The sequence below is a fragment of the Actinoplanes sp. NPDC051346 genome (assembly GCF_040682215.1).
Classification (GTDB): Bacteria; Actinomycetota; Actinomycetes; order Mycobacteriales; family Micromonosporaceae; genus Actinoplanes.
Genome location: NZ_JBFBAJ010000019.1, coordinates 1 through 56,725, shown reverse-complemented (window position 1 = coordinate 56,725; position 56,725 = coordinate 1). Strand labels below are relative to the sequence as shown.

Genomic DNA, 56,725 nt, shown 5'->3' with positions numbered 1-56,725 from the left:
CGCTCCACCGTCGCGGTCTCGTCCCCGGCGATCCACAGCACGCGCCCGTCGGTGCGGATAGCGGACAGGTTGCTGTGCGTGGCGGCGATGCGCGAGGTGTACCCGAATCGCAGCCGGACCGTACGTTCCACCGTCATGGTCGACATCTTGACACCAGGGGGCCACCACGGGCTCGAATACCACCACCGGCAGTCGGGATCAGGCCCCTGACCAGGCAATCGAGGCTACGATTCGGATCGGTGCACCCGGCGCGGGAGGGCGTTTTCATGAATCGGAGTGTCTTCTCCGTCGCGCTCGGCTGTGCTCTCGGTGCGGTGATCGCAGCCGCGCCGGTGCGAGCGAACACCCCTCCGGCGCGGGCCGCCGCCGTGGTGCCGCAGGCCGGCGCGTACGCGTTCGGTTGCAACCCGAACGGCAACGACTGTGCCGGCACGTTCCTGGTCAGCGGCCAGACGATTACCGCGCTGTCGTTTCGTCCCGTGCGGTGCGTCGACGGGAAGGTGTCGGCGAGCCCGAGCGCCGCAATCGCCAACCGCGCCTTCAGTTATGGCGCCACGGTGGCGTCATCCGTGTCGGTGCCGGTGACGTTCCAGGCCTCCGGCACGTTCCAGACTTCGACGGGCGGCTCGCTCACCCTCAGGTACGAGGCGCCGGGAGTGGAGTGCGCGGCAACCACCAGCACACATACGTTCATCCGCCGCGATGACGCGCGCCTCGGCTGGCAGGGCTGGCGCGACGCCGGTCTCGCCATCGACGGCGCGATGGACCTCGACGTAGTGGTGCTGCCGGACGGTCGAATGCGCATGTACTACGGCCTCGGGGTGGGAGGTTCGAATACCTGGCGCATCACCTCGTCGATCTCGTCAGACGGCAGGACGTGGACCCCGGAGAGCACCAACCTGGTCGGCCGGGCCTGGGGCCCGTGCGACGTGGTACGGCTCCCCGACGGACGGTTCCGGATGTACTACACCCCGTCCGACGACCCGGATCTGGCGCCGGGCCAGATGCGTTCGACCAGGAGCGCGATCTCCGACGACGGCATCAATTGGACGGTCGAGCCGGGCCATCGGCTCAACCCGGCCGCGTTCACGGAGCTTGTTCCCTCCGGGGGAATCGACTACCAGGTGTCGCATCCGGGCGTGGTGCGCCTGCCGGATGGCACCTGGCTGCTGCTCACTGCCTTTTCCATCGCGCGCGGGTTCGACCCGAAGGGCGTCTCGTCGCGCGACCACACGGAGCTCATCGTGTGGGCGACCTCCTCCGACGGGCTGACCTTCACCGCCCGCGGCATCGCCGTCGACAGCCGAAACAAGGCGACGTTCGACGGGATGGTCGGCTCCCCGGACCCGGTGATCTGGGAGGACGGCGGCGTACGCGCCTACTTCTGGTCGGCGGGGCCGCAGATACCGAACGACCAGAAGCGATACAACGGCATCATGGTCACCACGTTCACCGGCACGGGCTGGACCACGCCCAGGCCGGTCCGCACGAGCGCGACCTTCCCCGGCGCCGCCGCCGCGGCTCTCCCCGGCGGAGACCCGACCACCGCGATCTTCAACGGGCGAATGTTCATGTACTACGGGCAGTTCAGCGGTGGGCACCAGGTGAGCCAGCACTCGGTCATGGCCTCACGGAGCTACAAGGTGCAGGCCAGATACTCCGGCGGCAGGATCACCGCGGGAATCTCCGCGGGTTCCGGCGCGCTGCGCACCGACGTGTCGACGGGCATGCGCTGCGGCCGGGGCCTGTGCGCCGCGACCGTCCTGGCCGGGACGGGAATGTGGCTGTACGCGACCCCGGCGCGGGGTTACCGGTTCACCGGCTGGGCGGGCTGCAACGGCACCCGGCCGGGGGAGTACCCGCCGCCGACGCCGGAGGTGAAGCCCAGGCTGTGCTGGGTCAGCGCGACGAAGAACATCACGGTGACCGCACGATTCGCCCGGCGAAGGTGACCCTGGTCAGGGGCGCAGTGTGCGCAAAGCCCGGGTGAAGGCGGGCAGGGACTCGCCGAGGACGGCGAAGAACGAGGCATCGCATTCCTCCACGGCGACGACGGCCCGATTGGCCAGGTCGCGTCCGGCCGTGGTGACGGCTACCGCCCGGGCCCGCCGGTCCGTGGGGTGGGCGGGCCGGTGCACCAGGTCGCGGCTTTCCAGCGTACGCAGGATCTGGGACGTCATCATCGGGTCGGTGGCGGCCAGGTCGGCGAGGGCCTTCTGCGTGACCGGCCCGGAGGCTTCGAGGTAGGTGAGGGTAGCCAGCAGCACGAACTGCACGTGGGTGAGGTCGTACGGCTTGAGTGCCGCCCGTTGCGCCGCCTGCCACCTGTTGGTGACCTGCCACAGCAGCAGGCCAGGGCTGTCGTCGGCACTGGCGTGCCGGGTTGCCAGGCTCATCGCGCCGCCACTGGCGTGTGCATGGCCGCGCGGATCACCGCGAAGTCGTGGTCGGTGAGCCCCACCAGGCCCCGCCGCAGTTGGTGGCCCCAGTGCGGCTGGTCGGTCAGGTCGAGCTTCAGCGACCGTACGGGTGTCTCGGTCACCTCGGGAAGGTAGTCGACGCGGCGCCGCCACGGGTGGAAGTTCTGCTCGTGGGCCTGCCAGATCTCGTTGTCGGCAACCACGCCGAGGGCGGTGAACGCCTGCAGCGGTTCGCCGTCGCGCAGGCTGGTCCGCGGCGAGTAGTAGACGAGCCAGTCGCCAGCGGTGAGCCGGGCGAGGCCGTCGCGCTTGCCGTGCCCGAGCTGGGCGATACCCAGCTCGGTGCCGCGGCGGACATGGTCCCGGCAGACCACACCGAGCCAGTGGTTCATGCCGTGACTCGTGTCTCGCGGGCGACCGTCTCGAGTCGGGCGAGATCGCCGCTCAGCGCGTTGGCGATGCCCTTGCCGAGAACGGCGTTCCAGAGGAAGGCGAGCGGTCCGGTGATGGTCACGCGCACCGAGACGGTGGTGAGCCCGCCAGGCTCCTCGGTCACCAGGTGCTGGAAGGTGAGCCGAGCGCCGATCAACGTGGAGACGTCGGTGAACTCGCGGCCGGGAATGAGCGAGGAGATGACGAAGCGGGTCTTCGGTCCGCCCTTCGGCTTCAGCTGCCCTGTGGTGCCGGCGCGGAACGGTCCGTCGAGGCGTACCCACTCGGTGTCGGTGTTCCACTGCGGCCACGTCGCCGTGTCGGCCCACCGATCGAAGAAGGCCTGAGCGGGTACGTCGGTCGTGATCTTCGCGGTAGCGATCGTCTTCATGCAGATACTATGCGCGCTTACTAATTTGCTTGTCAAGCGGAGGGTCCGCGCGCACCCTCAGCCGGGGAGCGCGCTGCTCTCAGCCGGGAAGCGCGCTGCTCTCAGCCGGGAAAGCGGGCGGTGAACGCGGTCCGCACCGGCGCCCCGGGCGCCTCGTCGAGGACGGCGAACACCACCTGATCGAACCAGCCCTCGCCGCCCGCCAGCGCGTCCGCGAACGCGTCGGCCACCGTCGCCGGGTCGTTGCGGAACACGCCGCATCCCCAGGCGCCGAGCACGAGCCGCCGGTGACCGTGTGCGGCGGCCACGGCCAGCACCCGTCGGGCCCGGGCGGCGAGGACGGTCGCCACCTGCCCGGCCCGGCCGCGCGGCACGGCGCCGCGGTTGGGCGCGGCGGCGGTCAGGAACGACACCTCGTAGGGGTCCTCGAGCAGGACGCCATCGTCACCGCGAAAGACCGGAACCCGGGGCGAGTAGATGACCCGGTCGCTGTAGAGGCTGTCACCGTTCGACCGGTGGAAGGTGTAGTAGCCCGGCGCGGCGGTGAGGCAGCGATACAGCGCCGAGGCGCGGGCGAGGCTTTCCTCCTGCGCCTGGGCTCCGGTGCGGAAGCCGCCGCCGGGGTGCTTCGCGGACGCGAAGTTGAGCGCCGCCACATCGCCGTCCTCGGCCAGCCGGCGGGTGGCCGCCAGGGTGCTCTCGCCGGTCACCGACACCGCCGGGCCCGCTCCCGCCGGGCCCGCTCCCGCCGGGCCCGCTCCCGCCGGGCCCCGGCCCGCCGGGGGTGTCACGAGTGCCTCCGCAGGCTGATGGAGCCGGGTGCCGGCGACCGCGGCGCGCATCCCGTCCGCGAGAGTCACCCGCCGGCCACGCGGCGTGCGGTAACCGCCGGCGTCGAGGATCTCGAGGGTTTCGCGGGCGAGTTCCCGCAGCTTGGTGCTCACGGCGCCCGATTCTGTCCCACGCCGCCCGTCCCGGCGACCGGATATCACGAGGCCGCGATCGGTCCGCATGGCGTTCATGCGCGAGAGTGTGCACATGATGATCTTCCGGAGCGCCGACGACCTCCGTGCCGCCGTCGGCACCCACCTCGGCACGAGCGAATGGCTGACCATCGATCAGGCGCGGATCGACCTCTTCGCGGAGGCCACCGATGACCGGCAATGGATCCACGTGGACGCGGAACGGGCCGCGGCCGGGCCGTTCGGCACGACCATCGCCCACGGCTACCTGACCCTGGCACTCCTGCCGCGCTTCGCGTGGGAGACCTACCGCGTCGACGGCGTACTCGCGGCGGTCAACTACGGGTCCGATCGCGTCCGTTTCGTGCACCCGGTGCGAGCCGGATCGCGCATCCGATGCGCCACCCACCTCGACAGCGTCACCGATGCCGGCGACACCCTTCAGGTGACCACCACCCAGAAGGTCACCGTCGACGTGGACGGCCGCGAACGGCTGGCCTGCATCGCCGAAGTCATCAGCCGAATCTCCTTCGGTGGGCGCTGAGCTTTCCCGCATTTTTGTCGTACCCCTGGAGCATCCTCAGGGCCATGTCGAAGATCAGACCCGCGTTGTCAGCGGCGCTGACCGGCGCGGAACTCCGCCGGTGGTATTGGACGCTGCGGGAGCTCACCGAGCTTGCCCGAGAGCTCGGCGTTTCGCCCGGCGGCGGCAAGCAGGCCCTGACCGACCATCTCGCGGCAGCCCTCGACAACGCGCCGGTTCCCGCGGTCGCCCGGTCCCGCCCCTCGGGCCGGCAGCTGAGCGCACCGGTCACCAACGAGACCGTCATCCCGGCGGGGCAACGCTGCAGTCAGGTGCTTCGCGAGCATTTTCGCCACGAGATCGGCCCGTCGTTCACCTTCGACGCCTTCATGCGCACGTTCATCGCCGATGGTGAGGGTCGGACCCTCGGCGAAGCGGTCGCACACTGGCATGCCACCCGCGATGAGGCGGCGCGACCCCAGGCGATCGGCGCGCAGTTCGAATTCAACGCCTTCCTCCGCAAATGGCGGCAGGACCATCCGGACGGCAGCAGGGATGACGCCCTGGCCGCATGGCGCCACCACCGCTCCCTGCCGCTCGAAGCCCGCGCCTGACCGGGTCCTGACCGCCGCTCAGGCATCCTCGATGGTCGCGGTGCTGCCCCGCCTCGGCGGCTATCTCGTGGCCGCGTGGCTGGGCGGCATCATCGTCAACCTGCTGATCCTCGGCGCCTACTACGACGTGGCGTTGCGAGACTTCGGCCTCCTGATCGCCGCTCTCACCCTCGTCCGGCTCGCCGCCGCCCCGGCCGGACCTCCCGATCGGTCCTGATGCGCGATCATGACGAGCGTCCACCGCGGCGTCGGCTGTCGCCCGTCGCGGTGGACGAGCGGACCGACCGTTGCGACAGGAGAGCACCGCCCGTGGAAATCTGGATCAATCCCGAATGTTCGAAATGCCATGCCGCGACGGAGATGCTGGACGCCGCGGGCGCCCCGTACACGGTGCGTCGCTACCTCGAGGAACCCCCCAGCGAGGCCGAACTGGAAGGCGTCCTGGCGCGGTTGGGATTGCAGCCCTGGCATATCGCACGGCTGGCGGAGCCGGCCGCCGTGGCCCTGGGTATGGACTCGTGGCCGACCGACGACGAGAGCCGGCCCCGCTGGATCGACGCGCTCCTGCGCCATCCCGCGCTCATCCAGCGTCCGATCATCACCACCGACGACGGCGGCGCGGCCGTCGCCCGCACACCCGAAGCCATCCGCGCGATCCTGCCGACCGCACCGCCCGCCGAGTAGTTACCCGGTCCGCCGAAGTGGGCGGTCCGCTCGGTGAGCCACCGCCCGCTCGAGCTTCGATCGGCCGGTCCGGCCCTGGGTGAGCAGCTCCGTCACCGTCGCCAGATCCGGTGGATCGGCGGCCAGCGCCGTAGCGGTGCGACGCAGGTCCTCGGCGATCCGGTCTAGCACCGTGGCGATCTGCGGGGCGTTGTGTCGCAGAATCTGGGTCCACAGTTCGGGGTGCCCCGCCGCCACCCGGGTCACGTCCGATACTCCCGGCCCGGCCAGTCGCAGGTCGTCCTCCGCCGCACGGCCGAGGGCGGCTGCCATCGCGCTGGAGACCAGGTGCGGCACGTGTGACACCACCGCGACCGCGCGATCGTGCTCGGCGACATCGAGCAGCACCGGCACCGCGCGGCACAGCGCCACAAGGCCCAGCACCGCCTGGGCTGCCGCCGGATCCGTCTCCGGCCCGGGGCACAGCGCCCAGGCGCGGCCGGCGAACAGGTCCGGGTCGGCCGTGGCGGCCCCGGAGCTCTCCCGGCCGGACATCGGGTGGCCCGGAACGAAGAGCGCGAGGTCGCCGCCCGCCGCCCGGATCTCCGCCACGACCGGAGCCTTCACGCTCGCCACGTCGGTGTAGGCCCGGGCGAGGCGGCGTTGCTGGGCCCCGAGCAGGGTGCCGGGAACCGCGTCCGGCGGGACGGCGAGGACCGCGAGGTCGGCCGGCGGGTCGTCCGGCCGAGCCGGACGACCCGCACCCCGGGCGACGGCCTCGGCCACGGCGGCCGGATCGCGGTCCGCCAACGTCACCGTCAGGCCGGCGGCCCGGGCCGCCAGAGCGATGGAGGCGCCGATGAGCCCGGCGCCCACCACGGCGAGGGAGGCCGGGCGGGCGGGACGCGGGTCGCTCATCCCGGCTCCGCGGAGAGCGCCAGATCCGGGCGGAGGAGCGCGGCGCCCCTCAGGTAGGGATGGCGGATCTCCGAACGGTCCCGGGTCGTCTCGACGTGGGCCATCACCCGGATCACCCGGGGGAGGGCCTCGGGCACCGCGATCTCGGTCGCGCAGATCATCGGTACGTTCGTCAGCCCCATGGTCCGGATCGCGGCGGCCGGAAAGGCGCTCCGAAGATCCGGGGTCACAGTGAACAGCAGGCTGATCAGGTGAGAGGGTGTCAGACGGTTCCATTCCAGCACGGCGCCGACCAGCTGCCTGGCGGCCTCGTGGACCAACTCAGGCTGGTCATGGTCGACCTGGATGGCGCCGCGGATGGCCCGGAGCATCATGTCCATCCCTCATTCGTCGAGCAGGTCGGGCTGTTCGCGGACGATCTCGTCGTAGAGCAGCTGGAAGCTGAACCAGGCCAGCTGGGCGTCGCCGAAGCCGTCCTGTGCGGCGATCGCCTGCTCGTGCGTCATCGGCTGCGTCTGTCCCGCCGCCGCGGCGAGCAATTGCACCTGGGCGCAGCTGTCGTAGGTGAAGAACCAGTGCACCGCGGCTTCCAGGGTGTTGCCGACGGTGATCAGCCCGTGGTGGCGCAGCAGGATGGCTCGGGCCGTGCCGAGCTTCTCCGCGATGTCCCGGCCCTGTTCCTCCGCGATGGACGGGCCCTGGTAATCGCTGTAGAGCACCTGGTCCTGGTAGAACGCGGCGGACTCCTGGTCGAGCGGTTCCAGCACGCGACCGAGCGCGCCCAGTGCCCGGGAATGCGCCGTGTGCGCGTGAGCCGCGGCCTCCGCGTCGGCCCGCATGCCGTGGATGGCGGCATGGATGACGAAGGCACTCGGGTTGACGGGGTGCCGGCCCTCGACCACCGTGCCGGCCTCGTCGACGCAGATCAGGTCGCCCACCGTGACGTGCTTGAAGGAGACGCCGAACGGGTTCGCCCAGAACAATGTGCGGTGCTCGGGGTCCCGCACCGAGATGTGGCCGGCGATGCCCTCACCGAAGCCGTACTTGCCGAACAGCCGTACGGCGGCGGCGAGCCGGCGCTTGCGGTACGTGCGTTCTTCGGCGGGGTCGTCGAAGGTGGGCGGCTGCGGCATGGGCAGGCCGGTGTGGGTGTCAGCGAGATATCCCCGTTGCGTGGTGTCGCCTGTGGTGAGGGTCAACGGAACTCCTTTTGTCGGGTACGAAACTCGGGCCGTCACGCGGACAGCAGCACGCCGCGGTCGGTGGCGGGGGCCAGCGTCTCGTTGGTCAGGGTGTCGGCGATGTCGACGGCTCGGTCGGCGAGCGACTGGACGCCGAAGGTGAAGAAGAGGCTGCCCGCGGCGAGGTCGCCGAGCGCGTACACCTGTGGTTGCGGGCGCGCCGCCGTGACCGCCCGGCTGGTGGCCCGCTCGACGTGGATGCCGGCGCGCTCATGCGGCTCGACCAGGCCGGCCCGCGTCAGCGAGTCGATCAGGGGGCCCGCCGCGCCGTTGATCCGGCCGAACCTGGCGTTGACCGCGTTGATCACGACGTCGGCCCGGTCGGTGCGGTCGCCGCTGGTGAGGACGAAGCCGCGTCCGGCGGCCCGGATGTCACCGAGTCCGGGAACCAGCTCGAGCCTTCCCGAGTCCAGCAGCGCGAGGAGGGCCGCCCCGGAGAGCGGCGGCATCGGGCAGCACAGGCTCATCAAGGCACGGTGGTGCTCGGCCAGCACCGCCTCGCGTTCGGCCTCGGGCAGCAGCGGGAAGACGTCCGGTCCGGCTTCCGGCACGGCCTGCTGCACGATTCTCAGCGCCCTGCTCGGCTCGTCGACCTCGTCGAGGTTGCGCCGCAGGCGCGCCACCGGGTCCTCGGTCCCCACGGATCGCATTTCGGCGACGACCCGGTCCAGGCTTTCCCCCGCCAGGACGAGCTCCCGCTCCAGCAGGGCCAACACGTCGCGCAGGCGGAACCGTTCGCCACTTGCCGCCGCTTCCCGGAACCGAGCCGGGGTGAACTCCCGCAGCTGGTGGTGGATCGGGCGCTGGCGAACACCGGGCAGCGCCCCGTTGCGCGAGTGGAAGCGGATCGGGCCGCGGTGCCCGCGGTGCGCCAGCGACAAGGCGACGTCGACGGCGGTCAGGCCGCTGCCGATGACCGCCACCGTGGCCGACGGGTCGATCGTCGAGAGCGTGCGCGCGACCGGGTACGGCTCGGCGACGAATCCCTCGGCGCCGGACAGCCCGTACAGGTCGGCGGGGCTACCCGCCCCCGTGCCCAGGATCAACGTGCGGACCGGATAACGCTTGTTCGCACCGGTTCGCAGGACGACTTCCGCACCCGCCTCGGCGCCGACCACCCGGTCACGGATCAGCCGGACGGTCCAGCCGTCGGCCGCGAGCCGGGTCAGGGCGGCCCGCGCCGACTGTTCCAGGTAGTCCCCGTAGAGCGCACGCGGCACGAAAAACGCGCCCGACCGCGGGTCCGGCAGCACGGCGGGGCCGCCCACCATCAGTCCGCGCGCGGTCAACCACTCCGCGAAATGCTGGTCGTCGCCGCCGCGGATCGACATGTCCTGCGGCACGGCATTGACCCGGACCACCTCGAGGTCGCTCTGATACGGACGCCCGCGCCATACCTGACCGGAGGGCTCAAAAATGGTTAGCGATCCTGCCGGCAGGTTTCGTCGCGACAATGCGTCTATTAGGCACACGGCCGCCGCCCCGGCGCCGACCAGGCCAATGTCCAGCGTTGAAGTATTGCTCATGCCAAATTCCCCCGAATATGCGCCGGCATTGACGTAGGACTGTCCCGCGGTGAGCAATCCGCTCCGCCGAGCGTGCGGCCCCAGGAGAAGACTAACGGCGGTGCTGCGCCGGGCTTTGCGTGTGCGCGCGCGCATGCTTGCCGAAAAACGCACGCTGTGGCCGGGATCAGTGAGGCGTGGCTCACACCCGTCGGCGTGACACGGAGTGTCCCAATTCACAAGCCTGCATAAGGGTTGGCACGAAGCTGCCGCTTCTTGCATTGGCAGTGCAAATTATCGAGCCGTGGAATGCGAAAAACAGAAGTTGATTTCTAAAACGAGTGGTGTGAGGTGCATTCAAAGTACCCCACAAAATAGCCGTTTGTCTATTTTATACGGTCATGTCGAGGGGGTGCCGACTGTTACGATGACCAGTGTCGTTCTGTTTGGACACTTGGCTTCATTGCAGGGGGATCAATGTCTGCCAAAACCGCATCGTTCCGCGAGTCACTGGTGGAAGTAGTGAGTACCGGGGTCGGGAAGAAGACAGACACCGCGGAGATGTGGAGGGAGTACGTCCGGCAAGCCTGCGGAGCACTGCAGGTCGTGCCGGGGCCGGGATTCGTAGCAGGTTCCATTACCAGTACGACGCTCGGCGGCATGCGCCTCGCGGTCATCAAGGCGGATCCACATACCGTGATACGTCGTCCCAGCTTCGCGAGATCGGAGGACGGCCACCTTTATGTCGCCACCCTCGTGAGCGGTCGGTGCGTGGTGCGCCAGGACGATGTCGAACTGGCGATCCGGCCGGGCGACGTCGCCACATTCGACAGCAGCCGGCCCTATTCGCTGGAGATGGACCAACCCTTCGAGCTGATCAGCGTACGGACCCGGCATGAGATCGTCGGGGTCGACGAGCGCACCACCCGCCTGGTCACCGGCACGGTCTGGCACGGCTCCGAGGGAATGGGCGCCCTGGTGCACGGCACCCTTCAGTCCGTCGGTCGACTTCTGTCCAATCTCAACGTCTCGCTGACCGAGCCTCTGGAGTCGGCCCTCAACGGCGTGGTCTCGGCCCTGTTCGCGGAGCGGCTCAGCACTGCCGCCACAAATCCCGTGGCGAGCCGCCAACTGATGCTGTTGCGCATCCGGCGATATGCGGAGCGCCGCCTCCACGACCCCGCCCTCACCCCCACGGAACTGGCTCACCACTACCACATCTCGCTGCGCTACCTGCAGATGCTCTTCGCTGAGCAGGAGACCAGTCCGGCCCGGTGGATCCGGGACGAGCGGCTGGCGCGACTGCGCACCAGCCTGAGCGACCCTCAGCTGCAACACCTCTCCGTGGCCGCCCTGGGCGAACGCTGGGGTCTCGTCGACGCGTCGCAGGTCAGCCGGCTCTTCCGGCTCAAGTACGGGCAGACGCCGAGCGAGTTCCGCCGGTCCCAGCTGGGACGGCCGCGGGAGCTTGCCATCGCGGCGTGAGCGAGAGCCGGGCCGGACAACACCCCTGGTGCCCGTCCGGCCCGGCCCGTCGCGTCAGTCCTCGCGGTCGTGCGGCGCCGGGTTGGTGCTGAACCGCTTCGGCCGGACGAACACCGCGGCCCGCCGGTCGGCGACCATCTCGCGGTCGTACTCGTCCAGGTCGGAATGCTTCCCTCCGGCCGCCGCGTAGATGTCGCGCAGCAGCCCGGGCAACCGCTCGGCCGGCAGACCGGGCAGGGGATCGTCCGGCCCGGCGATCTCGGTCGACCCGCGCGCGGCTATCCAGTCCCAGCCGGACCGGAACACCAGCGTCGCGCTCGGCTCGAACCGCAGGTTCCGCAGCTTCGCGGTATTTCCCCGGGAGACCAACGCCAGCGTGGTCTCGCCGGTCACCGGGTGCCTCACCACACCGACGTTCACCAGTGAGACCGTCGGTTCGCCGGATGGCCCGGTGGTCACCAGAATCGCCAGCCAGTCCTCTTGCGCCGCGATCTCGCGTACCCGCCGCAGGCCGTCGTCGATCGACATCATCGTGTGCGCCGTCCTCGTCTTCTATGGACACTGTTTCCGCCAACACGGCAAGGCTGCCATGTCCGTCGCTCGGCCCGTACCCGAAGTCGTTGCCGTGCGCGAAGTTCGCAGTGGATGTGCGCCCGTGGCAAACCCGGGGCTCCGCCCGGGCCAGACACTAGGTATGCCACCGAGACCGCGGCCCCGCCGCGCCGGCGGACGCACTCACAATCACCCGATGCCTGTCGCGGAAGCTTCCGCTCGAACGGGCGTGGACAGGGAGTCCCGATGAATGTCGATCTCCGCGCCACGATGCGCACCTTCGCCACCGGGGTGACGGTGGTAACGACCTACGTCGACCGCCCGGAGGGGCGCCGGCACGACGCGGTGACCGTCAACTCCCTGAGCTCCGTCTCCCTGGAGCCGCCGCTGGTCGCCATCGGCCTGCGGCACGCGTCCCCCTTTCTCGCCGACGTGCTCGAGTCCCGCGTCTTCGCGGTCTCGATCCTCGACGTGGGCGCGGCCGATCTGGCCGGCGCCTTCGCCGCCCGCCGGGACCAGCGGGCCGCGGCCCTGAGCTCCCTGTCGGCGACGCCGGGCGCGGCGACCGGAGCCCTGGTCATCGACTCGCCTGGCTGGCTGGAATGCGTCTACCACCAACAGGTGGCCTTCGGTGACCACACGCTGGTCGTCGGCGAGGTGGTGGCAGCGGGCGTCCAGGAACGCAGGCCGCCGCTGATTTTTCTGCACGGCAGCTACCACGCGCTCGCGCAGCGGGCCGTGCCCCTGCTCCCGGAAGCGATCTGCTGATTACCCGTGGCACAAGAAGAGGAGCGACGACAATGACGACCTCGGATCTGACATCCGGCAGGACGGGGCCGGGGGTGAGCACCCTGCGGCACCGACTGGCCGACATCGTGGGCACGGACCGCGTCGAGGGCGGCGACGGCGCAGACCCGGGACTGCTGGGACCCAACAGCGGGGGCTACCGCTCGCGCCGGGTGGGTCTCCGGGTCCGGCCAAGGACCGCCGATCAGGTTCGCGGGGTCCTGCGCGAGTGTGCGGAGCACCCGGATGGTGTCGCGGTGCACGCCTTCAGCACCGGCCGCAACTGGGGGCTGGGCTCGCGGGAACCGGCCCAGGACGACGTCGTCGCACTGGATTTATCCGGATTGGACCGGGTCCGGGACATCGACGTGCCGGCCGGGTGGGCGGTGATCGAGCCCGGTGTCACCCAAGGGCGGCTCGCCGAGATTCTGAGCGGCACGGACCGGATGGTGAACGTGACCGTCTCGACCGCGCATTCCAGCGTGCTGGGCAACGCTCTGGAACGCGGTGTCGGCCTGCGGCACCAGCGGGTCGACGACCTGGTCGGCCTGGAAGTCGTCCTGCCCGACGGCGAGCTGTTGCGGGTCGGCTGGTGGCCGGACCGGGATCGACCGACCGCCGTTTATCCGTACGGGCGCGGGCCCTCGCTGTTGCAGTTGTTCGTCCAGTCGAACCTCGGGGTGGTCACCGGCGCGGTGATTCGGTTGCTGCCACGTCCGGAGCAGCTCCGGGTGGTTCGGGCCACGTTCCGGCCGGAGTCGCTGCCGCGTGCCGCGGAACTGTTCCGTCGGTGGGTCACCCAGGGTCTCACCAGCGGGGTGCCGAAGGTGTTCAACCCGGTGGCGGCCCGCGGCTACGGCGTCGACGACGGGCTGGCCATGGCGCACCTGCCGGTGGACGGGGCCGCGGCGAAGGTGTCGGCCCTGACCTCGGTGATCATCGCCGAGGCGCGGGACAGCGGCGTGTTCGTCGAGGTCGCCACCGATGACGACCCGGACGGGCCGCACCACGCGGTGACGAGCCTGGTGGAGCGCGCCTACCTGGGCGACCCCGACGTCACGGACACCGTGTTCCGGACCAAGATGGGCGTGGCCGCCGAACGGATCGACGAACAGGTCGGCTTCCTGTTCTTCCTTCCGATGGTGCCGTTCACCGCGACCGCGCTGGCTCACGCCGACCGGCTGCTGAGTGAGGTCACCGCGACGACCGGCCTGCCCTGTGGCGGAACGGCCCACCTGCTGGGGCCGGACCACGTCGATTTCGTGGTGGCTCTGCGGTTCCCCCGGTCACCCGACGACTTCACCCGCGCTCACCGCGCGCTCGAGCTTCTGTACGAGTCCTTCACCGGGGCGGGTTTCCTCCCGTACCGGCTGGATGTCGATCACCACGAGTGGATCGACCGTTGCGGCGACGATCCGGCCGCACGCCGTTTCGTACGCCGATTGAAGAACACCATCGACCCCGCCGGCGTCATCGCGCCCGGCCGTTACCACTGAGCCGACGAGGAGTTCGCATGTCCCTGACCGAAACGTTGATCCCGACGGACCCGCCCACCGCCGTGGCGAACACCGCGGCCGGGATCCTGGCGCGGGCCCGCGCGGCGGCGACACAGCTCCGCGCCCGCTCGACCGACATCGAGCAGGCTCGGCGCCTGCCCGACGATGTGGTGGAACTGCTCCGGAGCACCGGCGTCTTCCGGATGGCTGTTCCCCGCGCACAGGGCGGTCCCGAGCTGAACTCGATCGAACAGACCGAGATCATCGAGGCGCTGGCCTACGGCGATACGTCCGCCGGGTGGTGCGCCATGATCGGCATGGACACCCCGTTGTACGCGGGGTTCCTTCCCGAGGCGGTCGCCAGGTCCCTCTTCACCCATCCCGACATGATCACCGCGGGTCTGATCCTGCCGGTGGGCCGCGCTGACCGAGTGCCCGGAGGTTATCGGGTCAGCGGCCGCTGGCAGTTCGGCAGCGGCATCACCCATGCCGACTGGGTGGTGGCGGGATGCGCGGTCCACGTCGACGGCAAGCCCGAGCCCAGCCCGCACGGTGGCCCGATGCACTGGCGGATCATGCTCGCGCCACGGAGCGACTTCGACATCCTCGACACCTGGCACACCACCGGTCTGGCCGGCAGCGGCAGCCGCGACTATCAGGTCCAGGACCTGTTCGTGCCGGAGGGGCAGTCGTTCAGCCTTCGGGAACCGCACCGCAACGGCGCCAACTTCGCCGTGGACAGCATCCTGCGCAACATGCCCGGAGTGCCGCTGGGCGTCGCCCGTGCCGCGCTGGACTGGGTCCGCGATCTGGCCGCGCAGCGGGTGTACCGCCCGACCGGGGAGCCGTGGGCGGACAACTACCGGGTGCAGATCACGATCGCCGAGGCGGAGATGGAGCTGGCCGCGGCCCGGGACGCGGTGTACGGCAGCCTGCGCCGCCAGTGGGAGGCCATCGAAGCCGGCCGCGAGCTCAGCGCCGACCAGCGGGTGGAGACGGTGCTGGCACGCACCAACTCGTTCCGCGTCGCGCGCCGGGTGGTGTCCTCGCTCTTCGACCTCTGCGCCACCGCCTCGATCTACAAGCCGTCGCCGCTGGACCGGTGGCTCCGCGACGTCAACACCATGTGCCAGCACGTCATCGCGCAGGAACAGGTCATCCAATCGGCCGGTGCCCACCTCCTCGGCGGCACACCGCACAACCCCTTCAGCATCGGCATCATCCCGTAAGGAGCTCCATATGGTCATCGTGATGGCGGCCGACGCCAACACCCAGCAGGTCACCGCAGTGGTCGACCTGGTCACCTCCACCGGCGGGCGGGCCTTCGTCAGCCGGGGCCTCAACCGTACGATCATCGGCCTGGTCGGCGACGTGGACCTGTTCGACTCGCTGAGCCTGGCGTCGCTGCCGGGCGTCGCCGAGGTCATGCGGATCTCGGCGCCCTACAAGCTGGTCAGCCGGGAACACCACCCGGAGCGGTCCACCGTACGGGTCGGCGGCGTCTCGATCGGCCCGGATTCGGTGACGCTGATCGCCGGCCCCTGTGCGGTCGAGACACCCACCCAGACGCTGGAAGCCGCGTTGATGGCTCAGCAGGCCGGCGCAACGCTATTGCGCGGTGGTGCGTACAAGCCGCGGACTTCGCCGTACGCCTTCCAGGGTCTGGGCGTGGAAGGGCTTCGCATTCTCGCCGACGTACGGGAGAAGACCGGCCTGCCGATCGTCACCGAGGTGGTGGAGGCCGCGGACGTACCCACCGTGGCGTCCTACGCCGACATGCTCCAGATCGGAACCCGCAACGTGCAGAACTTCCCGCTGTTGCAGGCGGTCGGGGACGCCGGGCTTCCGGTCATGCTCAAGCGGGGCATGAGCTCCACCATCGAGGAATGGCTGATGGCGGCCGAGTACATCGCGCAGCGGGGGAACCTCGAGATCGTGCTGTGCGAGCGTGGCATCCGCACCTTCGAGACCGCGACCCGCAACACGCTCGACGTGTCCGCCGTGCCGGTGGTGCAACGCCTCTCTCACCTCCCGGTGATCGTGGATCCGTCACACTCCGGCGGGCGCCGCGACCTGGTGGTTCCCCTGACCCGGGCGGCCGTCGCGGCCGGTGCGGACGGCGTCATCGTCGACGTGCATCCGCATCCCGAGACCGCCCTCTGTGACGGCCCCCAGGCGCTGATCGGCGAGGACCTGTCGCGGCTGGCCGAGGCCGTCACCGTGATGGCGTCGGCGACCGGCCGGCCGGTGAACGGCGCACCCGCCCTGATCGGCTGAGTGCGCAGAGCGAAGTGCCCGGCGTCTCCCAGAGACGCCGGGCACCACTTTTTGGGTACGGCTCAGCCTCCGACGATGACCCGGGGATCGCCGGTGAACCAGATGTTCTCGATCCGGACCCGGTGCATCAGCCAACGCCGGCCCTGCGGCAGCAGTTCCACCGTGTAGAGGTTCTTCAGCAGGGCATGGCGGGAGTGGTTCCCGGTTGGCAGGTGCTGCGCTTCCACGAGCGCGGTCAGCGACGCTCCGTCGCCTCCCAGGGTGACAAGGCAGTTGCTCACCGAATGGGTGGTGTCGAGCGCGACCCGTGGGTCGAGGACGATGTCGGCGATCATCTCGGGCCCCGTCATCAGCGGCATCCCGGTCAAGCCACACCGCTCGGCGGCGGGACGGAAATCGAACTCCGCGGTGGGCGTGAACGCGGACATGAGCATCTCCCGGTCACGGATGTCGCGGCCGAGGGCGAAGCGGTGCAGGGCGTCGACGATCTCCTGGCGGGCGATCAGTTCGGCGACGAGGTCCATACGGATCCTTCCGATGTGGCTGCGGGCCAGTCCGCCAGCAGCGCGGCGAGTCGCGCGCGTTGCGGCTTTCCGGTACGGGTTCGGGGCAGGCGGCCCGCGGGAACGGGCACGACGCGGTGCACCGTGAGACCGTGGGCGGCCTCGACGGCGGCACGGATGCGCTGCTCGGCGTCCGGGACCGCGGCCGCGGGCCGGTACGCGACGACCAGCTCACTCCCACCGTCCGCCCCGATGAGCAGGGCCGCCGCGGTCTGCGTGGCGTCGACGAAGGGCAGGCGGCTCACGGTCGACTCGAGCTCGTGGGCGTGGTGCAGAACGCCGTCGACCACGATCGCGTCCGCCGTGCTGCCGGTGACGGTGAGTGACCCGTCCTCGACGAAGGCGAGGTCACCGGTGTCGATCCACCCGTCGGGGGTGAGCGGGTGGTTGCCGTCGGCATACTTCGGGGGCCCTGTGGGCGTACGCACCTGAAGCCGCCCGACGACGCCCTCCGCGACCACCGCGCCGTTGTCGTCGACCACTCGCACACCGACGCCGGAGTGCGGCCGACCCACCGGGGTCCAGCGCGACTCGGCCGGCAGCGTACGGGCGTCGACGCGGAGGTCGACCACGCCGCCCGCCGTCTCGGACATGCCCCAGCCGGGGCGGACCGCGGTGGGCGGCATGCCGAACCGGGCCAGTGCCTCGGTGAACCGGCGAACGGTCCGGGCCCGGACGGGTTCTCCGCCGTTCATCACATAGGTGAGGCAACTCAGATCCCAGGAGCGGGAGGCGGCCTCGGCGTGCCCGGCGATCAGGTCCAGCGCCGACGTGGTGGCCCAGGTGATCGCCGCCCGGTGCCGATCGACGAGGTCCAGCAGGCGCAGCGGGTCACCGAGTACCACCGCCCGGTCGACGTGCACCTGGACCCCGCCGGCCTGCATGTCCCTCAGGTGGAACATGACCAGTCCGCCGACGTGGTCCACCGGCATCCAGTTCACTGTGGTGGTACCCGCGCCGAGGCGGTTGTCGGCGATCGTGGCGGCCGAGCGCGCCGTGAGCGCGCCGTGCGTCAGCAGCACCGCCTTCGGGCTTCCGGTAGTGCCGGCCGTCATGGCGATCAGGGCGGGATCGTCGGGGCGTGCGTTGTGCCACTGCGTGTCGGCGGGGCCGCGTTCCAGGTCGGTGACCGTGCCGACCGGGCGGCCGACGGTGTTCTCCGGCTCGAACGCCACGTGGTCGCCGTGATGGCCGGTCAGCACCCAGCGCGGTGCCGCGACTCGCAGCAGCGTACGCAGGTCGGGCCGGGTCGAAAGGTCGGTGGGGATCACCGGCATGGTGCCGAGGATTCCGGCCCAGGTCCCCACGATCAGGTCCCGACCGCTGTCGCTGGCCACCAACAGACGATCACCGGGCCGGGCACCGGCGGCGCGGAGCCCGTGGAGCACCCGGGCCGCCCGGTCGAGCAGGTCGGCGTAGGAGAGGGCGGATTCGGTGCCGTCGGCGCGGACGAAACGCACCGACGGCCCGGGGATCTCCGCGGCCCGGGTCAGGACCTCGACGAGGTTCATCGGGATCCCGGTCGGGGCCGGTGGGCCCTCGATCATCGCAAGCTGCGGCTTCATGGACTCTCCCTATAGGACGCGGTGGTGTCCCGTCGCCGGAACACCACCGCGTCGATCGTGTCAGGCCGCGAGTGAGGCGCTCGTCGCGCGGCTCCGGGCGCCTGCCCGCACCGCCACGAGGAGGGTCGCCACGGTGGTGACCAGGGAAAGCCCGGCGATCACCCACATGCCCTTGTGGTACGCGGTGAGGGTGGGCTGGGCGCCTTCCGGCACCGCCATCGTCGCGGTGACCACGGCCAGCACGAGCGCCGCACCGATCTGGTAGCCGGTCTGCAGCACGCCCGCCGCCAGGCCTTGCTCCTCCGGCGCGACTCCGCTGGTCGCGGCGACGTTCGCCCCGGTGAAGGAGAGCGGGAAGGCCACGCCGATCAGCAGCATGGTCGGCAGGATCACGGCGACGTATCCGGAGTCCGCGTCGATGCGCAGGAAGAGCAGGTAGGCCGCCGAGTACGCGAGGAAGCCGAGGAACATCATCCACCGGGCGCCCACCTTGCCCAGCAGCACGCCGGCACGCGGAGCGATGGCCGCGATGAGCAGACCGCACGGCAGGAAGCCGAGCGCCATCTCCAGGGGGCTCCAGCCGCGGGTGGCCTGCAGGTAGAGCGAGCCGATGAACTGGAAGCTCATGTAGGTCCCGAGGATGGCGGCCGCCACCAGCGCGGCGCCGATGAGCGTGCCGTTGCGCAGGAAGGGGAGCCGGACCAGTGGCCGGGCGGTGTTCTTCTCGATCAGCAGGAACGCCGCGATCAGCACCAACGACACCGCGACGCCGCCGAGGGTGCGGGCCGAGGTCAGGCCGTGTACCGGCGCTTCGACGATCGTGTAGACCAGCAGGAGCATCGCGGCGGTGATGGAGATGGCACCCGGCAGGTCGTACCCGCCGCCGCGCCGGGAGGGAGCGTCCTTGGTGACCAGGATGCTCGCGCCGACCATCACCAACAGCGCGATGGGCACGGGCAGGAGGAAGGTCCACCGCCAGCCGATCTCGGTCAGCAGGCCGCCGGCGATCAGACCGAGAGAGAAGCCGGCGGCACCGCAGGCGGTGTAGATGCTGACGGCGCGGTTGCGGGCGGGACCTTCCGCGAAGGTCGTCACGATGATGGCCAGGCCGGCGGGCGCGCTGAACGCGGCGCTCATGCCCATGACGAACCGGGCGACGATGACGAGGGTGCCGTCCTGGGCGAGGCCGCCGACGAGCGAGGCCACCGCGAAGACGCTCACGGCGGCGATGAGTACGCGCTTGCGGCCCAGCAGGTCCGCCATCCGGCCGCCGAGCAGCAGGAAGCCGCCGAAGCCGAGGACGTACGCGCTGACCACCCACTGCACCGATGCGGTGGACATCCCGAGTTCGGCCTGGATGGGCGGCACCGCGATGCCGACCATCGCGTTGTCGAGCGCGTCGAGGAACATCGCACTGCAGAGCACGATGAGCATCGCCCACATCCGGCCGGTCCAGCGGGTGCCGTCGTCCGGTGCCGGTGGCGCGGCGGTGCCGGGCGAGTTGACGTCGGTTGACGAGGTCATGGTTCTTCTCCGCTCTTTTCTTGACTTCGAGGTACAAAAAATGGGTATGCGTCAGGAGGCCGCCGGCCGACCGGCAACCTCAGAGCGTCTGGACCGTCGCGTCCACGATCAGGGCGAGGCGCGCCCGGTCGTCGGTCGTCTTGACCAGGACCCGGAGCCCGACCATCGCGGCCTGCACGAGCCCGGCCAGCGCCGCCGGATCGCGATCGGCGTCGATCTCGCCGGCCGCCTGCGCGGCCACGAGCGCGGTGCGGATCACGGACTCGGAGTTCTCCAGCGACCGGCCGAGAAACCGTGACGCCGGGTCCTCGCGGTCGTGCAGCTCCGCGACGCTGTTGACGATCAGGCAACCGCATCGGTCCGGGTCCCGCAGATCCGCGTCGACGAACGACTCGAGCAACCGGCGTACCCGGTCCCGGATCGGCTCTGGACCCTCCATCACCGCCTTGAGCTCGGCCAGTGACTGGTCCGCGTAGTGCTCCAGGCTCTTCAGGAACAGCTCGTGCTTGCTGCCGAACGCGTGATAGAGGCTCCCCTTGCCGATCCCCATGCGGTCGGCCAGCTCCTGCGGCGAGGTCTCCCCGTAGCCACGCACCCGGAAGGCGTCCACGGCGCGTTCCACCGCTACGTCCGGATCAAACTTCTTGGCTCTGCCCACAGCGGCGAACGTACGCTATTTTTGTCCTCGGGGTCAAGTAAACTGCTTCCAGGGGGAGAACTATGACGTCCTTCGATCCTGCTCTCGTCGCCCGACCGGGCTTCGGGCGCATGTACCAGCCCGGCTCGCTCACCCTCGGCCTGCTCTTCCCGCTCGAGTCGTATCCCGGCCCGATCCCGCGGATGAACATCACCGAGCAGGTGGAACAGGCCAGGCTCGCCGAGAAACGCGGCTTCGCCGCACTGTGGGCGCGCGACGTGCCCCTGTTCGACCCCGGCTTCGGCGACGTGGGTCAGATGTTCGACCCGTGGGTGTGGTTGACCCACATCGCCGCGCACACGTCCAGCATCGCCCTCGCCACCGGCTCCACCGTGCTGCCCCTGCGGAATCCCATCGACACGGCCAAGGCGGCGGCATCCACCGACGTGCTGACCGGTGGCCGGCTCGTGATGGGGGCGGCAACGGGGGACCGGGGCGTGGAGTTCCCGGCGTACGGGCTGGACCGCGACGCCAGCGGCATGCTCTTCCGCGAGTCGATCTCCGCGATCCGTCGGCTGTGGAGCGAGGATTTCCCGATACTGACCACGCCGTGGGGAGTCCTCCGCAACGCCGGGATGCTCCCCAAGCCGGTGACCCACCGCATCCCGCTGCTGATCACCGGCAACAGCCGGCAGGACGTCGAGTGGATCGCCGAACACGGCGACGGCTGGCTCATGTATCCGCGATCAGTGCACCAGCAGGCGACGATCGTGGAGCAATGGCGCGCGGCGGGTGAGAGCCAAGGCGTGCTCAAGCCGTTCTCCCAATCCCTCTACATCGACCTCGCCGAGCAGCCGACGAGCCGCCCGATCCCGATTCACCTCGGCTACCGCCTGGGCAGGGAGCCACTGGTCGAACACCTGAGCCGCTTGCGGGACATCGGCGTCAACCACGTCCTGCTCAACCTCAAGTACGGACGCCGACCGGCGCCCGAAGTGCTGGAGGAACTGGGCGAGCACGTCGTGCCGCACTTCCCCCTCATCTCCCAGGACATCCCGGCGACCGTCGCCTGACGGTCGAAGAAAGATTGGAATACCGATGCTGCGCTGGCTTACCGCAGGTGAATCGCACGGACCGGCGCTCATTGCGCTGTTGGAAGGTGTCCCCGCCGGGGTGGAGGTGACGAGCGCCGAAATCAACCACGAACTGGTGCGCCGCCGCCTGGGCTACGGCCGGGGCGCCCGGATGAAGTTCGAGCGGGACGAGGTCGAGATCATCGGTGGCGTCCGGCACGGCGTGACACTCGGCAGCCCGGTGGCGATCCGGGTGGGCAACACGGAATGGCCCAAATGGCAGACGGTGATGTCGGCGGACCCGGTGGACGCCGACGAGCTGGCGGCGCAGGCCCGCAACGCGCCACTGACCCGGCCCCGTCCGGGCCACGCCGATCTGGCGGGCATGCAGAAGTACGGACACAGCGACGCCCGCCCGATCCTGGAGCGGGCGAGCGCCCGGGAGACCGCTGCCCGCGTCGCCGCGGGGACGATCGCGAAGAACCTGCTTAAGCAGGCACTCGGCGTGGAGATCGTCTCGCACGTGATCGAGTTGGGTGCGGTGGCGGCCAAGACCGGACTGATCCCGACGCTCCAGGACGCCGAACGCATCGACGCCGACCCATTGCGCTGCCTGGACCCCCAGGCGAGCGCCCGGATGGTGGCCGAGGTCGACGCGGCGAAGAAGGACGCGGACACGCTGGGCGGCATCGTGGAGGTGCTGGCCTACGGAGTACCGCCGGGCCTCGGCACACACGTGCAGTGGGACCGCAAACTGGACGCGCGATTGGCGGCCGCCCTGATGTCGATCCAGTCGGTCAAGGGCGTGGAAATCGGAGACGGCTTCACCCAGGCACGTTCGCGCGGCTCGGCAGCGCACGACGAAATCATCGCCACGACCGACGGGGTCAAGCGGGTCACCGACCGGGCCGGTGGCCTAGAGGGCGGAATCAGCAACGGCGAACCTTTGCGGGTACGGGCGGCGCTGAAGCCGATCTCCTCCCTGAACCGGGCGTTGCAGACGATCGACATCAACACCGGCGAGCCGGCAGCGGCGATCAACCAGCGTTCCGACGTATGCGCGGTACCCGCCGGCGCGGTGGTGGCCGAGGCAATGGTGGGACTCGTACTCGCGCAGGCGGCGACGGAGAAGTTCGGCGGTGACTCCGTCGCCGAGATCCGCCGCAACCTGGCGTCGTACCTCGAGAATCTGATCGTCCGCTGATGGCCGCGATCGCCGTGCTGGTCGGCCCGCCAGGAGCGGGCAAGACCACGATCGGGCAGGCGGTAGCGTCCGCCCTGGGCGTGCCGTTCGCCGACGCCGACGCGCTCATTCAACAGCGGGCCGGCAAGCCGATCCCGGACATCTTCGCCGACGAGGGAGAGCCGGCGTTCCGCGCGCTGGAACAGGCGGTCATCGCCGAATCCCTACAAACCCTCGGCGGCGTCCTCTCCCTCGGCGGCGGCGCGATCCTCGACGAAAGTACGCGCAAGCTGCTCGCCGAGCAGACCGTGGTCTTCCTGTCCGTGGAGCTGTCGGAAGCGGTCAAGCGGGTCGGGTCGGGAAGCGGCCGGCCGCTGCTGGCGACCGATCCCCGAGCCACCATGAAAGTGCTGCTGGAACAGCGCGGGCCGCTCTACGCGTCGGTCGCCACCTACACCGTGGCGACCGACGGTCGCGAACCCGAGGAGATCGCCGCCGAGGTCGGTGCGCTTCTATCGCCCTTGACCTGATTCGGCGGCGAAGAGGCGAGCGAGGTGCGTGTTCCGGTTTTCGATCAAACGGCGCATATAGCGCTCCAGTAGGAGCCTGTCGACTATCCGGCCCAGCGGGCCCAACGGGGCGGCGAAATCGATGACATCGCGCATGATCGTGGCTTGGGCGGGCTTGTCCGAGGTGAACGTGTGCTCGTGGTGCCAGTGCTGGAACGGGCCGGTGACCTGCTCGTCGACGAAGCGGTGAGGTCGATCGTATGCGGAGATGCGGGAGGTCAGGCGCCACGGCACTCCGAAGTGGCGAGCGGCCCAGGTGACGGTGTCTCCCAGCGCCATCCGTCCGGAGGTGACGCCACCCACGACGCGTTCGCGGCTGCGCGACATGGAGGCGGTGTGGGCGTCGACGTCGAGGCAGATGTCGAAGACCTGCTCCGCCGGGCCTTTGACCAGCGTGGTGAGCTCGATCAACGCCACGGCGGCATCCGGTCCGCCGCTTCCCAGAGATGTTCGATCATCTGCACGACGATGATCGTAGACCGGCTCCTGTGGTGCCGAAGCGGGTAAGCCAACGCCGCGGAAAACCGATACTCTCACTGCCGGTCGGGCGTGAGGGGTAAGAGTGAAACTACGGTTGGTCACCGGTACGGCGTTGGTCGTCGCGGGCGGGGTCACGGCGGCGGTGCTGTATCTGCCGTCCGCACCACCGGCGCGAACCACCCCGGAGAGCGGCGCTGCGGCGGCCGAGGTCGCCGAGGTCGCCGCCGAGCCGGTGGTGCAGCACGGCGACGGCAAGCCGGTGCGCGGTGAACTGCACACCGTCGCCCTGTCCGTGGCCGCCGGTGCCCGCAGCGCCGAGGCGCCGAAGCGGTCGACCCGGAAGTTCAGCCTGCTCGGCTTGACGTGGACCGACTCCGCTCGGGCGGTGGACGGCACGATCGAGGTGCGCACCCGTTCGACGGCCACCAAGGCGTGGAGCGGATGGCACGCGCTCGACGCCGACGGCTTGCGAGGCCCCGACGCCGGCAAGGGCCGCGGCGCGACCGAGCCGCTGTGGGTGGGCCCGTCCGACGGGGTCGCCGCCCGGATCCGGGGTGGCTCTGGCACCTCGCCACTGCCCCCGGGTTTGCGGCTCGACCTGATCGATCCCGGCTCCTCGTCCTCGTCGTCCTCGTCCGGTGGGCAGGGTGGTGGTGTTGCTCTCGAGCCCCCACCTCCGATCCCGGCGCCTGAGGCACCCGAATCGTCTTCGCCTGCGGCCCCGCCGTCCGCGTCCGTGTCGTCCGATCCCACCTCAACCGAGCCGGGCTCTGATCCCGCCGAGCCGGGCTCTGATCCCGCCGAGCCGGGTTCTGGTCCGGCGCCGGGCTCTGATCCCGCGCCGGGCTCTGGTCCTGTGGCGCCGGCCGCCCCGGCGGTTCGGGCCGCCGCCGCTGGCGTGACGCTGCCGTCCTATGTCAGCCGGAGCGGCTGGGGTGCCGACGAGAGCATCGTGGACGGTCCTCCGGTGATCACTCCGGCGGTGAAGGTCGTATTCGTGCACCACACCGCGGACGCCGCCCCGTCGGACTGCGCCAAGTCGGCCGCGCACATCCGGGCCATCCACACCTATCACACCAAGAGCCTCGACTGGGGCGACATCGGTTACAACTTCCTCGTGGACCGGTGCGGCACCCTGTTCGAAGGCCGGGCCGGGGGAGTCGACAAGGCTGTGGTCGGCGCGCAGACGTACGGCTTCAACACCGGGTCGAGCGGCGTCGCGGTGCTGGGCACGTACATCAACGGCGGCGTTCCCGAGGTGACCCGGCGGGTGCTCTCCCAGCTGGCCGCGGCGAAACTGACCGCCTACGGCTTCGACCCGGCGGGCACGGCAACGATGACCTCCGGCGTCGACGACGGCAAGTTCCCGCGAGGCACCGTCGTGACCTTCAACCGGATCTCCGGCCACCGCGACGGCTACGCCACCCAGTGCCCGGGCGACGCCCTGTACGCCCAGCTTCCGGTGATCCGCGCCGAGGCAACCGACCGGGTGCTGGGGCTGACCGTGAAACCGCCGACCGGCAGCGTACGGTCGGGCCAGACCTACCACCTGCGCGGCTCGGCGGCCATGTCCTGGTCGGCGGCCACCCCGACCGCCCAGATCTCCGGCTTCGACGTGGTCGTCGATGGCGCCGTCCAAGCCTCCTTCCCGCCCGGGGCCCGCTCGGGTGTCGTCCCGCTGACGCCCGGCTCGCACAAGATCGCCGTCCGCGCCACCCACATCAGCGGCACGGTGGAAACCACGCCCGCCCTCACGGTCTTCTCCGACGTGACCGCGCCGGTGGTTACCGCGACGGGTCTCAGCCTGCACGGCGGCACGGTGAGCACCACGGCGGTGCCGGTGACGATGACCTTCGCCGCCACCGACAACGCGAAGGTGGCCTGGATCGGCGCCACCTCGCCGTCCACCGCCACCCTGCCCGCGACCGCCCGCTCCTGGGCCACGACGGCCCGGCCCGGCGCGGCCCGCACCTTCCGGATCACCGCCCGCGACACGGCGGGCAACGCCGGCACCGGCTCGCTGGTCCGCACCCCCGTCCTGATGCCCGAGACCGCGGCGCGGCGCACCGGAACCTGGAAGGCGGCGAAGAAGACCTCGCACCTCAACGGCAAGGCCCTCACCAGTTCCCGGCGCAATACCAAACTCACCTGGACCTTCACCGGCCGCGCGGCGTCACTGATCGCGGCCCGCTCGGCCCGCTCCGGCAAGTTCGACGTGTACGTGGACGGCAAGAAGGTCGCCACCGTGGACACCCGCGCGAAGAAGACGACCAACCGGCAGGCGGTCTGGACCCGGAACCTGACCTCCGGACGGCACACGGTGACCGTCGTGGTCCGCGCCACGAGCGGCCGCCCGAGCGTCACCCTGGACGGCTTGTCCTACCTACGGTGAACGCCGAGCGGCAGACCCCGACCCCCACCCGGTGGTTAAGACGTCGGGTGGGCCTGATCGTCGGTGTGGTGATGGTGCTTGTTGCCACCACTGCCATCTCGGGATGGCGGTGGTGGCACAACCGCGCGCCGTACGGGCCGGAGGCCCTGGGCGCCACCGCGACACTGCGTCTGGTTGACCAGGCAACCGCGGACGCCGCGATGAAACCGCTGGATGCGGAGCAGGCCGCCAGTGGCGACCAGATCTTCCTCGGCCGGGTGAACTGGTCGCGGCCGCCCAATGCCCAGTCTGGCGGCTCTTTTTCCGAATCGTGATCCTCGACAAAAGCACCCACCGAATGCCCGGCTTCATCGGCGCGACGTCGGCAAGGCCGGACGCTGTGAGTTCTGGCTCGGACGGTGCGCTGGACATTGCCCAAGAGCGCTACCCGTGGCTGCGGGGCATCGGTCCACGTGAGATCAACGGCTCCTTCTGGACCGCCGGCGACGCGCTCACGGTGTCGTCGGTCGACGCGTCACCGGTGACTTTCGTCTTCGTCCTGCACCCCGAGCGTGACGGCACGCCGCCCGGGCATGCGGTCGCTACCGCCCCCGCCGCGGTCAGCGACTTGTTGATCGCTCTGATCAACGTTGGACCCGATGGCCAGGTGTATTGGGCCCAACGCCTGCTGAACTGACACGCGCTGCCTGCCGGAGCCGCGGGATCACCGACCCGCTGAAGGAGTCACCTCCTCGGGGGTCGGCCGCCTCGCATCGCAACCACTATGGTTGATGAGTCGTGGTGGGACCATTGAGCTGGATGCCGGTGGAGAGGATGAGGGCGGTCGCCATGATCCAGATGGCAAGCCGTAGTCCGAGGAAGCCGCCGAGCACCGCGCCGATGGAGACGGTGTTCATGGCCCGGCTTCCGCTGCCGCTCGAGGCGGCCGACGGGTCGGCGGTGCGCTGATGGCCGAGAACGTCCAGGAGACCAAGCCGCCGGAACCGCCACCCAAACCGCCGGAGGTGCCGAAGCCGACCGAACGGTCGAATGGCTCCGAGGTCAAGGACGCCGGCCGGTCGAACGAGACGCAGCAGTCGGCGCAGCAGGACACCCGCAACGCGGCCCAGTCCGAACACGCGAAGGCGACGAACGGCCGCGAGCCGGACGGATTGCGTCCTACGCCGGAGTTCCAGGCGGGGCTGGACGAGCATTCCGCGGCGAAGAACGAGCCGGAGGGATTGCGGCCGACGCCGGAGTTCCAGGCGCGGCTGGACGAGCATTCCGCGGCGAAGAACGAGCCGGAGGGATTGCGTCCTACGCCCGAGTTTCAGGCGCGGCTGGACGAGCATTCCGCGGCGAAGAACGAGCCCGACGGATTGCGTCCTACGCCCGAGTTTCAGGCGCGGCTGGACGAGCACACGCCGGCCGAAGCAGGTAAAGCGGATCCTCGGGAGTCGGCCGACACGCAACCTTCCCAGGACTCGGGTGCTGGGCAACGTCCGCCGGACGTGCAGGATCTGCAAGACACAGGCAGCGCACAGCGCGCCCCAGACGCGTCAGCCGCGCAGCGCTCCCAGGAGGCGGGCGGGGCGGAGGGCGACCGGGAGGGGGCTGCGCCTGCCGGGGAGCAGGCCGGCGGGGCTGTGCCTGTGGGGGAGCAGGCCGACGGGTCTGTGCCTGCGGGGGAGCAGGCCGGGGAGCATGTCGCCGCACGCCAATACGCTGCCGCGGAGCACGCCAAGGCCACCGAGGGTGCCGTCACGGCCGCCGAGGAACCTGCCCAGGGTCAGCGACAACCCGCGGTCGACCAGGATGCGGCGGTTGACCAGAACGGTGCGCGACAGCCGGCTGGTGAGCAGCAATCGGCCACCGAAGAACAGGCGCGCCCACCGGCCGAAACCATCGACGTGACGACGCCGTCGGCCGAAGTCACCGATGTGACGACGCCGCCGGCCGAAGTCACCGATGTGACGACGCCGCCGCCGGAGGAGACGCCGCCGGGTGATGGTCCGCCCGGCCCTCCGGGGAATGGCTACACCGGTCCGGAACGCCGGCAGCATGAGGCGCAGCATCTCAAACCGGCCGACGACCTCCGGGACCAGCCGCAGACAACCCCGGAAAACAGCACCGACACCGACAAGGCGGCCGAGACCGCTGCCCGGCTCAATGAACTCCGAGCCCAGGGCCACGGCCCGCAGCGCCACCACGATCCGACCGATGAACAGCTTGCCGCCCGAATGGGTGATCCGATCCTCGATCCCCAGACCGGCGAGCCGTTGTTGAAGGACAACGGGCACGTACAGGCGCAGAACAAGATCGATCCGATGACCGGAACCACGGTCGACGGAGTCCACGGCGGCGTCCACCGATGTGGCGACTATGCGACCCGCATCGACTCGCCCGAGGACTATGTCGCCGCTGACCGCTACATGCGGGAACAGATCGGCGAGACCGGCCCGGCGGCCGCCCGGCGTCCGATCAGTGAAGTCCTCGGCCCGGACGCGCACGAACGCATGACCGGCTACTTCCACGATCCCGACGCGCCGGGACAACTAAAACGGGTCGACTTCACCGGTGGAACCATCTTCGCCCTGTACGAGCCGCTTCCGAACGGCGATTTGAAGCTACGTACCCTGTATGTGGAACCCGCACCTTCCAATCCCGATCAATGAGGTGGGACAGGCTGATGAGCTCTGCGGTGCTCGATCTACTGAGCGGCTATTTCTCCGAGGAACTGCTGGAGGAACGACCTATCATGCGAAGCGGTCTCCACAACCGCGGAGCGGCCGGAGTCGAGGCGACCAAGGCACAGTTCAGGGAACTGCTCACCGCCCGCACGATGACGCACGGCGAGTTCTACCGGGCGACGATGGCCTACTTCCCCGACGACGAGAAGCTCTATCGCGAGCTGGCGGACGCCTACCGGTTCTTCTTCGACGAGGACCCGCCGACGGCCTAGCCCGCGGACCGGTCGGGGCGTCGGCGATGAACGTCGCGCCCTGATGGGCATGCACCGACGGTCTTACGGGAGACGTGTTCGTCAAGGAGCGGGGCCGCTGGAGGACCCGCTCACCGACGACGTCCTCCAGAGGCGGGCCACAGCCCTGGCGGGCCACAGCCCTGGCGGGCCACAGCCCTGGCGGGCCACAGCCCTGGCGGGCCACAGCCCTGCGCGAGCAGCCTCAGCCGAAGACTCAACGCGGGCTGACGCGAGGTCACTTACCCGGCCCTAGCTGTCGACAACCAGAAGCGCTCCGCGCGAGACATCACACGAGGCGGCGGATGTCGCCGTAGGCACGGTAGAAACCGCCGCGGGCCGACTCGCGGACGCCGGTGACGACGTAGCGGGTGCCCCGCTCGCGGATGCCCTTAGGAAACTGGACCTGCCAGTCGGAGTGGTAGCCGGACGACGCCACGCGGATCCGCAGCCGGCCGCCCTCGTCGACACACTCGACCACGACACCGTCGGTGACCCCGTGGACGATGTCGACGCTCGTCGACGGGGCCACTGCGGACATTCGCGGGGGCGCCTTGACGTCCACGACCTGGGGGACGGAACCGGCGACAGCGGACCGGATGGCGTTCTCGGCCGCGTCAATGCAGGCCAACGAGCCGTCGGTCGTGACGATATAGAGACGCTCGTGGCGATACTGCATGGAGTAGGCCGAACCGCAGCCGGTGCTCAGCTTCCACAGTCGGGTGCCGTCAGCGTCGAAACAGTAGATCGACGACGCGCTGTCACCCGCGAACACATAGCGACCGTCCTCGGCGGTAGCGCACGAATAAACCGGGGCGTCACAACGGTAGGTCTGCCGGTGCGAACCGTCCTTGCCGAGCTCGACCACCTGCCTGGTGGCGGTTCCCGCGAACAGAGTGCCGCGCTCTTGCCAGCCGAACAGCACCGGGCCGGTGCGGGTATGCCACTGCTCGCGGCCGGTGCGCCAGTCATAGCTGGTGACGCCGCCGGAGTGGCCGTGGTGTACGGCGTCGGCATCGCATCGCACCATCCAGGCCGACGTTCCCCGGCCCGGGCGCTGCCACAGGAACTCGTCCTCATGGTCGATCGCGGAGATGCCTCCGCCGGCGTCAGAGACGCCGAGAACGCCATCGTGGATGTCGAGCCAGTAGATGTCGATCTCGGGAGCGATCCGGTATGCCAACCGAGGCACCTTGCCGGTCAGGTCGTACACGTTGCCGTCGTCGCAGCCAGCGTAGATCCAGCTGTCGTCGGCGACGATGCACTTCACCCCTTCCGGCAGCCGGAACTGCTGCACGACCTGGGCATCATGGCTGAGTGAGGTGATCAAGCCACTCTCGTTGCCGACCATGCACACGTCGTCGTCGACGAAGATGCCGAATGCCGGGCTGTGCGAGGCGTAGCGCCAAAGGACCGGGGCCAGAGTGGCTGTGGATCGGGTGCTCAGGATCTGCCGCCGCGAGATCGCGCGCTTCTGTCGTCCGCCCGGGACAGCCGGCGCGTACCCCTTGCGGACCTTTTCGCCGATCTTCTTGGCCGCCTCCGTCTTGGCCTTGTCCGCACTCGCGAACGACGCCTGCTTCACCTGACCGCGGTCCCCGATGCGCCCGTAACGAATCGTCAGATCCACACCGTCGACGGCCACCTCATAGAACTTGTGGGCGCTCCCGTCTTCCTCGGAGAGTTCGAGGTACGTCGTGTCGGCCGGCATCGGGCCACCTTTCGCCATCAAAGTGGGGTGCGCTGGGCGCCTCGGTGGCAAAACCATATCGACGGGGTCTGACATTTTCGCGAGCCGCTCGGCAGAGGAGTCTCACGGACCGCGCGACCGTTGCGCCGTCAGAGTTCCGGCAGAACGCAAAGTGGACTGACGTTCCGTATCTCGATGAACGTCCACATTGACCGAGGGTAGCGCTAGTTACCTATTTCACTCCAAGTGCCCCAATTGTGGAATCAAGTTGTAGTCGGGGTTGTGCCGGCCCATCGGCCGTCTCTAAAGTCACCGACCGCACAGCTCCATACACGGGGGAGGGTCCGGTGGCGCGTCGGCTGACGGCCACGGCGCGAGCTTGCCTTTCGGCAGGTGTCGCGACGGTGGTCACGGTGGCATTGCTCGGCATTCCCGGCGACGAGGCGGAGCGCACGACCGCCACCGCCGCCGGTCCACATGCGATGGTCGGAGCGGCATTCGCGCTGCATGCGGTCCAGGAAAGCGGCCAGGCGGCCCGGGAGAGCGGCCAGGCGGTGCGGCAGAGCGGCCAGGCGGTGCGGGAGAGCGGCCAGGCGGTGCGGGTCGCTGGGCTCACCTCTCAGGCCGCCGGCTGCATCAAGGGTTCCTTCTCCGACTTCAACGGCGACGGCGTCGAGGACGTCGCTATCGCCGACCCCGAGGCCACGGTCGACGGCAAGCCCCAGGCTGGTCAGATCCACATCGCGTACGGCGACGGCGCGACCCAGCTCGTGAACGAGGGCAACAGCCAGATCGGTGACCCTGTGGAAGCCGGCGATCGATTCGGCTTCTCCGTCTCGGCCTATGACGCCAACGACGACGGGTGCACCGATCTCGCTGTCGGTGTGCCGTACGAGGACATAGGCGCGCTTCCCGACGCGGGCATGACATTCCTGTTGTTCGGCGCACCGTCAGGGCTCGCGCGGGGCTCGGCCTCGCTGACCTACCACCAGGACGTCGGCTCGACACCGGAGACGGGTGAGGCCTACGACTACCTCGGCTATTCCGTCTCCGGCGCCCGGACGCCGGCCGGCCAGTCCTACCTGGTGGTCGGAGTTCCGGGTGAGGATGTCGGCGCGGGCATCGACGCGGGCGTCGTGCACTACTACCGGGGCACGCTCAACCTGCTGTTGCAGTCGGGTACGTCTTTCCCGGGCAGTTCGGAGAACGACGACCAGTACGGATACGCCGTGGCCGCCTCTACCCACCATTTCGCCGTCGGTGCGCCAGGGGAGGCACTCGGCGCACTCGAGTTTGCCGGTACGGTCAATGTGTTCAGCAGCTCCGAGCTGGTCAGTGGCCTGCCGAAGCTGTGGGTCAACATCAATCAGGACGTTGGCAACATCTACGACGCCGCCGAGGCCAACGACACGTTCGGTAAGTCCGTGGCCGTAGCCCCGTACCGCCCGGCAGGAGCCCCGGCCGGGCAGGCTGACTCACTGGTGGTCGTCGGGGTCCCTAGCGAGGACACCACTGCCGCCGACAACGGCTTGGTGCAACGCTTTCACGTGACCGCGGCAGCCACAATCAGCGAGCTGCCCGCGATCGCCGGTACCCCCGCGGACGGGAGATACCTTGGCGAGGACGTCGCTCTGGTCAACATCGCGCCCACCGCAGAGGGGAGCGCGACGACCATGTTCCTCGCCGTCGGTGCGCCGGGTGAGGACCTCGACGACGTTCTCGACGCCGGACGCGTTCGGGTCTACCCGGCACTGTCGAACCCGCTGAGCGCCCCTGTGCCTATCGAGAGAGGCGGCCCGAGCCTGCCCGGCGAACCACGGGAGCGGGAACTCGTGGGGACATCGCTGACGGCCGGCACCACCAGGTTGTGGGTCGGTACCCCGTACGGCGACGCCGCGGTCCACGGTTTCCCCTGGGCGCGGCTGGCTGCCGGGACAGCGACACCGGCGATCACCGTCAAGCCTGGCGAGGGCGGCATTCCGGCGGGTGCGGCCGCCTTCGGCGCGGCGATCGGCTGAGGCGCAGATGACCAGGAACAGTGCAACGGGGGAGGACCGTACGGTGAATCGTCGTACGCCGAAAGGAGCCCGGCTGTCGACGCTGGGTCTGCTGTTGGGCTTGGCAGGCCTGATGACCACGACCGCCTTGGTGCGCCAGCCCGACCCGGCGCCCATGGTGGTGCCCGCGGCGGCCGCGGAGGCAGATCCGGTTCGTGACACCGAGGCCGAGGCGGTGGTCGCCGCCAAGAAGCTGAAGCAGCCGGTTGAGGTGCTGGCGCACCGCAGCGAGTACCGCGACGTGTTCGCTCAGCCGGACGGCACGATGATCGCCAACGACCACACCCATCCGGTGCGGGTGACGCGCGGGGACGCCTGGGTGCCAGCGGACGCCACCCTGACCAGGTCCGAGGACGGGACCTTCGCCCCCACCGCTGCTTTGCTCGGGATGCGTTTGTCCCCGGGCGGTTCCATCCCCCTGATGGTCGCCACCCGCGACCGGGCCAGCATGACGCTGCGGTGGCCGTACGGTGATCTGCCCCCAGCCGATGTCGCGGGCGACCGGGCCACATACCGAGAGGTGTTCAAGGACGTCGACCTGGTCACGAACGTGACCGTCGAGGGGTTCTCGCATGTGCTGGTGCTCAAGACGCCGGAGGCGGCGGAGCTGCCCGAGCTGCAGAACCTGCGGCTCGGCGTCTCCGGTGAGGGCCTGACCATCAAGGAAACGGACGACGGCGGCGTCATCGCGCTCGACCCCGTGACAGGTAACCCGGTCATGGAAGCCGACGCACCGACCATGTGGGACAGCGGCAACAATTCGGGCGAGGGCGGCGTTCCCCCCGCGCGGGTCGCGAAGGCGACAGCTGAACAGGGTCAGCCGGCGGACGCCCGTGGCCCGGGTGATGCGTCGAATGTCGCGCCGGTGGGGTTGGACTATTCCCAGGGAACGCTCACTCTGACTCCCGACAAGGCCATGCTGACCAGTCCGGACACCCGGTTCCCGCTGTACATCGACCCGGTGTGGCAGAGCAGTACCGCCAGTGGTTGGGCCATGGTCGACAGCGGGTATCCGAACGAGGAGTACTGGAAGTTCGACGGCAAGCGGCACGAGCGCATCGGCCTGTGCCCGGAGAATTGCAACAATTCCACGGTCAAGCGGCTCTTCTATCAGCTCTCCACGCCGTACGCGGGCAAGTCGATCCTCAGCGCCGAGTTCCGCGTGACGATGCAGCAGGCGTGGAATTCCACCGCGCGAGGCGTGTCGCTCTACATGCTGCCGGCGACCTCGAAGATCAATTCGGCCACGAACTGGAACAACCAGCCGGGCGGCTCGGACTGGAGCAACAACACGCTTGTCGACACCAGATCACCGACCAGCACGCAGAACAGCTGCACGTCGACAAACCAGAACGCCAGCTGGAACGCCAAGGCGGCGCTCGACCGGGTGGTCTCGGAGAAGTTGAGCTCGATCATCCTCGGGCTCAAGGCCACGAACGAGGGCGACTACAAATACAGCAAGCGATTCTGCGACAACGGGTTGCTCTCGGTGCACTACAACCGGGCACCGCTCATCGCCAACCAGAACGAGTTGTCGATGTCTCCCGGCGGGCAGTGCGTATTCGGTAGTGCCGCTCCCTATGTCGACGTTCCGCCGCGGCTGATTGCCGTGCTGCGTGACCCCGACCACTCGTCGGCGCACGTCGAGCAGGTCAAGGCCGAGTTCAAGGTGACGTGGACACCGCCCGGCGGTTCCCTTGTTACCCGCGGCGGCACTACTGGCCTCAAGGCCAGCGGGTCACAGTTCTCCTACAACAGTCCGACCGACTTGCCGCAGAACGTGCCGATCTCCTGGCAGGTCCGGGCCAGTGACGGCACCAGCTGGGGTCCGTGGAGTTCCGACGGTTCCCGCGAGGTCTGCCAGTTCCTGTACGACAAGACGAGCCCGAGCGCGCCGGACGTCGACTCCGCCGTCTACCTGCCGTCGGACGCGGCGGACAACGGCACGGCCACGGCGTCGGCGTGCGTCGAGGACGACAACTGGCGTGGCTCCATCGGTGTCCCGGGCGACTTCACGTTCGACTCCGCCGCCACCGACGTCGTGGAATATCGGTACGGCTTCAACACCAACCCGCAGCCGGGCAACGTCCTCAAACCCGCGGTCGCCGGCGGCCCGGTGACCCTCACGAACTGGTACCCCGATCGGGAAGGCGTGCGAACGCTCTCCGTGGCGGCCGTCGACCGGGCCGGCCGCAGCAGCAATATCGCCTTGTGCACGTTCCGGGTCGGCAAGCGACCACCGACCGCGCAATGGTCGCTGGGAGAGGTCGCCGGCGAGTCCGGCGCCGACGACCAGGTCGGTGGCAGCGACGCCACGGCCGGCAAGGGCGTGGCCTTCGGCGTGGAGGGCCCCGGCGGCACCTCCGACACCGCGGCCCGCTTCGACGGTACGACCGACGGCTACCTGACCACGGCCACCCGCGTACTGGCCGACACGTCGGCGAGCTTCACGGTCAGCGGCTGGTTCAAGGTCGACGATCCGGCGCGTACCCAGACCGCGGTCAGCCAGGACGGCTCCGGTGAGGCCGGCCTGTCGCTCGGCGTCGAGAACGGGTCCTGGATCTTCGAGCTGCCGATGACCGACGTCAACTCGCTCGGCACGTGGAAGGTGACCGGCGCCGCCGCCACCACGGCATGGACGTACGTCGCCGCCTCCTACGACAAGGTGACCCGCAAGCTGTCACTGCAGGTCGGCTCCGCCGCACCGGTCGCCTCGCAGCGCCGCTCCCTGACCCAAGCCCGGGGTCCGTTGCAGCTGGGCCGGCGGGTGGAGAAGGGCGGGTACACCGGCCACTGGCGGGGCGCCATGGCGGACGTCTCGGTCTTCGACCGGCTTATTCTCCCCAGCGAGGTCGAAGGTCTGAGGAAGACCGCGCCGACCAGGCTCGGATATTGGCGGATGAATGCCGAGAGCGGCAAGGTCAGTCCCGAGGACCGCGGGGGGACCGGCATGACGCTCGGCCCCGACGCCGCGATCTACCGGCATCCGGCGCTGTCTCTGCTCGGCGGTGGGCACCTCGCTCTCACCGGCGCGGATACCAGCTATGCGACCGCGCCGGTCAACCCGGACATGGCCAACAGCTTTTCCATCAGCGCCCGGGTCAAGCTCACCAGCAGTTGCGCGGGCAGGCCGATGACGGTCTTCTCGCAGAAGGGTGTGCACAGCAGCCCGGTCGTGGTGCGCTGCAACGAGGAGGGGCACTGGGAGCTGGCCATGGCCGGCGCCGATGCGGTGTCCCCCGAGTGGCAGACACGGGGGGACACGGAGCGGCCGCGGCTCATCGGCAAGGGTGATCATCTGGTGCTGGTCTACAACGGTTACGTCCGGGAGTTGTCGTTGTACGTCAACGGCCATTGGTCCAGCTCGATCGAGCTGGTGTCGCCGTTCGTCGCTACCGGCGGTGTGCAGATCGGCCGGGCGTTCCTCGGCGACGCGTACCGCGAACACCTCTCCGGCGCAGTCGACGACGTCCGTGTTTACAACGGCGTCGCCGACGCGGAACTGATCCAGAGAATCAGTCTCCAAACCCTCGAGCAATTGGCTCTCTGACCCGACGGATCTGTGAGGGGCCCCATGTTCTCCCGCTTGTTCACTCGTGACGGCGCCTATGACCGTACAGTCGTGCGGCCTTTGTCGTGGGTCATGGCCGGTGTGCTCGCCTCCGGTTTCGTCCAGGTCACCGCTGTGTCTTCCGTCGAGGCCGCCGAGCGGCCACGACCCGGCACTAGCCCCGCGAAGAAGGCGCTGCCGAAGCGGGACCCGCTGCCAGTCAAGCAGCGAAAGTCGGATCCGGCCCTGGCGGCCGCCGCCGTCGCGCCGGCTCCGGTGAGGTGGCCGGCGGCCGGCACCGCCGAAATCTCTGTGCCAGCCGCACGGACCGGTGCCGCCGCGCGATCCGCGCCGGCGGCACCGAAGGCCTCCACCAAGATCGGCGGCCTTCCGGTCACGGTGGCCGCGGCGCCGACGACGGTTCCGGCCCCCGGCGTCCGCGCCGGCTCGACAACCGCGCCCGGCAAAGTGAGCATCCAGGTGCTCGAGCGGCGGGACGCAGAACAGGCTGGGGTCGACGGCCCCGTGTTGAGGGTCCGCCGCGCCGACGGGGGAACGGCTAGCGGTGCCGTCCAGCTCGGCGTCGACTATGCCGGCTTCGCCCACGCGTACGGCGGTGACTTCGGTGCCCGCTTGCGCTTGGTCAAGCTGCCCGAGTGCGCGCTGAGCACGCCGCAGAAGCCGGAATGCGCGGGAACGCCGTTGCGGGCAACCAACGACACGGCGGCGAAGACCGTGTCCGCAACGGCGGCGACCGGTTCTCTGATCGCCCTCGCCGCAGCGGACTCGTCGTCGCAAGGAAACTATGGCGCCACGCAGCTGGCGCCCTCGTCGAAGTGGTCGGTGGCTCCGTCCACCGGCGGATTCTCCTGGTCCTACCCGCTGCGCACCCCACCGGTTCCGGGCGGTGGAGCACCCGGCATCAGCCTGGGCTACTCGTCGCAGGGGGTCGATGGCCGCATGGCCACCACCAACAACCAGGGCTCCTGGATCGGTGAGGGCTTCGGCTACGAGCCCGGCTACATCGAGCGACGCTACAAGGCCTGCTCCGACGACGGCCACGACCAGTACGCCGACCAGTGCTGGGCATACGACAACGCGACCATCATGCTCAACGGCAAGTCCACCGATCTGGTCAAGACCGGGAGCACCTGGAAACTCGCCGACGACGACGGTTCGAAGATCGAGCGGCTGAAGGACACCACCAGGAACAACGGCGACGACGACGGCGAACACTGGAAGGTCACCACCGCCAACGGCACCGAGTACTACTTCGGTCTCAACCGCCTGCCCGGCTGGACGTCCGGCAAGGAGGAGACCAGGTCGGCCTGGACCGTGCCGATCTACGGCGACGACTCCGGTGAGCCCTGCTACAACGCCACCTTCACCTCTGCCTTCTGCGACCAGGGCTGGCGCTGGAACCTCGACTACGTCAAGGACCGCTTCGGCAACGTCAGCTCCTACTACTACCAGCAGGAGCTCAACTACTACGCCCGCGGCAAGAAGACCGACGTCAACGGCGTCCCGTACGTGCGGGGCGGTTGGCTCAAGCGCATCGACTACGGCCAGCGGCACAACGCCGTCTACACCACCAACGCACCGGCCCGGGTGCGCTTCGACGTCAAGGAACGGTGCCTGCCCGCCGGCCCGGACTGTGATCCGGAGGATCTGATCCCGGCAACCGCGTCGCGCTGGCCGGACGTGCCGTTCGACCGCAACTGCGCCGCCAACGTCAAGTGCAAGCCCGACCAGATCATGCCGACGTTCTGGACCAGGGCCCGGTTGAACGCCGTCGTCACCGAGATCCGCGGTGCGACCGCCTGGACACCGGTGGACGAGTGGAAGCTCGAGCATCTGTTCACCGACAACGGCGACGGCTCGCGGACCCTCTGGCTCCACAAGATCCTGCACAAGGGCCTGGCCGGCGGCAGCATCGAGCAGCCCGCCGTCACACTGGGCGGCCTGCAACTGCCGAACCGCATCGACCGCGACGGCGACTTCATCGCGCCGCTGGTCCGCTTCCGCCTGGCCACCGTCTACACCGACACCGGCGCTCAGATCGACGTCAATTACGCTCCGCCGGACTGCACCCAGACGAGCCTGCCGACGCCGGGCAGAAGCACGAAACGCTGCTATCCGGTCAAATGGGCTCCGCTCGGCTCCGGCGACCCGATCACCGACTGGTTCCACAAGTACGTGGTCGCGGCGGTCATCGAGACCGACCGCACGGGTGGCGCGCCGGACATGGTCACCAAGTACCAGTACCTCGACGGCGCCGCGTGGCGGCATGCCGAACCCGACGGCATCGGCGACACCAAGGACGACACCTGGAGCGACTGGCGCGGCTACGGTCGGGTCGTTGTCACGGCCGGCGACGGTCAAACCCAGACCACGAAAACCGAGTACCGCTACCTGCGGGGCATGCACGGCGACAAGGACCCCGACGGCGGCACCCGCACGGTGACCGTCACCGACTCCACCGGCGGCACGCACACCGACCGCGACGAGGTGTCCGGACACGAGCTGGAAAGCATCGTCTACGACGGCTCGAACATCCTCAGCAAGAAGATCACGACGCCGTGGCGACACAACACCGCGACGGAGTCCTTCAGTTGGGGCAGCAAGAAGGCATGGTTCATCAACACCGCCACCTCGCGGAGCCTGGTCGCGCTGAAGGCCGGCGGCTGGCGGGAGACCGCGCAGTCCTCGACCTACGAGACCACCTACGGCCGTGCCACCCAGAGCGAGAACGAAGGAGATGTCGCCGTCACCGGCGACGAGTCGTGCACCCGCACGTCGTACGTCGACAACCCGGGCGGCTTTCCCCACAGCCTGGTGTCACGGGTCGAGTCGGTCGCGGTGGGGTGCTCGGTCAACCCGGACCGCAGGACGCAGGTCATCTCCGATACGCGCACGCTCTACGACGGCAAGACGTTCGGCGCCGCGCCCACGCTGGGCAGTCCGACCCGGACGGAGCGGCTGGCCAGCCATAACGGCACGACCGGCACGTACGTCCGCGCCTCCGAGGGAACCTTCGACTCATACGGTCGACCCCTGACCGCGACGGACGCCCTGGGCAGCACCACGAAGAACGTCTACACCGAGACCAATGGCCTCACCACTCAGCTCAAGGAGACGAACCCGCTCGGCTTTGTCACGACCACCAAGTACGCCCCGGCCTGGGGCAGCCCGGTCAGTCAGACCGATCAGAACAATCTGCTGAGCGAGCTCGAGTACGACGCGCTGGGTCGCCTCACGAAGGTGTGGATGCCCGACCGCAGCGGCTCTCCCGGCCTGTCACCCAGCATCAGATACACCTACCTGATTCGGACGGACAAGCCGGTCGCCGTCAAGACAGAGCGCCGGCAGAACGACGGCTCCTACAGCGTCGAGTACAAACTGCACGACGGGCATTTGCGGCCCCGGCAGATCCAGTCCGAGGCTCCCGACGGCAACCGCAACATCGCCGACACCTTCTACACCGCCACCGGCAAGCTGGCCAAGACGTACGCCACCTACACCGCGGAGGGCGCACCCGGCGACGCGATCTATCCGGCGGTCAACGGCGACGTCGACGGCCAGACACTCTTCGTCTACGACGGCGCGGACCGGGTCAAGGCCGAGATCACGGCCGTGGCAGGCAACGAGAAGTGGCGCACCAGCACCACCTACGGCGGGGACCGGACGTCCGTCGACCCTCCCAGCGGCGCCACACCCACCACCACCATCACCAACGCACTCGGCCAGACCACCCAACTGCTGCAGTACAAGGGCGAAGGCCCGTCCGGCGCCTTCGACAAGACCGAGTACTCGTACACCTCGAAGGGTCAGCTCTCCACCGTCAAGGACCCCGCCGGCAACGTCTGGAAGAGCGAGTACGACCAGCTCGGCCGCAAGGTCACGTCGACCGACCCGGACTCCGGCAGGTCGACGATGACCTACGACGACCTGGACCGACTCACCAGCACCACCAACAGCTTGAACACCACGATCAGCACCACCTACGACCAGATCGGCCGCAAGACGGCCATTTACAAGGGCGCCGCCGGGACCGGCCAACTGCTCAGCAGCTGGACCTACGACCAGGAGATGCTGGGCTACGCCACCTCCGCCTCCCGCTGGATCGACGGCGCCGAGTACGCCACGTACTACACCATCTACGACGAGTTCTACCGGCCGCACCTCACCACCTACCAGGTACCGGACCACGCGGGCGCCGAACTGGCGGGCACGTACCTCGTCGGGACCGAGTACAACCGAGACGGCACGGTCCAGTCGCTCCTCATGCCCGAGGGCGGCGGCCTCAACTACGAAACCATCGTCTACAAGTACGACGGGCTTGAGCGGCTGATCGGTACATCGGGCGACGCGGCGTACCTGACCAACATCGACTACGCCAGCACGGGTGAGGTCCTGCAGACCGAAACCGCGGTCGGTGGCAAGAAGATCTGGTCGACGTACGAATACGAACAGGGCACCAAGCGCCTCACCCGCCAGCGCCTCGACCGGCAGGCGGCGCCGATCGTCGACGTCGACGCCCGCTACACCTACGACCCGTCGGGCAACATCCGGCGCATCGCCAACAACCCGTCGGGCACGCGCGACGTCCAGTGCTTCACCTACGACTACCTGCGCCGCATGGACAAAGCGTGGACGTCGGCGAGCACCGCGGACGACCCGTGCGCCGGCGGCCCGACGACCACCGGCGTGGGTGGCGTGGCCCCGTACCACCACGAATACACCTTCGACACGGTCGGCAACCGCAAGACCGAGAAGCAGTACGCCACCGACGGCACGTCCCTGATCGAACGCAGCTACCAGTACCCGGCCGCAGGCGCCGCGCAACCGCACACGCTGAGCTCGATGACGGAGAAGACCCCGTCGGGCGAGAAGTTGCACGAGTACGGCTACGACGCGACGGGAAACACCACCCGCCGCGCCAAGGCCGGCGAGGGTCAGACCCTCGCCTGGGACGCCGAGGGCAACCTGGAGTCGGTCACCGACGCCGCCGGCAAGAAGACGAGCTTCCTGTACGACGTCGACGGCTCCCGGATGCTCCGCAAGGAACCGAACCACACGACGCTGTACCTGCCGGGCATGGAGATCCGCCTCGACCACCAAACCAAGGCGCTCGAGCCGACGCGCTACTACGCGCTGCCCGGTGGTGCCTCTCTGGTCCGTAAGAAGGACGGCCTGCACTACGTCGCCAACGACCACCACGGCACCGGCACCGCAACGGTGGACGCCACCGGAGCGATCACCCACCGGCGCACGACCCCATACGGGGAGACCCGTGGGACTCCGCCGGTGCAGGGCGCGTGGCCGACGGAGAAGGGCTTCGTAGGCGGCAACCAGGACTCCACGACGGGCCTGGTGAACATCGGGGCCCGCGAGTACGACACGGTGACGGGCCGGTTCATCTCGATCGACCCGATCATCGACGTGAACGATCCGCAGCAGATGAACGGGTACGCGTACGCGAACAACAACCCGATCTCCTTCTCGGACCCCGACGGCCTCAAGCTCTGCTCCGACGACGCCTGCGGCCCGGGCGCCGACTTCGTCGACACAACCGGCAAGTACCACAACGTCCCCGGCCACAACGACGGCCGCCGCGGCGAATCGGGGCAATACGACCCGAGCACGCCCGGCGTCAACGAGTCCCAAAACCCGAGGGCATCACCGAAGGCGCGGGCGGATGCGGCTGCTGCGGAGGCAGCGAAGGAACGTCAGGCCCGCATCGCCCAGGCGAAGCAGATGATTCTCGACGCGGCGAAGGCACTCGGCAAGATCGTCGCCGACGAGCTGGGCATCACGGATGCTCTGGACTGTTTCACCAAGGGCGACATGGGCGGCTGTGTCAGCACCGCAGTGAACGTCCTGTCCTCGGTGGTGGGAGGTGCCATCGGCAAGCTGGCCGTCCGCTACGGAGCGCCGTGGAAGTGGGAGAAGTTCGCCGCCCTGGTGTCTCGCACCAAGGGTCTGCTCGGCAAGCTGGTCGACGGGGTCAAGAGATTCTTCAAGGCCAGCAAGTGCCATAGCTTCGCCGCGGGGACCCTGGTGTTGATGGCCGACGGCACCAAGAAGCCTATCGAGAAGGTCAAACCCAAGGACAAGGTCCTTGCCACCGACCCGGTCACCGGCAAGACCAAGGTGCGGGCGGTCCTCGCCACCTACATCAATCTGGACACCGAGTTCACGGACCTGACCGTGACCGCCGGCGGTCGGTCCTCGCAGCTTCAGACAACCACGAATCACCCGTTCTGGAGCAACAGCCGGCGAGCATGGGTCAACGCAGCACAACTTCGGGCCGAGGAAAGCCTACGAACTTCCGCCGGCGGATCACTCACGATCTTGGCAGTATCCCCGCCGTACACCAGCGCCAAGCTGATGTACGACCTCACCGTAGCCTTCACCCACACCTACTATGTGATCGCTGGCAGCACACCGGTGCTGGTACACAACTGCGACACAACTGATTTATATCGTGTTTCCCCAGTTGGTCGGGGTTCCAGCGAGTTGGATCACGGGCTTGATCCACGCAACCATCCGCTGGATTTGGATGAAGGTCTGGACGGTTCGGCCTACTTTGGTAACAAGGCAAGGGTCGAAGACTACGCCTCCCAGCACCGCGATTCTCATGGCCAGGGGTTCAAGGTTGGGGTACCGACGAAATGGTTGAGAAGAAACAATATTGAACCTATGGAGGACTTCCTAAACGAAGGTGCGGTTGAGTATGCTATTCCGTCACATCTCTTTGATGAATTCAATACATTCCCGCGTACCCCTTGGAAGCCTGGTGGCGCCTGATGAGCATTCTTGAGTACCCCAAATACTCTCTGGTCGAGTGCCGGATAGCCAGGCATCAGCACTATGGCTTGGTGGTGCGTACAGCGCCTGGCGATCAGCCAGGGTTCATCGACGAATCCGCAATATCTGATCAGCCGTACGCCCCGGTGGATGAGTGGCCGGAAGTGGGAGAGACGTTGCTGTGCGTTGTCCTCGGCAGTACCCGGGACGGTAGACTTCGGCTGAGTTCTCGGCCCCGCGATGTGGCGCTCGCACGCGCAGTTGTAGATGTTGAGGCCGCGCTTTCGATATGGCGGCGCATACGTGATGAGGCGCCCGCGGAGACTGGCCTCCTGATGGAGTTCTTCGAGTCGCAGGAAGCTGTGCCGACGCTGCGATGGGCGCTCGGTAGGCCGCACGGGTCCCCGGATCATTCACGTGCATTCGAAATTGTGGAGAAAGCGCCTGATTGGCTGAGGAGAAAACTGCGCTGAAAGTATAATAGGCGTCGCCCTTCTAGCGGCAGAGAGCACTGGCTGTCTGTACGCGAGCGTCTCTGTGCGCCTACGTTGTCGTTACGGTCGCCGCCAGGCGGGGTGAAGTATTTGCGATCCCCGATGGGACATTGATGCCCAGATCGGTCGCAGCGGATGCTCGGTGGCGTGTCACGTAGCGGCGCGGCATCGAACCCCGAGGAAAGCTCGTAAACTGGCTTGTTCGTGGAGTGTGCGTTCGCTGTGGAAGAAAGGATGACTTTCTTGGATATTGAGCGGTCAACCTTGACGCCGACCGGAACCGATCTCTACGAGATTCTGCGGCGGCCAAGTCTGCTTCGTGGCCTGCGGTTGTTCCGGCATATTGGAACTTCACCACAGTTGGCTTTCCAGGCGTTTTCCATAGCTGCGCGGAGACGATTCACTCTGGATCGAAGCGCGGACCTGGAGATGCATGTCCGTGGCATCCTCGTCCAAGAGCGGACCTGGACAGTTGAGCGGGAGCGTCTCGGCACGTCATTGGTGAATTGGGCTACGCATGCAAAGACTAATCAGCCACCGGATCTTCCGCCATCGAATAGTGATGTCGTGTTCGTCCTCCTCCTTGGCTTGGTTCGAGGGTTGGCAATGACGGACGTCGAGATTATGCAGCTAGTGTTGGCCGCCGAGGAAAGGGTGCTTCGGTTCGTGCGTAAAGGTGCGTCTGGCCGGGACTGGCGTGCGCATGTCAAATTGTGGCGGTTGAAACGCGGCCTAGGTAATCTTCGTGAACCCCGCTACTTGGGGCCCTTGCCCGAAACCTCCATGGGTCGGGTGATCCAGGCATCGGCCGCGTACGACTTTGCCCGTGCCCGGCGGCTCGCTGAGGTTGACGAGGAGGGCGGGGAGGCTGTGCTGTACGCGTCATTCTCCATTGCAATGCGAAAGCTATTTCCTGGAGACGCATCAGAAGAGGAATTACTTGATTTCGCTCTACTCGCCAAGGCTGAGGGAGATAAGCTACCGATTTCGGCGCCAGAGGTGGCGCGGTTGATTCAATGCGAACTCGGCATCGCGGTCGAAAAGCCGGCGATAGAAGCGATACCTGAAATGGTGATGCAGAACCTATTGTTCCGAACGGCCGTCGACAGGCTCGGTCTATTCAGTGCTGAAGTCGCGGAGATGGTGAGATCCGCAGAGCGTTCAGCCTGCTATTGACCTCAACTATTCGCGCGTAGCGACGTGCGTCCGCACGTTAGACAACTGTGGAAGGGACCGCGGTTGCCTGCTGTGCCGCCGCTGGCACCATCGCGGTCGTACCCCGACCTGGCACTTTGTTCACTGTGGCTCTCACCGCCGCCGTCCTGTCCGGCATGGTCACAATGAACGAGTCACCGACCGACACCGAGCCGGCGCTCAACCCGTCGAGCGCCGCGGTCGGTGCGCTGCTGGCCCTGGTCGCGGTCGTCGCGGCGGTGCGCGCCTCCGCAACCATCAGCAGGGTACGCGCCGCGCTCGCGGTGCCGGTCGCGGCGGCCGCAGCCGGTACGCCGTTCCTCGTCCGTTACACCTGGCCGTACCCTGACGATTCCCGCTTCAATTCGATCATGGCCTTCACCGTGGCGTTGGTCCTCGCGGTCGTCGTGCTCTCCGGGCCTCGCCCCCGCTCGCTGAGGGACTGGTTGCATTACCCGGCCGCGTTTGCCGTCACCGCCGTTGGGCTTCCGTGGTGATGGCACCGCTCATCTTTGCTTCCATGGTCCTGCCGGTCGGCGCCGCCTTCACCGCACTGGCAGGCAACCCGCCGATCCACGGCGCCGACACCGACTCCGTCTACGCCAGCATGACCATCCCTGTCGCTGTCGTCCTCGGCTGGCTGCTGCGCCGGCTGCCGCCGGACCGGCCCCTGCGCCGCCGCCGGGCGCTGCCAACCCCGGCTTCGCCCCCGGCGCTAGGGCCTCGTCCGCTGCTGGTCCCTCCTGACCCGAGCTGACGACCGCACCGTGGTGGCTGCGGGGTACAGCGTCGGTCCTCGATCTTCGATATAGTCCGCCCTCACCCCCTCTCGACGGAGAACACATGACGCGCATTCCTGCTGCCTGGGCCCGGGTCGGAGCCGGGGTGGCTGTGCTGGCGGCCACCACGCTCATCGGCGCACCGACTGTTGCCCATGCCGCGGACCCCCTGCCCGACCTTTCCGTGGCCTTCGACCGCGACCCCGTCGCCGAGGTCGACAACAGCGGCGCGACCGTCGGCGTGTACGCCTTCAACAACGGCGAGGCGCCGGCCTCGGCCGTTACCCTCACCCTCGATCTGAGCAAGCTGAGCGACGCCGTCGTCGCGACCGTTCCCGAGTGGAGCGAGCAGTGCAAGCTGGCGAACGCCAAGGTCACCTGCACGGTCGGCGGGCTCGCGCCCGGACAGAGCCACGACAGCATCGCCGCGTTGAGCCTGGCCAGCCGCACCGGAGCCGCAGTCGGCGCCGCCGGTGAGATCGCCGTAACCATCGACGGCGCCGAGGACGACGCGAACCCGAACGACGACACCACGACTTTCCCGGTCACCGTGATCGCGTCCGGCCCCGACCTGGTCGTCGATGCCCAGGACGCGACCACCGAGAAGACCCCGGTCGGGCCGGGCGACAAGGTGCCGTTCCACGGCGGCGTCAGCAACGAGGGCGACACCGCGGCCACCAACGGAACCGTCACGCTCAACCTGCCAATACACGCGACCGTGGTCGAGCGGTACAGCGACTGCACGTACCAGGACTACTTCCCCAAGGACATCGGCGGCGAGTACGTCTACGGACCGAGCGAGGTCACCTGCCCGCTGCCGAAGCTGGAGCCGGGCGAGGGTCTGCTGCTGTTCGACCCCGAGAGCGGCGACTCGGTGTTCACGCTGACCTTCGGCCGTAACATGCCCGGTCCGGGCGAGCACGACGGCGTCTTCGAGGCCCGGCTCGCCGACGAGACCCGGGCCGCCAAGGGCGCGAAGCGGGTCGCCGGTGACGGTCCGTCGTTCGCCGCCGCGGTGAAGAAGCTCGCGGCCAAGTCCACGGCGTCGCGGTCGGCGCAGGCCAAGCGGAATGCGGCGCTGGCGGAGATCGACGAGGAGGACAACTACGCCTACTTCCGCTACTGGAGCAAGAAGAACACGCTGGACGTGCAGGTCAACGCCAAGCCGATCCGCGGCAAGGTCGGCCAGACCGTCAAGCTGTCGTACGAGATCGTCAACCAGGGCCCGTCGGACGGCGGCGGCCCGTCCGCGCTGATCACCGCACCGAGTGGCACCGTCCTCCTGCCCACCGAATGGTGCTACACCGACGGCACCCCGCACGAACAGCGGCCGGAGTCGAAGAAGCTGCGCTGCAACTTCGAGAGCGAGTACCCGTCGGTCGCGTCCGGCTACGGCAAGATCGCGCATACGGTCAAGGTGAAGATCAAGTCTGCTCCCGGCGACGACGGCACGATCCACGCCGAGTCCTGCTGCGTCGGCTCGACCGACAGCAACAAGGCCAACAACACAGCCCGAATCGTGTTCGCGGGCGCTGACGGCGGAAACGACCAGGGCGGCGCGGGCGGCGGTGCCAGCCTGCCGATCACCGGCACGTCGGTGTCCCTGATCGCCGCCACCGGCGGCGCGGCGGTCGTGCTCGGCATCGCGGTGATGGTGCTGTTCCGCCGCCGGCGTGTGGCGGACTGACATTCTGTACGGATGGTGAACGGCGGGAGGAGCTTTCCTCCCGCCGTTCACGGCGTCTGAGGGTCGTCCGCCATGGCAGTGACTCGCAGCATCGGAGCCTCGCTGGGTGCCTTGTGGGTGTCGTTTCTCGTCGCGGACATGAGCGGTCGGGCCCTGGTCCGGCTGACAAGGGCGAGGATCCCGGTACGCAGGTCGAGGCGGCCGAGCAGCCCCGTGGCCAGGGCGAACCCACCCGGGGCGTCGCCGAGCAGGGCCTGGTTCGCGGCCTCTGCCTGTTCGAGCAGGGTGCCACCACCGCGGCGGGTGTTGCGCAGGCTACCGACGCAGCAGCACGGCGGAACAATCATCGCCGCCACCGACGTCGACCCACCCGGCACCACGATCACCGTACGGCTTCCCACGGACCGGCCCGCGGCAGTACCCCCAGCCGCCGGCGGTGATATCAAGGTGTAGTGGTGGGTGTGCTGGCGCGGTGGGGGTCGGCACCGGCGTTGGTGTCACGGGTGTGGCCGTGACCGCCGTGCCAGTCGAGGACCAGCAGGCACGCGTCGTCCTGCAGGGTGGGCCCGGCGACCTCCAGAACGAGATCGCCGAGGACGCGGACGAGTTCGCGGGGGTGCAGTGCGCTCAACTGCTGTAGTCGTTCGGGCAGGTCAAGGGCGGCTGCACCGCGTTCCAGCATGCCGTCGGTGACGAACACCAGCCGGTCACCGGGATGCAGTTCGAGCCGGGCCTCCAGGTAAGCCCGATCGCGCAGCACCCCGAACGGCCGATTGGCGGGTAGCGCCACAACCTGCGTGATCGCGTCCCGGACCAGCAGCGGGGTCGGGTGTCCGGCGTTGGATGATGGTGCGGGCCAGTGACAGCCCCAGCCCCGTGCCGGGACGGCGTTCGTGACGGCCCCGCGGGTACGGAAAAGCGTTGGAAGATCCGTTCGTGTTCGGCCGCGGGAATGACCTGCCCGGTGTTGGACACGGTGAGCTGGGCGACGGGTCCCTCGCTGGTGACGGTCACGATGATGCGGCTGCCCGCATCGGCCCAGTCGAGGGCATTGCTGAGTAGCTCGTTGACGACCTGGGCGAGCCGGCGCGGGTCTCCCCAGACGATCGCCTCGTCGGGTACGTCGATGTCGAAGGTGACATCCTTGTCGGCGACGCGGGCGCGGACGTCGGCGATGGCGGCTTGGGTGATCGCGCTCAGGTCTGTGCGTTCAGAGCTCACGGTGACGTGACCGGACTGCGGGCCGGCGATGTCGAGCAGCTTGTCGATGATGATGTGGAGGCAGCCGGTGTTGCGCTGCACCACCTGCAGCATCTCGATCCGGTCGCTGGCCGGCAGGTCGGGTTCCTCGATCATCAATCCGGTGTACGACTCGATGCTGGTCAACGGCGTGCGGATCTCGTGCCCGACCAGGGCGATGTATTCGTCGCGACTATGCCCGACTTCGGTGGTCAGATCCCACCCGCGGCGGCGTTCGAGAAACTGCCCGATGTGGGCGGCGATGCCGGTCATGACGGCGGTACGGACATCGTCGGGGTGCTCGGTGTACGCGCTGTAGCACGTCAGCGGAGCCGATGGGCACCGGCACGGCTACCGCCGAGCGCAGCAGCCCCCAGTCCGTGGTCTGCGCGCGCCTCGATGTTCAGGTCCGTGGCCCAGACCGCTTCGGAAGTCACCCATGCCCTGCCCGGCACACCCCGGTGACCGCGACATCGACGTCACGGATCGGGTAACCCACGTAGGCGCGTTCACCCACCGAGGGTGCCAGCGCCTCCGTGATGTCGCTGATGACCACCGGCGACTCCTGTGCGATGACCAGGCCGCCCAGCGTCGGTGCGCCCGTACCCTTCGGGGAAGGCCGGACGCGCCCACCAGCCGCAGCTCTTCACCCTCCGGGAGGTGAACCGTCGCGGTCGGCGCTTGCGCGGCCTGAGCCATCAATGTGACCAGATGATCGGCGGCGGCCTTGACGCGCTCGGACCGCGGATTCCTCTGCCCCGGCTCCAAACCAACGTTCTTGTCCGCCACGAATGCCATAAAAGGGATGTTGTGGCCGGGTCTGGGCCAACCCAGGCAGAGCATCAGGTACGCGCAAGTTCCGCATGCCATTGGCATCGGCCGGCATCATCGGACTGCCTCCGTCGGCAGCCGGCCGAGCCCGCCTCCCTCGGTCTCCCAGGTCTCCTCGTGCCGCCCCGAACCCGGCTGGTCCGGCACAGCGGGCGCCGCCCCGGGTGTGGTCACCCGCAGCGTGAAGGTGCCCCCGTCAGCACAGACCACGGTCATCATCGCCGGGGACTGACCGGCCAGATACCGCACGGTGACCACGCGACCGGCCACCATGAGGTGATGGGGCCGGGCCGCCCAACTCGCTGCGCCGAGCAGCAGCCGCGTTACCGGTCCGCGCACCTGCTCCAGGACCGGCACCAATACCGGCAGCTCCGCGTTGAGGTCGGTCGAACCCGGCCACCAACTGCCGTCGAGCAGCGTGTAGTGGAGCCGGACCGGCTCGAGCCGCACCCGGGGTGCTGGTCCGCTCGGACCGGGTGACGCGGGGTGGATGGTCAAGGATGCCATGGACGTTCCCGTCGTCCGGGACCAACGCAGGCGCGGGCCTGCCCGATGACAAGGGCGAGGACGAGGTCCACCGAGGCCGATGAGGCGGGCGCTCCCGGCGTTCGGGTCAGCGCACGCCGGCCGAGGCCGGCACCGATGACGGAGTCGACGGTCGCCACTTCACTGTACGCGCGGTCGGCGCCGACGCCGTGTCGGTCGCCGCGGCGGACGCCACCGACACGCGGCACACGCCGAAACGAGCCCGCGCGATCAGGCACACGCGGCCCACTGGAACCACACGACCCGCCAGTTCCTTCGCGGCGCGCCGCCGGATCCTTCGGTTTTCAGCGGCCGATGGCCGGGTATCGCACGGGGGATCGCCCCAGACCCCGGCGGCCACCCGTCCTCGACCATGCGGTGGGAGCGATCATGACGTCCATCGACACACTAGCGACACCCCGTGGAAGCGCCTACTCCGCATTGTCCCGCCAGATCAAGCAAGCCGGGCTCCTCGAGCGCCGGCCCGGCTACTACGCCGCGCATATAGCCCTGCTACTGGCCCTCGTGGTCGCCGGTGTCACCGCCCTGCTGGTGATCGGCGACTCCTGGTGGCAATTGTTCGTAGCGGCGTTCTTCGCCGTGCTCTCCACCCAGCTCGGCTTTCTCGGTCATGACGCCGGGCACCGGCAGATCTTCCGGACCGCGAGCCGCAACTATCGGCTCGGCGTCGTGCTCGCCAACCTCGGCGTCGGCTTCAGCTACGGCTGGTGGGTCGACAAACACAACCGCCATCACGCGCACCCCAACGACGAGGACAAGGACCCGGACATCGGCGCGGGCGCGCTGATCTTCACCACCCGTCAGGCGCGGTCCAGCGGGCGCCTCGCCGGCCGGCTCTACCGCTACCAGGCATGGACGTTCTTCCCGCTCCTGCTGTTGGAAGCAATCAACCTACGGATCTCCAGTCTGCGATACCTGCTCGCCGGCCGGGACCGTTCCCGCAGCCGCGAAGCCCTGATGATCGGCCTGCACATCGCGGCGTACCTGGCGGCGGTCTTCGTGGTGCTTTCACCCGGCAAGGCGCTCGCCTTCGTAGCGATCCATCAAGCCTTGTTCGGGTTGTACCTCGGCTGCTCCTTCGCCCCCAACCACAAAGGCATGCCACCGCTGAGCGACACCGACAACGCCGACTTCCTGCGGCGGCAGGTGCTGACTTCGCGAAACGTACGCGGAAACTGGCTCACCGACTTCGTCCTCGGCGGACTCAACTACCAGATCGAGCACCACCTGTTCCCCTCGATGCCGAGAGGCAACCTCCGCCGCGCCCAGCATCTGGTCAGAGAGTTCTGCGCCGCCCAGAACGTGTCCTACCTCGAAACCGGACTGTTCTCCTCGTACGCCCAGGCGCTGCGGCACCTCGACACGATCGGCCGAGCGACCGTACCGTCCGGCTAGGAAAGCGATGGGTCACGGCGTCCTGATACCCGTTCGCCGTGACCTCACCGCGGGACACCTAGGCCACTTGGTCAGAGGGCGGGCTGTAGATGCCGAAATGGTTACCGCCCGGGTCGCGCAGGTGCGCGAACACCAGACCGGTGCTTGTCTTCTGCGGCTGCACCAGCACCGAGCCGCCCGCAGCCTCCGCGCGCCGGCACGCCTGCTCGGTGTCGTCCACCACGACGCAGAACACCGCGTAGTTGGGCATCTGCCCGCCGGTGGGGAACACCCCACCGCCGACGGATCCCTCGGGAGTGCTGATGATCCGGTACGGCATCCCGCTCGGGTCCTCGGCGAAACTCCAGCCGAACAACTCGCCGTAGAACCGCTCCGCCGCCGCCGGGTCGTCGGTGCCGACCTCGAACCAGCCGATGCCGTGGGTAACCTCGGACATGTACGGAACTCCTTCGTTCACGGCCGGCACCACTGCGCCGGCCTCTGCTGCGAGCAGCCTGCGCTCCCACCGCGACAACGTCCTGTCGGTGTTTTCCGCTAATCGAGCGTGAGCTGACTCACCCGCCGATGAGGGATGGCGATCTCGGCGGCGTGCAACGGGCGAGCCGGGGCCGACTCTTCGGTCGTATACACCGACGCGATCCGGTCAGTGCGGAACGCCCGGACCGCCCGGCGCAGTCGACACCAGCCGATCAGATACCAGTGGTCGCGGTTGCCGACGTACCCGAGCGGTTCGATCCTGCGTACGGTCAGGGCACCGGCGCGGTCGGCGTACTCGATCAGCAGCACCCGCCGCACGAGCAGCGCGTCGGCGACGACGGCCGGAACGGGCGCGACCGGCCCCTCACCCACCAGATGTACCCGCCCGGCCAGCTCACGGGCAACGGCTGCGGCCGGCTCGGGCATCACGGCGACGAGCTTGCGCAACGCCGAGCGCGCTGCCGCGTGGAACGGGGTGCCAGCCAGGCCATGCAGCCCGACAGCCATCGCCACCGCCTCGCCCGCCGAGAGGTTGACCGGCGGCAACGTGGTCGCCTTGTCGAGGGTGTAACCACCGGTCCGGCCCGGCGCCGCGTAGATCGGCACCCCAGCTTGCTGAAGCGCACCGATGTCGCGTTCGACCGTACGCGCACTGACCTCGAATCGCTGGGCGAGCCAGCGCGCGCTGCGGGTCCGGGGAGCCACGGCCCGCAGCTCCTCGACCAGGGCATAGAGACGATCGGTACGATTCACGGCCCGGATGCTAGGCGCGGGGTACGACACCCGGGTCATCGTGCGTTCTCGGCCCGTCGCGCCTTAACCCGGCGCCGCACTTCGCCACACCATCGCGCAGGGTTAGCGCACCGGCCAGGCTGGGTAGATCAACTTCTCGCGCCGCGGCGATTCCTGATCGGAACCCGGCTGAAGTCGGATCGACCGGGAGGGGTGTTTGCGGGTGCGTCAGCGTTTGCGGTCAGCAGCCGTCCGGTTACGCCGGGGTGTGCTCCCGGCAGTGACCGCGGCTACCGCCGCGACGGTCGCCTGGCTCATCGCGGCACTCCTGATCGGCCACCCCGATCCGCTCTTCGCCCCATCCGCCGCGCTCATCGTCCTCGGCGAGTCCCGCGGCCGGCGGCTGCGACAAACCACCGAGATCGTGTTCGGGGTGGCGGCCGGAGTACTCGTCGCCGAGTTGGTGGTGCTGGCCCTCGGCCCCGGTGTCACCAGCCTCTTCGTCGCTCTGCTGCTCACCGTGGGCCCGCTGGCGGTGGCCGGTGCGAGCAACACCCTCATCACCCAATCGGCGATCTCCGGGCTCTACGTGGTGGCGGTCGCCGCACCCCAGGGCCACCTCATGCCATTCCGGTTCGCCGACGCGCTGATCGGCGGCGCGGTGGCGATCGCGGCAACCCAGCTCGCTGTCGCCCGCAAGCCGCTCACCCCACTCGTCGACGCGGCGCGACAGACGTACGCCGACCTCGCCGACCTGCTCGACGACCTCAACGAGGCCCTCGGCCACTGCGACGAGCCGGCCGCCGACGCCGTCCTGGCCAGGGCACACCAGCTGAGCGACTGCGTGGAACGGCTGCACTCGGAGTCACTCGCCGCCGGCGAGACGCTGCGCCTGCGCGTACGCCGCCGCCGGCGCCTGGCCCAGGTCCGCGACGTAGAGCGCACCACCCATCAACTCGACCACGTGGTCGGCAACGTCTGGATGCTGGCCCGCAACGCGGTGACCCTGACCCGGCTGCACACCAGCACACCGCCCGAATTGACAAGCGCCCTGCACGCCCTGGCGAGCGCGGTCCGGTCCGCGGGCGAGTCCCTGGCCAGCGACCTGATCGGCCGGGACGACCCGGACGAGCACGCCGGCCAGGCCGACGCGGACGCCCTGGAGGCGGTCCGAATCGCGGCGAAGTTGCTGGAGGACGAGCCGTCCCTGCCCCTGACCATGATCGTCGGCCAGATTCGAACCACCGCCGTCGACCTGCTCCGCGGGGTCGGCCAGGACGACGTGATGAGCCGGGTAGACGAGGCGCTCGGCTGGAACCCGCGCTGACGCTGAAATGACATCGACAATGCAGCAGATCAAGCGTTCCTGGCGGGCCCCCGGGGGCGCCGTCTGGTCGCGCGGGGCCGACAGGAGATGGCCAAGCCGCAGACCCAGCGCAAGCTCCGCGAACTAGCCAACAGGTTCAACCGCAAGCGGTAATCGCAGGACGGAGTCAGCCTAGGCCTCGGCGCAGTCGGATGCGGTTGGACAGTCGCGAAGAACGCTCCAGCCAAGCATGCCGTTGAGTCGTTGGACTTTGTCGCCAACGGTGAGACCGTCGTCGGTGATTTGGCAGGCGTAGAAGCCGTTGTCGTGGCGGCTGTTGCGCATCTTCAGGACGTTGAGGATCCGGCCGACTTCCGCGCAGTGCTCGACGTAGCGGATCTGAATCACGTTGTGGAACAGGAACATCAGCCCGACCAGAGGTTCGTCGATGGGCCCGAAGGTTCTGGTCTCGCTGGTGACCCAGAGGGAAGCGCCGGCGGAGCGGACGACGGCGACGAGGCTGCGCAGATAGGCCGGGAAGCGTTCGGCCTCCCTCGCCGCGTGCACCATCTCAGCCAGGCTGTCGATCACAACTCTGGTGATCGCACCGTCGGCTAGGCGGTGACGGATCACGGACGCCAGGACGTCGAGGTCGAGGCTGCCTACCGGTACGTGGGAGAGCATCAACTGATCGTTGCCGCAGGCGGCTTCGAAGTCCCACCCGAATTCCCCCGCCATGTCGACCAGTTGGACTTTGGTGTCCTGAAAGGTGATGTAGAGGCAGCGTTCGCCACGGGCCAGGCCTTCAGCGACGAAGTTGAGACACGCGATGGTCTTACCTACGCCGGAGGGCCCCAGAAGGAGGGTGCCATCTCCATGCGGTATCCCACCTCCCATCAACGCGTCGAGCCCGGCGAGTCCGGAGGGGATCCGCTCGCCCTTGGGCGGCTCGTCCTTCTCTCGCGTAAACGACTCGATCCGGGGATACACCTGGAAACCCTCGGAAGTGATCTGTACCGTGTGGGCGCCGCTGAGGTGGTTGGCGGCACGCATCTTGACCACACGTAAGCCCCGCCGGTCGACCGGCTCGCGGGACTGGTGTGACAGGTGCACGATGCCGTCGGCGAGGGTGAACTCCACCGCGCTTTGCATCTCCTCGGCGGTGTACTCGCCCAGCAGCAGTAGCACTGCTCCGCTGTGCGCGGTCCGGCTGCTCAGGTCGTACAGCGACTTCCGCAGGGTTTGGTCGCTGACGAAGTCCCGTAACATTCTGGTGCTGTCGAGTACCACCAATACCGGCTCGTCGTCGAGAGCCCTGCGGACGACCTCGTCGATTAGCGGTTCGAGGTCGGTCTCGCCGGCATCGCGCAGCATGTCGCCCAGGTGCACGTATTCGACCTTGGGTCCGACCGCCTCGGGATCGAAGAACGGGAATTCACTCAGGTGCTGGATGAGTTTGGAGTGCGGCTCTGACAGGGTCGTGTAGTAGACGGCCTTGTGCTCGGCCGTGGCGTTGGCGAAGCAGATCTGCTGCGCCAGAATCGTCTTACCCGCTCCGGGAGGTCCGGCCACGACGATCGCCGAGCCCGGAAGCAGTCCGCCGCCGAGGACGAGGTCCAGATCCGGCAGGCCTGTCGACAGCCGCTTCATTTCGCGCCACGTCCTTCCCGAAGCAGGCGTTCAGCCACTGCGAGTATCTCGGCGCTCTGGTACGGCTTGGCCAACGCGGCATCGGCGTCGACCGCCAACTGCCAGTCCCCACTGACCGACAGGACGGGAATCGGCGCAGTCTCCGGGTCGGCCCGCAGCCGACGAATGAGCTCGACCCCGCCCATCACCGGCATCATCATGTCGGTCACCACCAGATCCTGTGGCGACTCGTGCACCGATGCAAGAGCGGCGGCACCGTCACCCGCCTCTGTGACCTCGTGGCCCGCGCGCGTGAAGATCCTCCGGAGGAGGAACCGCAGGTCCGGCTCATCATCGACCACCAGAATCCTGCCCACCGAACCCATCCGTTCACCAGGGCAGCCTCCTGGCCCCCAATGATGATCAAAATAGCGGCCCCCACCCGTCTTCGCGGGTTATCCGCCGATTGCGACCCACCGACACCAAGCACCGCGCCGCCCTCGACGAGTGTCTGAAAACGTCGGTCGCACCTCATACTGCGCTCGCGTGCTCTCCTCGCCTGACTCGAAATGGGCGGCGAGTGGGCAGGCGGCAGCGCCGGGGCGGAGCCCCTGCAAGTTTGGGAGCCCTCGGGAGCAATGGGGGCAGCCGCAGCAGCGACACCGACGCGCACACGCGCTGATCCCTCTTGCGTGGCCCCGGCGGGCCTGGCCAACTCCCTCGGGGTGGCGCCGCCGGGGCTTCGCTGTGTCCGACATGTGACGGCGAGCCGCCGCAGGAGCGAGCGCTGGCCAGGCGCCGACGTACCCATGCTTCGCCAGGCCTTTCGCACCCGTACGGCAACCGCCCGCCCCCCGTTGCCGCAACCGCCGGATGGCAGGTACCCGTACGGCAACTCAGCACTCACGGCAAGACACCTGAACAGGCATCAACGATGTCCTCCGGACTTCCGAAGGGAATGGCGTACCGGCGACAAGCGCCAGTGCGGAGTTCCCCGGAGGTTATGCCCGTGCAGAAGACCCTGGTCCGTCGCCTCGCCACCCTCGCGCTGATCCCCGCCGCCGCTTTCATCGGCCTGGCGTTCGCGACACCGGCCCAG

At 68.7% G+C, this 56,725-nt stretch carries 53 protein-coding genes and 1 pseudogene (1 of these 54 cut by a window edge); 28 read left to right on the top strand and 26 right to left on the bottom strand.

Annotated features, from left to right (window positions below; all coding sequences use genetic code 11):
• Positions 1-137, bottom strand: the beginning of a protein-coding gene (locus tag AB0M36_RS33600; protein WP_364166085.1) for a DUF3616 domain-containing protein. 940 nt of this gene lie to the left of the window's left edge; only the first 137 of its 1,077 coding nucleotides appear in the window; it begins with the start codon at positions 135-137; the stop codon falls past the left edge of the window.
• Between the two features lie 129 nt (positions 138-266).
• On the opposite strand from AB0M36_RS33600, the gene AB0M36_RS33595 reads away from it, so the two are divergent.
• Positions 267-1,952, top strand: coding sequence for a hypothetical protein (locus AB0M36_RS33595; RefSeq protein ID WP_364166082.1), 1,686 nt, complete (start codon positions 267-269; stop codon positions 1,950-1,952).
• Positions 1,953-1,958: 6 nt separating this feature from the next.
• On the opposite strand, the gene AB0M36_RS33590 is transcribed toward AB0M36_RS33595, so the two are convergent.
• The 4 genes from AB0M36_RS33590 to AB0M36_RS33575 all read right to left on the bottom strand — a co-directional run bounded on the left by AB0M36_RS33590 (position 1,959) and on the right by AB0M36_RS33575 (position 4,187).
• Positions 1,959-2,396 carry a MarR family transcriptional regulator gene (locus AB0M36_RS33590; protein ID WP_364166079.1) on the bottom strand — a complete coding sequence of 146 codons (438 nt, stop codon included), beginning with the start codon at positions 2,394-2,396 and terminating at the stop codon, positions 1,959-1,961.
• Positions 2,393-2,812, bottom strand: coding sequence for an EVE domain-containing protein (locus tag AB0M36_RS33585; protein ID WP_364166076.1), 420 nt, complete (start codon positions 2,810-2,812; stop codon positions 2,393-2,395). Before AB0M36_RS33585 ends, AB0M36_RS33590 begins: the two co-directional genes overlap by 4 nt.
• Positions 2,809-3,243 (bottom strand): SRPBCC family protein, encoded by a 435-nt coding sequence (locus AB0M36_RS33580; RefSeq protein WP_364166073.1) that lies wholly within the window; start codon positions 3,241-3,243, stop codon positions 2,809-2,811. Before AB0M36_RS33580 ends, AB0M36_RS33585 begins: the two co-directional genes overlap by 4 nt.
• Before the next feature lie 101 nt (positions 3,244-3,344).
• Positions 3,345-4,187, bottom strand: coding sequence for a TIGR02452 family protein (locus AB0M36_RS33575; RefSeq protein WP_364166070.1), 843 nt, complete (start codon positions 4,185-4,187; stop codon positions 3,345-3,347).
• Positions 4,188-4,281: 94 nt separating this feature from the next.
• On the opposite strand from AB0M36_RS33575, the gene AB0M36_RS33570 reads away from it, so the two are divergent.
• The 4 genes from AB0M36_RS33570 (at position 4,282) to AB0M36_RS33555 (ending at position 6,026) form a co-directional block, all read left to right on the top strand.
• On the top strand, positions 4,282-4,749 hold the full coding sequence (locus AB0M36_RS33570) for a MaoC family dehydratase (RefSeq protein ID WP_364166067.1): 468 nt from the start codon (positions 4,282-4,284) through the stop codon (positions 4,747-4,749).
• A gap of 44 nt (positions 4,750-4,793) precedes the next feature.
• Positions 4,794-5,342 (top strand): DUF6434 domain-containing protein, encoded by a 549-nt coding sequence (locus AB0M36_RS33565; protein WP_364166064.1) that lies wholly within the window; start codon positions 4,794-4,796, stop codon positions 5,340-5,342.
• 31 nt (positions 5,343-5,373) lie between these two features.
• The gene (locus AB0M36_RS33560) at positions 5,374-5,559 is read left to right on the top strand and encodes a hypothetical protein (protein ID WP_364166062.1); all 186 of its coding nucleotides are present in this window, start codon (positions 5,374-5,376) and stop codon (positions 5,557-5,559) included.
• Between the two features lie 92 nt (positions 5,560-5,651).
• Positions 5,652-6,026, top strand: a complete 375-nt coding sequence (locus AB0M36_RS33555) for an ArsC/Spx/MgsR family protein (protein WP_364166059.1) — start codon at positions 5,652-5,654, stop codon at positions 6,024-6,026.
• Here the strand turns inward: AB0M36_RS33555 and AB0M36_RS33550 are convergent, their stop codons facing one another.
• Genes AB0M36_RS33550 through AB0M36_RS33535 form a run of 4 tightly spaced genes read right to left on the bottom strand, consistent with a single transcriptional unit; the run spans position 6,027 to position 9,690 of the window.
• Positions 6,027-6,923, bottom strand: coding sequence for a prephenate dehydrogenase (locus AB0M36_RS33550; protein ID WP_364166056.1), 897 nt, complete (start codon positions 6,921-6,923; stop codon positions 6,027-6,029).
• Entirely contained in the window at positions 6,920-7,297 is a 378-nt protein-coding gene (aroH, locus tag AB0M36_RS33545) for a chorismate mutase (RefSeq protein WP_364166054.1), read from the bottom strand. Before aroH ends, AB0M36_RS33550 begins: the two co-directional genes overlap by 4 nt.
• Positions 7,298-7,306: 9 nt before the next feature.
• Positions 7,307-8,122: a class II aldolase/adducin family protein gene (locus AB0M36_RS33540; protein ID WP_364166051.1), complete on the bottom strand. Its 816-nt coding sequence runs from the start codon at positions 8,120-8,122 to the stop codon at positions 7,307-7,309.
• A 35-nt stretch (positions 8,123-8,157) separates the two neighbouring features.
• Positions 8,158-9,690: an FAD/NAD(P)-binding protein gene (locus AB0M36_RS33535; RefSeq protein ID WP_364166049.1), complete on the bottom strand. Its 1,533-nt coding sequence runs from the start codon at positions 9,688-9,690 to the stop codon at positions 8,158-8,160.
• Positions 9,691-10,146: 456 nt separating this feature from the next.
• Between AB0M36_RS33535 and AB0M36_RS33530 the strand changes: the two genes are divergently transcribed.
• Complete coding sequence (locus AB0M36_RS33530) at positions 10,147-11,154, top strand: helix-turn-helix domain-containing protein (RefSeq protein WP_364166046.1); 1,008 nt, start codon at positions 10,147-10,149, stop codon at positions 11,152-11,154.
• A 54-nt stretch (positions 11,155-11,208) separates the two neighbouring features.
• Here AB0M36_RS33530 and AB0M36_RS33525 read toward each other — a convergent pair whose 3' ends face one another.
• Entirely contained in the window at positions 11,209-11,685 is a 477-nt protein-coding gene (locus tag AB0M36_RS33525) for a pyridoxamine 5'-phosphate oxidase (protein ID WP_364166043.1), read from the bottom strand.
• 267 nt (positions 11,686-11,952) lie between these two features.
• Here AB0M36_RS33525 and AB0M36_RS33520 point away from each other — a divergent pair, with 267 nt between their 5' ends.
• The 4 genes from AB0M36_RS33520 to aroF are packed head-to-tail and all read left to right on the top strand — an operon-like array spanning position 11,953 to position 16,265.
• Entirely contained in the window at positions 11,953-12,474 is a 522-nt protein-coding gene (locus tag AB0M36_RS33520; protein ID WP_364166040.1) for a flavin reductase family protein, read from the top strand.
• 32 nt (positions 12,475-12,506) lie between these two features.
• Positions 12,507-13,988, top strand: coding sequence for an FAD-binding oxidoreductase (locus AB0M36_RS33515; protein ID WP_364166037.1), 1,482 nt, complete (start codon positions 12,507-12,509; stop codon positions 13,986-13,988).
• A 17-nt stretch (positions 13,989-14,005) separates the two neighbouring features.
• Complete coding sequence (locus AB0M36_RS33510; RefSeq protein ID WP_364166034.1) at positions 14,006-15,217, top strand: acyl-CoA dehydrogenase family protein; 1,212 nt, start codon at positions 14,006-14,008, stop codon at positions 15,215-15,217.
• A 10-nt stretch (positions 15,218-15,227) separates the two neighbouring features.
• Positions 15,228-16,265, top strand: coding sequence for a 3-deoxy-7-phosphoheptulonate synthase (gene aroF, locus AB0M36_RS33505; RefSeq protein ID WP_364166031.1), 1,038 nt, complete (start codon positions 15,228-15,230; stop codon positions 16,263-16,265).
• 62 nt (positions 16,266-16,327) lie between these two features.
• Here the strand turns inward: aroF and AB0M36_RS33500 are convergent, their stop codons facing one another.
• The 4 genes from AB0M36_RS33500 to AB0M36_RS33485 form a co-directional block, all read right to left on the bottom strand.
• Positions 16,328-16,789, bottom strand: coding sequence for a nuclear transport factor 2 family protein (locus AB0M36_RS33500; protein ID WP_364166028.1), 462 nt, complete (start codon positions 16,787-16,789; stop codon positions 16,328-16,330).
• Positions 16,768-18,393 carry an AMP-binding protein gene (locus AB0M36_RS33495; protein WP_364166025.1) on the bottom strand — a complete coding sequence of 542 codons (1,626 nt, stop codon included), beginning with the start codon at positions 18,391-18,393 and terminating at the stop codon, positions 16,768-16,770. The genes AB0M36_RS33500 and AB0M36_RS33495 overlap by 22 nt, the downstream gene beginning before the upstream one ends.
• Positions 18,394-18,453: 60 nt before the next feature.
• Positions 18,454-19,917, bottom strand: a complete 1,464-nt coding sequence (locus AB0M36_RS33490) for an MFS transporter (protein ID WP_364166022.1) — start codon at positions 19,915-19,917, stop codon at positions 18,454-18,456.
• 79 nt (positions 19,918-19,996) lie between these two features.
• Positions 19,997-20,575 carry a TetR/AcrR family transcriptional regulator gene (locus AB0M36_RS33485; RefSeq protein ID WP_364166019.1) on the bottom strand — a complete coding sequence of 193 codons (579 nt, stop codon included), beginning with the start codon at positions 20,573-20,575 and terminating at the stop codon, positions 19,997-19,999.
• Between the two features lie 62 nt (positions 20,576-20,637).
• On the opposite strand from AB0M36_RS33485, the gene AB0M36_RS33480 reads away from it, so the two are divergent.
• From AB0M36_RS33480 to AB0M36_RS33470, 3 genes are read left to right on the top strand one after another with little or no spacing between them, the layout of a single operon-like run.
• Complete coding sequence (locus tag AB0M36_RS33480; RefSeq protein ID WP_364166016.1) at positions 20,638-21,627, top strand: LLM class oxidoreductase; 990 nt, start codon at positions 20,638-20,640, stop codon at positions 21,625-21,627.
• Positions 21,628-21,652: 25 nt separating this feature from the next.
• Positions 21,653-22,831: a chorismate synthase gene (gene aroC, locus AB0M36_RS33475; protein ID WP_364166013.1), complete on the top strand. Its 1,179-nt coding sequence runs from the start codon at positions 21,653-21,655 to the stop codon at positions 22,829-22,831.
• Positions 22,831-23,340: a shikimate kinase gene (locus tag AB0M36_RS33470; protein ID WP_364166010.1), complete on the top strand. Its 510-nt coding sequence runs from the start codon at positions 22,831-22,833 to the stop codon at positions 23,338-23,340. Before aroC ends, AB0M36_RS33470 begins: the two co-directional genes overlap by 1 nt.
• On the opposite strand, the gene AB0M36_RS33465 is transcribed toward AB0M36_RS33470, so the two are convergent.
• Entirely contained in the window at positions 23,323-23,796 is a 474-nt protein-coding gene (locus AB0M36_RS33465) for an SRPBCC family protein (RefSeq protein WP_364166007.1), read from the bottom strand. The two genes, AB0M36_RS33470 and AB0M36_RS33465, sit on opposite strands and share 18 nt — an antisense overlap.
• A 145-nt stretch (positions 23,797-23,941) precedes the next feature.
• Between AB0M36_RS33465 and AB0M36_RS33460 the strand changes: the two genes are divergently transcribed.
• The 3 genes from AB0M36_RS33460 to AB0M36_RS33450 are packed head-to-tail and all read left to right on the top strand — an operon-like array spanning position 23,942 to position 26,927.
• Complete coding sequence (locus tag AB0M36_RS33460; RefSeq protein ID WP_364166005.1) at positions 23,942-26,251, top strand: N-acetylmuramoyl-L-alanine amidase; 2,310 nt, start codon at positions 23,942-23,944, stop codon at positions 26,249-26,251.
• 47 nt (positions 26,252-26,298) lie between these two features.
• Positions 26,299-26,565, top strand: coding sequence for a hypothetical protein (locus AB0M36_RS33455; protein ID WP_364166002.1), 267 nt, complete (start codon positions 26,299-26,301; stop codon positions 26,563-26,565).
• A gap of 23 nt (positions 26,566-26,588) precedes the next feature.
• Positions 26,589-26,927, top strand: a complete 339-nt coding sequence (locus AB0M36_RS33450) for a hypothetical protein (protein WP_364165999.1) — start codon at positions 26,589-26,591, stop codon at positions 26,925-26,927.
• An 85-nt stretch (positions 26,928-27,012) separates the two neighbouring features.
• Here AB0M36_RS33450 and AB0M36_RS33445 read toward each other — a convergent pair whose 3' ends face one another.
• Positions 27,013-27,147 (bottom strand): hypothetical protein, encoded by a 135-nt coding sequence (locus AB0M36_RS33445; protein WP_364165997.1) that lies wholly within the window; start codon positions 27,145-27,147, stop codon positions 27,013-27,015.
• A gap of 51 nt (positions 27,148-27,198) precedes the next feature.
• Here AB0M36_RS33445 and AB0M36_RS33440 point away from each other — a divergent pair, with 51 nt between their 5' ends.
• Together AB0M36_RS33440 and AB0M36_RS33435 are read left to right on the top strand one after the other, a co-directional pair.
• On the top strand, positions 27,199-28,905 hold the full coding sequence (locus tag AB0M36_RS33440; protein ID WP_364165994.1) for a hypothetical protein: 1,707 nt from the start codon (positions 27,199-27,201) through the stop codon (positions 28,903-28,905).
• 14 nt (positions 28,906-28,919) lie between these two features.
• A complete protein-coding gene (locus tag AB0M36_RS33435) occupies positions 28,920-29,192 on the top strand; it encodes a hypothetical protein (RefSeq protein ID WP_364165991.1) in 273 nt (90 codons plus the stop codon).
• A gap of 307 nt (positions 29,193-29,499) precedes the next feature.
• Here AB0M36_RS33435 and AB0M36_RS33430 read toward each other — a convergent pair whose 3' ends face one another.
• The gene (locus AB0M36_RS33430; RefSeq protein ID WP_364165988.1) at positions 29,500-30,921 is read right to left on the bottom strand and encodes a WGR domain-containing protein; all 1,422 of its coding nucleotides are present in this window, start codon (positions 30,919-30,921) and stop codon (positions 29,500-29,502) included.
• Positions 30,922-31,313: 392 nt separating this feature from the next.
• On the opposite strand from AB0M36_RS33430, the gene AB0M36_RS33425 reads away from it, so the two are divergent.
• The 8 genes from AB0M36_RS33425 to AB0M36_RS33390 all read left to right on the top strand — a co-directional run bounded on the left by AB0M36_RS33425 (position 31,314) and on the right by AB0M36_RS33390 (position 47,471).
• Complete coding sequence (locus tag AB0M36_RS33425) at positions 31,314-32,918, top strand: VCBS repeat-containing protein (RefSeq protein WP_364165985.1); 1,605 nt, start codon at positions 31,314-31,316, stop codon at positions 32,916-32,918.
• Positions 32,919-33,009: 91 nt separating this feature from the next.
• On the top strand, positions 33,010-36,507 hold the full coding sequence (locus tag AB0M36_RS33420) for a LamG-like jellyroll fold domain-containing protein (RefSeq protein WP_364166218.1): 3,498 nt from the start codon (positions 33,010-33,012) through the stop codon (positions 36,505-36,507).
• Positions 36,508-36,531: 24 nt separating this feature from the next.
• Positions 36,532-43,317 (top strand): polymorphic toxin-type HINT domain-containing protein, encoded by a 6,786-nt coding sequence (locus AB0M36_RS33415; RefSeq protein WP_364165983.1) that lies wholly within the window; start codon positions 36,532-36,534, stop codon positions 43,315-43,317.
• Complete coding sequence (locus AB0M36_RS33410; RefSeq protein ID WP_364165980.1) at positions 43,317-43,790, top strand: hypothetical protein; 474 nt, start codon at positions 43,317-43,319, stop codon at positions 43,788-43,790. Before AB0M36_RS33415 ends, AB0M36_RS33410 begins: the two co-directional genes overlap by 1 nt.
• A gap of 255 nt (positions 43,791-44,045) precedes the next feature.
• The gene (locus AB0M36_RS33405) at positions 44,046-44,987 is read left to right on the top strand and encodes a hypothetical protein (protein ID WP_364165977.1); all 942 of its coding nucleotides are present in this window, start codon (positions 44,046-44,048) and stop codon (positions 44,985-44,987) included.
• A 125-nt stretch (positions 44,988-45,112) separates the two neighbouring features.
• Positions 45,113-45,502, top strand: a complete 390-nt coding sequence (locus AB0M36_RS33400) for a hypothetical protein (RefSeq protein ID WP_364165974.1) — start codon at positions 45,113-45,115, stop codon at positions 45,500-45,502.
• Between the two features lie 23 nt (positions 45,503-45,525).
• Positions 45,526-45,762, top strand: a complete 237-nt coding sequence (locus AB0M36_RS33395) for a hypothetical protein (RefSeq protein ID WP_364165971.1) — start codon at positions 45,526-45,528, stop codon at positions 45,760-45,762.
• An 86-nt stretch (positions 45,763-45,848) separates the two neighbouring features.
• The gene (locus AB0M36_RS33390; protein WP_364165968.1) at positions 45,849-47,471 is read left to right on the top strand and encodes an LPXTG cell wall anchor domain-containing protein; all 1,623 of its coding nucleotides are present in this window, start codon (positions 45,849-45,851) and stop codon (positions 47,469-47,471) included.
• Between the two features lie 47 nt (positions 47,472-47,518).
• Here AB0M36_RS33390 and AB0M36_RS33385 read toward each other — a convergent pair whose 3' ends face one another.
• From AB0M36_RS33385 to AB0M36_RS33365, 5 genes and pseudogenes are all read right to left on the bottom strand, one after another.
• Entirely contained in the window at positions 47,519-47,818 is a 300-nt protein-coding gene (locus AB0M36_RS33385; RefSeq protein WP_364165965.1) for a hypothetical protein, read from the bottom strand.
• A 95-nt stretch (positions 47,819-47,913) separates the two neighbouring features.
• Complete coding sequence (locus tag AB0M36_RS33380) at positions 47,914-48,261, bottom strand: SpoIIE family protein phosphatase (RefSeq protein WP_364165962.1); 348 nt, start codon at positions 48,259-48,261, stop codon at positions 47,914-47,916.
• Positions 48,262-48,350: 89 nt separating this feature from the next.
• Positions 48,351-48,983, bottom strand: a pseudogene (locus AB0M36_RS33375) (HAMP domain-containing sensor histidine kinase); the annotation flags it as partial.
• A gap of 160 nt (positions 48,984-49,143) precedes the next feature.
• On the bottom strand, positions 49,144-49,266 hold the full coding sequence (locus tag AB0M36_RS33370) for a hypothetical protein (RefSeq protein WP_364165959.1): 123 nt from the start codon (positions 49,264-49,266) through the stop codon (positions 49,144-49,146).
• Positions 49,267-49,595: 329 nt separating this feature from the next.
• Entirely contained in the window at positions 49,596-50,048 is a 453-nt protein-coding gene (locus AB0M36_RS33365; protein ID WP_364165957.1) for a DUF5994 family protein, read from the bottom strand.
• Positions 50,049-50,456: 408 nt separating this feature from the next.
• On the opposite strand from AB0M36_RS33365, the gene AB0M36_RS33360 reads away from it, so the two are divergent.
• A complete protein-coding gene (locus AB0M36_RS33360) occupies positions 50,457-51,482 on the top strand; it encodes an acyl-CoA desaturase (protein WP_364165954.1) in 1,026 nt (341 codons plus the stop codon).
• Between the two features lie 58 nt (positions 51,483-51,540).
• Here the strand turns inward: AB0M36_RS33360 and AB0M36_RS33355 are convergent, their stop codons facing one another.
• Together AB0M36_RS33355 and AB0M36_RS33350 are read right to left on the bottom strand one after the other, a co-directional pair.
• Positions 51,541-51,918 carry a VOC family protein gene (locus AB0M36_RS33355; protein WP_364165951.1) on the bottom strand — a complete coding sequence of 126 codons (378 nt, stop codon included), beginning with the start codon at positions 51,916-51,918 and terminating at the stop codon, positions 51,541-51,543.
• 98 nt (positions 51,919-52,016) lie between these two features.
• Complete coding sequence (locus AB0M36_RS33350) at positions 52,017-52,712, bottom strand: YafY family protein (RefSeq protein ID WP_364165948.1); 696 nt, start codon at positions 52,710-52,712, stop codon at positions 52,017-52,019.
• Positions 52,713-52,971: 259 nt separating this feature from the next.
• Between AB0M36_RS33350 and AB0M36_RS33345 the strand changes: the two genes are divergently transcribed.
• Complete coding sequence (locus AB0M36_RS33345) at positions 52,972-54,018, top strand: FUSC family protein (protein WP_364165946.1); 1,047 nt, start codon at positions 52,972-52,974, stop codon at positions 54,016-54,018.
• A gap of 171 nt (positions 54,019-54,189) precedes the next feature.
• Here the strand turns inward: AB0M36_RS33345 and AB0M36_RS33340 are convergent, their stop codons facing one another.
• Positions 54,190-55,647: an ATPase domain-containing protein gene (locus AB0M36_RS33340; RefSeq protein WP_364165943.1), complete on the bottom strand. Its 1,458-nt coding sequence runs from the start codon at positions 55,645-55,647 to the stop codon at positions 54,190-54,192.
• Positions 55,644-56,012, bottom strand: coding sequence for a response regulator (locus tag AB0M36_RS33335; RefSeq protein ID WP_364165940.1), 369 nt, complete (start codon positions 56,010-56,012; stop codon positions 55,644-55,646). Before AB0M36_RS33335 ends, AB0M36_RS33340 begins: the two co-directional genes overlap by 4 nt.
• Between the last annotated feature and the right edge of the window lie 713 nt (positions 56,013-56,725).

What these genes read in the sequence shown, in the direction of transcription:
- AB0M36_RS33595 (WP_364166082.1), top strand. Translation starts at nt 267, where the DNA reads ATGAATCGGAGTGTCTTCTCCGTCGCGCTCGGCTGTGCTCTCGGTGCG.
- AB0M36_RS33590 (WP_364166079.1), bottom strand. Translation starts at nt 2,396, where the DNA reads ATGAGCCTGGCAACCCGGCACGCCAGTGCCGACGACAGCCCTGGCCTG.
- AB0M36_RS33585 (WP_364166076.1), bottom strand. Translation starts at nt 2,812, where the DNA reads ATGAACCACTGGCTCGGTGTGGTCTGCCGGGACCATGTCCGCCGCGGC.
- AB0M36_RS33580 (WP_364166073.1), bottom strand. Translation starts at nt 3,243, where the DNA reads ATGAAGACGATCGCTACCGCGAAGATCACGACCGACGTACCCGCTCAG.
- AB0M36_RS33570 (WP_364166067.1), top strand. Translation starts at nt 4,282, where the DNA reads ATGATGATCTTCCGGAGCGCCGACGACCTCCGTGCCGCCGTCGGCACC.
- AB0M36_RS33565 (WP_364166064.1), top strand. Translation starts at nt 4,794, where the DNA reads ATGTCGAAGATCAGACCCGCGTTGTCAGCGGCGCTGACCGGCGCGGAA.
- AB0M36_RS33560 (WP_364166062.1), top strand. Translation starts at nt 5,374, where the DNA reads ATGGTCGCGGTGCTGCCCCGCCTCGGCGGCTATCTCGTGGCCGCGTGG.
- AB0M36_RS33550 (WP_364166056.1), bottom strand. Translation starts at nt 6,923, where the DNA reads ATGAGCGACCCGCGTCCCGCCCGCCCGGCCTCCCTCGCCGTGGTGGGC.
- aroH (WP_364166054.1), bottom strand. Translation starts at nt 7,297, where the DNA reads ATGATGCTCCGGGCCATCCGCGGCGCCATCCAGGTCGACCATGACCAG.
- AB0M36_RS33535 (WP_364166049.1), bottom strand. Translation starts at nt 9,690, where the DNA reads ATGAGCAATACTTCAACGCTGGACATTGGCCTGGTCGGCGCCGGGGCG.
- AB0M36_RS33530 (WP_364166046.1), top strand. Translation starts at nt 10,147, where the DNA reads ATGTCTGCCAAAACCGCATCGTTCCGCGAGTCACTGGTGGAAGTAGTG.
- AB0M36_RS33525 (WP_364166043.1), bottom strand. Translation starts at nt 11,685, where the DNA reads ATGATGTCGATCGACGACGGCCTGCGGCGGGTACGCGAGATCGCGGCG.
- AB0M36_RS33520 (WP_364166040.1), top strand. Translation starts at nt 11,953, where the DNA reads ATGAATGTCGATCTCCGCGCCACGATGCGCACCTTCGCCACCGGGGTG.
- AB0M36_RS33515 (WP_364166037.1), top strand. Translation starts at nt 12,507, where the DNA reads ATGACGACCTCGGATCTGACATCCGGCAGGACGGGGCCGGGGGTGAGC.
- AB0M36_RS33510 (WP_364166034.1), top strand. Translation starts at nt 14,006, where the DNA reads ATGTCCCTGACCGAAACGTTGATCCCGACGGACCCGCCCACCGCCGTG.
- aroF (WP_364166031.1), top strand. Translation starts at nt 15,228, where the DNA reads ATGGTCATCGTGATGGCGGCCGACGCCAACACCCAGCAGGTCACCGCA.
- AB0M36_RS33500 (WP_364166028.1), bottom strand. Translation starts at nt 16,789, where the DNA reads ATGGACCTCGTCGCCGAACTGATCGCCCGCCAGGAGATCGTCGACGCC.
- AB0M36_RS33495 (WP_364166025.1), bottom strand. Translation starts at nt 18,393, where the DNA reads ATGAAGCCGCAGCTTGCGATGATCGAGGGCCCACCGGCCCCGACCGGG.
- AB0M36_RS33490 (WP_364166022.1), bottom strand. Translation starts at nt 19,917, where the DNA reads ATGACCTCGTCAACCGACGTCAACTCGCCCGGCACCGCCGCGCCACCG.
- AB0M36_RS33480 (WP_364166016.1), top strand. Translation starts at nt 20,638, where the DNA reads ATGACGTCCTTCGATCCTGCTCTCGTCGCCCGACCGGGCTTCGGGCGC.
- aroC (WP_364166013.1), top strand. Translation starts at nt 21,653, where the DNA reads ATGCTGCGCTGGCTTACCGCAGGTGAATCGCACGGACCGGCGCTCATT.
- AB0M36_RS33470 (WP_364166010.1), top strand. Translation starts at nt 22,831, where the DNA reads ATGGCCGCGATCGCCGTGCTGGTCGGCCCGCCAGGAGCGGGCAAGACC.
- AB0M36_RS33450 (WP_364165999.1), top strand. Translation starts at nt 26,589, where the DNA reads ATGCCCGGCTTCATCGGCGCGACGTCGGCAAGGCCGGACGCTGTGAGT.
- AB0M36_RS33445 (WP_364165997.1), bottom strand. Translation starts at nt 27,147, where the DNA reads ATGAACACCGTCTCCATCGGCGCGGTGCTCGGCGGCTTCCTCGGACTA.
- AB0M36_RS33440 (WP_364165994.1), top strand. Translation starts at nt 27,199, where the DNA reads ATGGCCGAGAACGTCCAGGAGACCAAGCCGCCGGAACCGCCACCCAAA.
- AB0M36_RS33435 (WP_364165991.1), top strand. Translation starts at nt 28,920, where the DNA reads ATGAGCTCTGCGGTGCTCGATCTACTGAGCGGCTATTTCTCCGAGGAA.
- AB0M36_RS33430 (WP_364165988.1), bottom strand. Translation starts at nt 30,921, where the DNA reads ATGCCGGCCGACACGACGTACCTCGAACTCTCCGAGGAAGACGGGAGC.
- AB0M36_RS33415 (WP_364165983.1), top strand. Translation starts at nt 36,532, where the DNA reads ATGTTCTCCCGCTTGTTCACTCGTGACGGCGCCTATGACCGTACAGTC.
- AB0M36_RS33410 (WP_364165980.1), top strand. Translation starts at nt 43,317, where the DNA reads ATGAGCATTCTTGAGTACCCCAAATACTCTCTGGTCGAGTGCCGGATA.
- AB0M36_RS33405 (WP_364165977.1), top strand. Translation starts at nt 44,046, where the DNA reads ATGACTTTCTTGGATATTGAGCGGTCAACCTTGACGCCGACCGGAACC.
- AB0M36_RS33395 (WP_364165971.1), top strand. Translation starts at nt 45,526, where the DNA reads ATGGTCCTGCCGGTCGGCGCCGCCTTCACCGCACTGGCAGGCAACCCG.
- AB0M36_RS33390 (WP_364165968.1), top strand. Translation starts at nt 45,849, where the DNA reads ATGACGCGCATTCCTGCTGCCTGGGCCCGGGTCGGAGCCGGGGTGGCT.
- AB0M36_RS33385 (WP_364165965.1), bottom strand. Translation starts at nt 47,818, where the DNA reads ATGATTGTTCCGCCGTGCTGCTGCGTCGGTAGCCTGCGCAACACCCGC.
- AB0M36_RS33365 (WP_364165957.1), bottom strand. Translation starts at nt 50,048, where the DNA reads ATGGCATCCTTGACCATCCACCCCGCGTCACCCGGTCCGAGCGGACCA.
- AB0M36_RS33360 (WP_364165954.1), top strand. Translation starts at nt 50,457, where the DNA reads ATGACGTCCATCGACACACTAGCGACACCCCGTGGAAGCGCCTACTCC.
- AB0M36_RS33355 (WP_364165951.1), bottom strand. Translation starts at nt 51,918, where the DNA reads ATGTCCGAGGTTACCCACGGCATCGGCTGGTTCGAGGTCGGCACCGAC.
- AB0M36_RS33340 (WP_364165943.1), bottom strand. Translation starts at nt 55,647, where the DNA reads ATGAAGCGGCTGTCGACAGGCCTGCCGGATCTGGACCTCGTCCTCGGC.
- AB0M36_RS33335 (WP_364165940.1), bottom strand. Translation starts at nt 56,012, where the DNA reads ATGGGTTCGGTGGGCAGGATTCTGGTGGTCGATGATGAGCCGGACCTG.